Origin of the sequence: Nocardia sp. CDC153, assembly GCF_035818515.1 — a bacterium.
GTDB lineage: Bacteria > Actinomycetota > Actinomycetes > Mycobacteriales > Mycobacteriaceae > Nocardia.
In genome coordinates, this window is the sequence record NZ_JAYKYU010000005.1 from 113,508 (window position 1) to 171,178 (window position 57,671).

Genomic DNA, 57,671 nt, shown 5'->3' on the forward strand with positions numbered 1-57,671 from the left:
GCTCCGGCGTGTTCGACCGCTTCGTCTCCATGCCCATCGCCCGCTTCGCGCCGGTGGCCGGGGGACTGGTGGCCGGTGCCACCCGCTATGTGATCGCGGCGCTCATGGTGCTGCTGGTCGGCTTCGGCATGGGCTACCGGCCCGAGCACCCGTTCGGATTGATCCTGGGCGCGGCGCTGGTGGTGTTCGCCACCACCGCCATGAGCTGGCTGTTCGCCTTCATCGGCGTCACCGTGGCCAAACCCGCTGCCGTACAGGGCATGTCGATGCTGGTGCTGACCTTCGTCAGCTTCGCCTCCAATGCCCTGGTCCCGGTGGCGGCCATGCCCGCCTGGCTGCGCCACGTCTCCGACTACAACCCCGTCTCGCATCTGGTCGCGGCCGTGCGCGAGCTGGCCGAATCGGGTTCGGTCGGCTCCGACTTCGCCTGGTCGGTGGGGGCCGCGTTGGCCGTCGCGATCGTGTTCGCGCCCTTGACCGTTCGCACCCTGCGTGCCCGTTGATCTCGCTGCCCCGTGCTCATCGATCCGGAGACCGCCATGACCACCGTCCTCAACCGGCTCACCGCCGACGACGATCTGTTCCTGAAACTGCACGACCTCTACGGCACCGCCCTGGTCAACCAGCTGGCCTGGCGCTTCGACGAGCGCCTGGACCCGGTGGTGCTGAACCGTTTCCACGCCCATCTCGCACACGGCTTCCTCTCGCGCCGGGTGATGACGACCTCGGTGCCCTTCGCCCGGCCCTGGTGGGTCAACGCCACCACCGCCGAACCGCTGGCGCTCCAGGACGAGCCGGTGCCCGACACCGAGGTTCTGGATTGGTTCTTCGCGCAGAGCGCCGTGTCGTTCGATCCGGTCAGCGGCCGACTCTGGCGATTGTCGGCCGCGCCCACGACCTCCGGCGGCACCCTGCTGTCGCTGGTGACCTCGCACGTGGGCGCGGACGGCGGGGCCGTGCTGTACGCGGTGGGTGACGCGCTGGAGCGGCTCGACAAGCGTGAGACCCCCGACATCACAACGAGTTCCGGACGTCTGGTGGGCGCGCTCCCCGCGAGCGGCCTGCTCCGGTCCCACATCGCCGACGGCCTCGGCCAACTGCGGGCGGCGGCGCTGAGCCTGCGCGCCGCCTTCGCCGCCCGCAATGTCCAGGAGCCCGAACGCAGTCCCCGCCCGGCCGAGCCCCGACTGCCGCTGCCCGACCGCTACTCCGCCGCCGACCTGGTGGTGGAAGTCGATGCGGCCGAATGGAATTCCGTCGCCAAGGCCCACGACGGCACCGCCAACGGCCTCATGGTCGGTGTGGCGGTGGGCATTCTGGGCCGCAGCGGCCGCATTCTCGACGGCTCCGCGGTGCGCGTCGACATCCCGCACTCCATGCGCGGCGTGGACGACCCGCGCGGCAATGCCACGACGGGCCTGCCCATCGCGGTGCCCTACCGCAAGGGCGAACTCACCGATCTGCGCCAGGTGCGCACCGCCATCAAGCAGGCCGCCCACGCCTACGCCGACCCGGCGACCACCCCGGCCCTGCAACACCTGCAGCCGATTCAGCAGATGCTGCCCCGCTTCGTCCTCGGCTACTTCTCCCGGACCGCCAAGGCCCCGGAATGCCTGTGCACCAATCTCGGCGAGACCGGTCAGGGCGTGGCGACCATCGCCGGTGTGCGCGCCCGCTCGGTGCTCATGCGCCCGGTGGTCTGCACGGGCGACCCCGAGCTGTTCCGCCGCGTCGAGATCGGCCTGAACCTGTCCTGGTCCAGCGACGGCGACATCGTCACCCTGGCCATCACCGGTGCCGACCCGGATCGCTTTCCGACCCGGGAGGCCCTGCGCGACTACGTCACCGATGAGTTCGAGGCCTGGGGACTCCGTCCACGCTTTTGGCAATAAGTGTCTGTGCACATATTGAAAATTTGCTAGCCATAGTTGGCAGCCCATGCGTGGTGCTGGTAGATATGTGCGTGCAATCCCATTCAGGAGGACCTTGTGCGCACACTCGCAGGCGTTGTGGCCGCGCTCGCCATCATGGGCTCGACGGCGGGCGCAGCCACCGCGGAACCTACGGGTAGCACCCCGCTCGACACCGTCACCGCCTGTCCCGCGACCGCCCGTGCCGACGCCCCGGTCCTGCTCGTTCACGGCACCCATGCCGACGTGGAGCAGAGTCTCGGTCCGGTGCGTCAGGGCCTGCTCGAGGACGGTCGCTGTGTCTACGGCCTCGACTACGACTCCGACGAGTCGCTGTCGACCTCGGTCGACTACTTCGCCGCCGCGGTCGACCGGATCCTCGCGGTGAACCGGGCGAAAACCCTCGATCTGGTGGGCAAATCACAGGGGGCGCTGATCGCTCGGGCGGTCAGCCTGCGATTCGCCGATCGCGACGTGAACCCCATCCGCACCGTCGTCGCGGTGAGCGGTCCCCAGCACGGCACGAGTGTCGCGGGCCTGCGCCTGCCCGCCGGTTCGTCCCTGCCGCAGGGACTTCCGTTCCTGTCACCGGCGATGGCCGACATGCTCGCCGGCTCGCCGTATCTGACTCGACTCGACAGCGGTCCGACGGTCGCGCCCGGCGTCCGCTACGTCATGACCGCCACCGCCTACGACGAGATCGTCACGCCGTACACCACGGCGTTCATCGACGCGCCCGGTGTCACCAACCTCCTGGTGCAGGACGGCTGCCCCGAGGATCACACCGGTCACCTGGCCGGAACCACCGACCCCCGAACCGTCGACCTGGTCCTGCACGCCCTCGATCCCGCGCGGCATCCGACGGTCCGCTGCGTGGCCAACGACAACCGAAAGTAGCCACGCCGTGCGGGAATCGAATTCATCCTGGGTCGGCGCGGGCATCGGCCGCCGCGCCTTCGGGCGCGGAATCCTGGGCGGTGCCGCCCTGGCCGGGTCGGCCCGCCTCGCCTCGCCCGCGTCGGCCGCCCCGGCGGGGCGGACATATCGGCTCGCCCCCGAACAACTTTCGCGCACCGCCGATCGGGACTTCTTCGGTGTCAACGGCGCGCGCATCATCTCCGCGGAGAATGCCCGGCAATGGCACGATCCCGCGTTCCAGGACGCGCTGGCGGCCGTCGGCCCGGGCCTGATTCGCGTGCAGGGCGGCACCACCTCGCAGTGGATCGACTGGCGCACCGGACTTTTCGACGAACAGGACGGCGGCGGTTTCGCCGGCCGCAATGCGGGACGGCCGCCGATCACCCTGCCGGACTGGGCCGATATCGTCCGGCGGACCGGCGCCACACCGCTTTTCGACCTCAATGTGGTCACCTCGACGCTCGACGATCAGCTCGACATGCTGCGCGCGGCCCGGCGGCTGGGCATGCCGATCCGATATGTCGAACTGGGCAATGAGCTGTGGGTGCCGATGCGGGCGTACTCGGCCGTCTATCCCACCGGCTCCGATTACGCGCGAGCCATGAACGACTGGATATCCGCCATCCACGGTGAATTCCCTGGGGCGCGGATCGGTGTGGCGGCCGCCGACAACTCCCCGGGCATCACCGGGGCTTTCGGGGGGCAACGCTATGCCGACTGGAATCACGGCCTGTACGAGACGCTTCGCGACGCCGACGCGGTGACCTTTCATCCGTACTGGATAGTGGACCCGGTCGCGGCCGATATCGCTTCGACCGCGGTCGGTGGCACCGTGAACTGGACCCACGTCGCCGACACCATGCTGCGCGACATGCCGACCGGGCTGCAGGCGTGGTTCACCGAATACAACCAGATGGGCAAGGAGGCGACCCCGCCGCTGGACCGCCTGCCCGCGGTCCGACAGACCTGGGCCGTGGGCTTGAGCGTCGCCTCGTTCACGCTGCGCGCACTGCTCGATCCGCGCGCGGGCATGGCGGTCGTGCACTGTGCGCTCAATGGTGCGCCGAGCACGACCACCGGCGGCGGCGGGACCACGAATCAGGCTGTGCACGCACTCATCTCCGACGGCTCGGGTGGTTCCGCGCTCTTCGGCCGGACCGCGCTGAACATCGCGCTGACTCCGATCTACCACTGCCTGGACGAGGCGACGACGGTGCGCTCGCTGCGCTTGGATCCCGGCGTCGAGTCGCCCGCCGGGCTGCTGCTGCCGCCGTATATCGGTGTCGCCGACGCCTTCACCGGCGCGGAACTGTCCTCGGCCGCGGGCATCCGGGCGATTCTGATCAACACCTCGGACCGATCTCTGCGAATAACGCTGCCGCCCAGCCTCGTCGGTGCGCAGGAGGTGCGGATCCTGGCCGCCGCCCCGACCGCCGCCCCGGCGTTCGTCGCGGGCGACACCGTCTCCGAAACCGGCGCAACGGTTTCCGATGTGCTCGACCTGCCCGCCTACTCGCAGGCCCTGCTGCGTCGCCGGTGAGAAGTCAGCTCTCCGGGCGGTTCTCGAAGTCGGCGAGGGTCACCTCGAGCCAGCCGATATAGGCGGCGGTCGACGCGCGGCCTTGGTCGTGGGCCGCCCGCATCACCTGCCCGGCCCAGCCGGGGTCGATGTCGTCGATAGGTGCGAGCGCACCGGTCAGCTCATCGATTCGGGTGGGCGAGCGCACCTGCGCGCGGCGGTAGTCGAGTTCGGTGCGCAGGACCTCGACGGCGAACTCGCGGCCGAGCGCTCCGGCCAGCAGGAATCGCATCATGAAGTCGGGATCCATGGGCCGGGGCGCGGGTTCGTAGGGGGAGCGGGCCCAGTCCAGCAGGGTCCGCCGACCCTCGGCGGTGAGCCGGTAGACCTTGGCGTCCGGCTTGCCCTCGCGGGCCTCGACCTCGAATTCCACGAGTCCGCGGTCGACCAGCTTGCCCAGGGTCCGGTACACCTGCGGCAGCGTCACTCGATAGCCGACGAACCGTCCGGGACCGTCCATCCATTTGCCCAGGTCGTAGCCGGACAGCGGACGCAGGGCCAGCAGGCCGAGGATGAGGGTGTCGAGCATGCGCCCAGCCTATGTGCACGCGCAGTCACTGCGGCGACGCCGGGTGCCATGGCGGCTGATCTCTTGTTGACGACCTGCCAGTGTAGGTGTAACCATGGGATACAGTTACTTAGGTCACTCCCCGAGAGGCTCTGACAATGACGTCAGCACCCGTGAAGACCGACGCCACGGTCGAATTCGCACGGCAGTATGCCGAGAAACTCCTGCTGCTGTCGCAGGGCTCGGTCGACAAGCACTTCGATCCTTTCACCGATATCGATTGGGACAACCCGGATTTCGCGGTCACGCCGAACGACCGGCGCTGGATTCTGCCGGTCTCCGGTGACATGTTCGCCCGTCACCCCTGGTATCAGGCGCAATCGGAGGCGCGCAAGATCGCCATCGGGCTGTGGCGGCAGGCCAATATCGCCAAGGTGGGCCTGCAATTCGAGACCCTGCTCATCGGCGGCATGGTGCAGCACACCTTCAAGCTGCGCAATGGCTCGCCGGAGTTCCGGTACTGCACCCACGAGGTCATCGAGGAGTGCAACCACACCCTCATGTTCCAGGAGATGGTGAACCGCATCGGGATCGACGTGCCCGGCATGGGGCCGATCCTCAAGCAGCTCACCTACATCGTGCCGCCGCTGGCGTCGCTCTTCCCGAATCTGTTCTTCATCGCGGTGCTCTCCGGCGAGGAGCCGATCGACCACGTGCAGAAGGCGATTCTGCGGGCCGGGGAGGAGGTGCATCCGATCATGCGCGGCGTCATGGCGATTCACATCGCCGAGGAGGCGCGGCACATCTCCTTCGCCCACGAGTTCCTCGAACACCATGTGCCGCAGGCGAACCCGCTCAACAAGTTCGTCCTGTCGCTGGCCTTCCCGATCGTCATGTGGATCGGCGGGCGGGCCATCGTGATTCCGCCCCGGGCCTTCTTCAAGGAGTTCGACATCCCGCGCGAAGTTCGCAAGGACGTCTTCTTCGGTTCCCCGGAGTCCAAGGAGGCTTTCGCGGGCTTCTTCGGCGATGTCCGCGCACTCGCCAAGAAGATCGGCCTGATGAACCCCGTCTCGAGGCAGGTGTGGAAGGTCCTCGGCATCGACGGCCACACCACCCGCTACCGCTCCGAACCGGACCGTCCCGGCCAGGTCCGCGCGGCGTAGGGACCTTGGTCCTCGGTCGCGGCAGGTCAGTAGACGTAACTAGAAATAACATGTAATACTCGGTGCGCCCGGACGCCGGTGTCCGGGCGTGACCAGAAGCGAGAACAGCGATGACGCGGCATGTCGACGTACTGATCATCGGCGCGGGCCTGTCCGGTATCGGCATGGCCTGCCACCTGACCAGGGAGAAGACCGGGCGCAGCTACCTGATCCTGGAGCGCCGGACCGCCATCGGCGGCACCTGGGACCTGTTCAAATACCCCGGCATTCGCTCCGACTCGGACATGTACACCTTCGGCTACGGCTTCCGGCCCTGGCACGGCACCAAGGTGCTGGCCGACGGACCGCACATCCGCCAGTACATCGAGGACACCGCGCGCGAGTACGGCGTCACCGATCACATCCGCTTCGGCCGCAAGGTCACCAAGGCCGCCTGGTCCAGCGACGAGGGCGTCTGGAGTGTCGAGGTGCTCGACGAGCGCACCGGCAAGACGGAGACCTACACCAGCGATTTCCTCGTCGGCTGCACCGGCTACTACGACTACGACAACGGGTACCGGCCCGCATTCCCGGGCGAGGAGAACTTCCGCGGGCGGATCGTGCACCCCCAGCACTGGCCCGAGGATCTCGACTACCGCGGCAAGCGTGTGGTCGTGATCGGCAGTGGCGCAACGGCCATCACCCTGATCCCGGCCATGAGCGCCGATGCCGCGCACGTCACCATGCTGCAGCGTTCGCCCACCTATATCGCCGCGCTGCCCGCCGACGATCCGGTCGCGGTCGGCTTCAAGTTCGCGAAGGTGCCCGCGGCCATCGCCTACAAGGCGGGCCGGGCGCGCAATATCGCGCTGCAGCGCGCGAGTTACCAACTGTCCCGGACCAATCCGAAGCTCTCGGCCAAGCTCATGCTGGCCGCCGTGCGCGCGCAGGTCGGTCCGAACATCGACATGCGGCACTTCACGCCGAGCTACAACCCGTGGGATCAGCGGCTGTGCGTGGTTCCCAACGGCGATCTGTTCCGGGTGCTGCGCAAGGGTGAGGCGTCCATCGTCACCGACACCATCGAGACCTTCACCGAGAAGGGCATCCGGGTGTCCTCGGGCGCGGAGATCGAGGCCGACATCATTGTCAGCGCAACGGGTTTGAGTGTGCAGATGCTCGGCGGCGCGACCCTCGAGGTCGACGGCGAAACCCTGGCCACCCGAGACCTGGTGGCCTACAAGGGCGCACTGCTGGGCACGGTCCCGAACATGATGGTGGTCCTCGGCTACACCAACGCCTCCTGGACGCTGAAGGCCGACCTGGCCGCCGAGTACTTCTGCCGCCTGTTGAATCACATGCGCGACAACGGGTATCGCGAAGTCGTCGCGATCCCCGAGGACGCCGACAAGTCCGAGGCCTCGCTCATGGGCGGTGCGCTGACCTCCGGCTACATCCAGCGCGGCGACGGCGTCATGCCGCGCCAGGGCGCGCGCGGACCGTGGTTGGTCATCAACAACTACTTCCGCGACCGCGCCATGCTGCGCAAGGCGCCCTTGGAAGACGGCATCCTGCGGTTCCGTCGCGCCACCGACAAGGCGGCTCCGGCTCCGGCCGAGTCCCGCTCGGCCTGAACGAATTCCCCCTCGCGAAGCCGACCGTGCCCTGTGTACGGTCGGTACTTCGCGTGGAGGGGAGAAACACATGAGTTATCCGGTCGAGTCGGTCGAGCTGCGGGACCGCGGTCTGGCGGCCGTGCGGGCGGGAGATCTCGCGGACGCCGAACAGCTGCTGCGGCGGGCGTTCGACGCCGGACATGCCGGGGCCGCCAACGATCTGGCCGATCTGCTGCTGCGGCGCGGCGACCGCGACGAGGCCCTTCGGTGGTGGCGGCGCGGTGCCGAATCGGGTGATCCCGAATGCCTTTTCGAGCTCGGTTACGTCGACGAGGCCGCGGGCGATCTGGCCGCCGCCGAGCGGTGGTACCGGCGCGGTGTCGAGCTGGGCGGCACCGGATCACTGCTCAATCTGGCCAATATTCTGGAGGGCCGGGGCGAGCGGGACGAGGCCATGGAGCTCTACCGGCGGGCCTGGGCGGCCGGGCAGGACAAGGCCGCGTTCAATCTCGGGCGCATCTACGACGATGGCGGGCGCGGCGATCAGGACGCCGCCGAACTCTGGTACGCGCGGGCCGCCGAGCGCGGAAACGCCGGTGCCGCCTTCAATCTCGGCTTCGTGCGCGGCGATCGGGGCGATGTCGAGGGCATGCTGGACGCGTGGCGGCGGGCCGCCGGGTTCGGGCACCCGAAGGCGGGGCACGCGCTGGCCGATCACTACGGGCGGCGGGGCGCGCTGGCGCAGGCCCGGTACTGGTCCGAATTCGCGGACGGGCCACGGGTTTTCAGCCCCGAGTTCGAGTCCTTCGGCGGCTGGGGCGCGGCCGCCGCCATCCACCGACAGGATCTGCTCAACGACTTCCTCGGCGACGACTACGTGCACTACGACCTCGACGCGCGGACCTTCAAGGTCGGTGAGAACACCTACGGCGGAGTGACTTTCCTCGGCAGCTTCTCCAACCTGGACCAGAGCTGGCTGTGGTCCTGGGACAACTCCCATTTCGACCCCGCCGCCCCGGCACTCGCGGCGGTGGCGAAGATCCGGGAGTACGGTGCGCAGCAAGGCATCCCGGAGTTCATCTGCGGTCGGCTGGACATGTCCAATTTCCCGGATCCCAAGCAGGCAGCGACCATCATGGCCATCGCGGCCGGATCCCTGCTGGGCGGCAACGGCGTCAACTCCGTCGGCATCAACGGCGGCAAGGGCAGCACCTATGTCCACCTGGACGATCCGCGGCTCCCGGCCGACGAGTACGACCCGATCGCCGCGCCCCGGCTGCTCATGACGGCCGCCCAGGTCTTCCCCGCCGACCACGCGCTCATCGTGCGCGGACTGCTGACCCACTACGGCCCGAGCATGTTGCAGATGTCGCAGGAGGCCATCATCGGTGAGCTGCCCGCCGGGCATCGGCTGGCCGTCGAGTTCACCGAGAACGGATTGATCAAGGCGATCACCTCCGATCCGGCACGGCCGGGCCGAGATCGGGCCAGTGACTGACCGTTGGATCTTGGCGCGGGTCGGGCGCGGTCGCAGGATGGAAGGATGACCACCACGTCGCCCGCGTTCACCTCCGTCGTGCGAGCCGAGTTCGCGCCCACCACCACCTACTTGAACTCGGCCAGTTACGGGCTGCTGCCGACCTCGGTGGTGGCCGCGGTGACCGAGGCCGAACAGCAGCGCATGCGCGGGGAGTTCGACATCCCCGGGGTGGACTCGATCATCGACGAGTGCCGGGCCGCGTTCGGGCGGCTCACCGGATTCCGGGCCGAGCAGGTGGCGGCGGGCTCGCAGGTGTCGCAGCTGGTCGGGCTGGTGGCGCAGAGCCTGCGACCGGGCGCGAACGTGCTGGTGCCCGAGCACGAATTCAATTCCGTGCTCTGGCCTTTCCTGGTGCGCACCGATCTGAACGTGCGGGTGGTGCCGCTGGCGGAGCTACCCGAGGCGATTCGCCCGGGCGACGATGTGGTCGCCGCGGCCGTGGTGCAGTCCGCCGACGGCTCGGTGCTGGATGTGGCGGCGACCGTGGCCGCGGCCCGGGCGCACGGCGCGCGCGTGCTCTTCGACCTGAGCCAGGCGGCGGGCTGGCTGCCGGTGCACGACACCGGGGCCGACTGGATCGTGAGCGTCGGATACAAGTGGCTGCTCGGTCCGAAGGGCACCGCCTTCCTGGCGGGAACCCCTGCGGCACTGGACGATCTGACGCCCGTCGCGGCGGGCTGGTACGCCGGATACAACCCGTGGGAGACCTGCTACGACGGCCCGCTGCGCCTGGCGCAGGACGCGCGGCGCTTCGATGTCGGACCGGTGTGGCCCGCGTGGATCGGCCAGCGGCGCAGCCTCGAACTGCTCGAACAGGTCGGCGTCGAAACCATTCACCGCCACGATGTCGCCCTCGCCGATCGGCTGCGCAAGGGACTCGGTCTGCCCGAGGGCAATTCGGCCGTGGTGTCGCTCGAGGTGGGGGAGGCGGCCCTGGAACGGGTGCGCGCCGCGGGCATCGTGGGTGCGATGCGGGCCGGTCGGCTGCGACTGGCCTGCCACCTGTACAACACCGAGGACGATATCGACCGGGCGCTCGACGCGCTCGTCGGCTGAGACTAGATCGGCTGGAAGCCCGCGCCCACGCCCTTGGTCGCGTCGACGGCCTGGCGGACCGTGTCGAAGGCGACGGCGATGACCGGGGTGTGAATCGGATTGTTGGGGTCGGTGCAGCTGAAGCGCAGCACCCGGGTGTCGCTGATGAGCGGTGCGGAGACCATGCCGACGAGCTGGTCGCCGACGGTGACGGGAGCGCCGGAGTCGCCGTAGCTGGAACACGCCTGCTCCATGAAACCGACCGGGCTCGAGGCCCAGACGACGCCGCAGGCGTAGCCGGTGGTCCGGCCGTTCTGGCAGACAATGCTCCAGGCGGGCGGCGCGGACGCGAGCCCGGCAATGCTGCCGCCATTGACCGTGCGCAGCGGGGTGACCAGGCTCGGATCGAATTCGATGACGGCGTAATCGAGTTGGGCGTCGGACTCGCGCACCACGCCGACCACCCCGGCATCGGGGAACTGTTCCCCACGCACCGGTGTCCCGGCCTCGGCGCAGTGTCCGGCGGTGAATCCGACCAGCCGTCCCGCCGCGTCGTAGCCGATCGCGGTCAGACTGCATTTGGTGGACCGGCCCAGCACAATTCCCGAGCCGCCGCCGAGGGCGGCCTGGGTGTCGCCGGGATCGGCCTGCGCGGCCGGGACGGCGGACAAACCGCAGGCCACGACCACCGCGGCGGGTGCGATCCAGCGGTTCACCTGCATTGCCCAACCACCCATCCGATTCGACGCGTGCCACTACGACTCGTAACTACACGGTAGCCCCAAGATCAGGACAGCCAGATCGGACGCTGGGTCGCGAACGGATCGGACTGGACGTGCGGTGTCGCCGACCAGATCATGGTCTCGCGCCGGACGAGAGTGTATCGGGGCCAGGCCGGGCCCGGGTCGGTGTCGCTGACGAAGGCCACCCACGCCCGATGCACGGCATCGGCCAGCGCCTGCGGCGGATTGTCACCCGCCACCGCGGTCACGCCCTGCGCCCCCAGCGCGTCGAAGGCGAACGGGACGTCCAGGCAGTGGAACGACTGTCCTTGGAACTTGGGCGCATTCGAGGTCCAGGTGAACTCGTAGAGCCAGGTGGGCTGATCGCGCCCGGCCCGCATCTCGGCCACCCGGTAGGACGGCATGCGGATGACCGCGTCGCTCTGGGCCTGTCCCGCAAGCTGATTCGCGTTCAGGCCCGGATAGGCGGCGCGGAAGCCCGCGGTGCTGGTCGGTGCGAAACCGAGCGCGCCCAGCGCCGTCGGCAGCGTGGCATCGGTGACCTCCGGCTGCTCACCGCTCAGGGACGCGGCATTGAACTCGTGCGCGGTGAAACCGATCATGAGCGGAATATCCTGGTCCGCACCGGATTTCAGGACATCCGCGCTGGCGGCCGGAATCAGGGTGCCGTCGGCGAAGGGGGCCAGACCCAACAGGGTGGCGGGCGTGCCGTCCGCGCCGGGCGCGCGCAGCTTGTCCTCCATGTCCTGCAGCTGTACCTTGCTCAGGTTCCGCAGCGCGGCGGCGGTGGCGGGCACGCCGTTTCGCTTGGTGAACAGCTCGGACACGGCCAGTGCGGTGGCGCGATCGTTGGGCTGCTGCACCGCGCCGGACTCCGAAATGCCCGCGCGGAACAGGCCTTTCGCCGACGGCGTGTTCATCAGCGCCCACACCGCGCCGCCGCCCGCCGACTGCCCGGCGATCGTCACCTTGGCCGGGTCGCCGCCGAACGCGGAAATATTGTCGCGGACCCAGGACAGCGCCGCGATCCAGTCCAGCACGCCGCGATTGTCCGGGGCGTCGTCGAGATGCAGGAAGCCCTCGAGGCCCAGCCGGTAGCCGACCGACACCAGCACCACGCCGTCGCGATTGAAGGCCGCGCCGTCGTACCAGGGGCTGGCCGGGCTGCCCGCCACGAAGCCGCCGCCGTGAATCCACACCAGGACGGGCAGTTTCGCGGTCTGCTCCGGCTTCGGGGTGAAGACGTTCACGGTGAGGATGTCATCGCCGGGGATGGACGGTTCCGGGATCGCGGTGACCTCGGCGAGCTGTTTGATCTGCGCGGTCGGGCCGTACCTGGTGCAGTCGCGGGTCTCGACCCAGGGGATCGGTGGCTTGGGTGCGGCGAAGCGCAGCTCACCCACCGGCGGCTGCGCGAAGGGCACGCCGAGGAAGGCGACCCCGGTGGCGCGGCGCTCGCCGCGCACCGGTCCGTATGCCGTGGTGACGGTCTCCGCGCGGCTCTCGCCGGACCCGGATTTCCCGCTCGAGCACGCCGCGGTCAGGGCCAACACCCCCGCTCCCAGCAGTAGTGTCCGCCGCCCGAGCTGTTGCGCACCCATGCCACCCTCTGATCATCATTTAAGTCAATGCTTGAAATAATTACTGGACACCATAATCTCAACGCCGTGGACCCCGCACTCCCACCCACCGATTCGGCCGCCATCCGCCGCCGCAACCTCGGCCTGGTCCTGCGTCACATCGCCGACCACGGTCCCTGCGCGCGCACCGAGGTGGCCGCCGCCACCGGCCTGGCGCACGGCTCGGTGACCGCCCTGGTCGCCGATCTCACCGACCGCGGCCTGCTGCGCGAGGACGATGCCCTGCGCTCGGGCACCCGCGGCCGCCCCGGCCGACCCCTGCGCCTGGCTCCCGAGCGCGCGGTGGTCGCGGCCATACAAATCACCTCGGAGCAACTCCGGGTCGCGGTCTGCGACCTAGCGGGTGCGGTGGTCGGGCGCGAGACGGTTCCCCATGAACTCGCCCCGGGCGCGCCGGAGGACATGGCCGACCTCGTCGCCGCCGTCGTGACCCGGATCGGGGATACGGCGGCGGATGATCTCGGGCGCGGTCCGGTCCTGGCCCGCGTTGTCGTGGCGATGGCCGGTCCGGTTCGTGACGATGCGGCGCAAACCGTGGTGGTGGCACCGGATTTCGGGTGGATGCGGCCGGTTGGTCTGCGGGAGCTCATTACCGATCGGTTGCCCGATTCGGCTGTGGCCGTCGACGTGGTCAATGACGCGAATGCCGCGGCCCTGGCGGAATTCCATGCCCTGAAACGGGATTCGCGTGGTCTCGTGCTGATCGAGGCGGGTACCGGGATCGGCGGCGGTGTCGTGCTGGATGGCCGCATTCACACCGGCAGCCACGGCATCGCGGGCGAGCCGGGCCATGTGCCGGTCGCGATGGATGGTCCCGATTGCGTGTGCGGCGCGCGCGGCTGCCTGGTCTGCTACGCGGGACCCGAAGCGGTCTTCGCCACTGCTGGCCTTGCGGATCTGTTGCATGACAAGGGATTACAGGCGGCACAGGCCAGCCTGCTGACGTTGCTGGCGGCGGGTGATGCCCGTGCCACCGCGGCGATCGACACCGCCGCCCAAGCCCTGAGCGCGGCGATCCTGTCGATCACCGCCCTCCTCGATGCCGACGAAGTGGTCCTCGGCGGCCTCTTGGCCGACTGGTTTCCCTGGCTGGCCCCGGTCGTCGACGCCCGCCTCACCGGTCGTCGGGCGCTGGCCCCGGGTCTGGATCTCCGCATCACCCCGTCGGCCCTCGGCGCGGACGGCATTGTGGTCGGTGCGCTCGGCTTCGCCCGCCGCGCAATCCTTTCCGACCCGTCCGCCGTTCCGCCGTTGCCCGCCGCGACCCGGTCCTGACCGCTCAGCCCGGGGCGGTGCCCAGGACCAATCCCGACAGGATCACCGACGTCACCGCCAGCACCGAGGCCACGGCCCACCTGCTGAAATGTCGCTGGCCCGTGCGGATATTGGTGACCATGAGCGCCCGAAACTCCCCGTCGCGGTGCCGGTGTCCCTCCGCGAACGCCGGGTCGCCCGGATCCAGGTCGGTTCCGAACAGCGGCAGGAAATGCAGAATCCACTGCGCCCCAGCATCATCGGTGAGCAGCACCCGGATTCCCCGATGCATCCGGATCGGTGCGAGGAATCCGGCCGTTCGTGATACCCGGGCCATCGTGTGCACGATCAAGGCGGTGACGGCCACCCCTCCCGCCGTCACCGCCATCGCCGCCCGCGAAAGCGGCAGCATTCCCTCCCCGACCAGCGCCGCCGCCGTTCCGATAAACCAGAAGGGTTGCAGCGCGGGCATTTCCAGGGGTTTCGGCGTCGAGCTGATCGTGCCGATCAGGCTCGCCCGCCGATATCCGGAGGTCGGCAGCGGCAGTACCGCCGCCACCCGATACGGCGTCCGCCCGCACCCCCGGCACGCGCGGACGCCCGGCTCATCGGTCCAGCCGCAGCGTGGACATCGGTCGACGGCATCGGTTGTCATTGAGATCTCCTCCCAGGATCTCGAACCGTGGTTCGGCGTACCGATCCCACAGCAGCACAACAACTTCACGCGGTGTCAACCCCAGCCGCTCGGCCATGAGCCCGGCCATCTCGAGCGCTTCCTCGGCATCCGCGGGCGCGGGATCACTCAGGACTTCATCGAGCTCCATGGCGATACGGGCGAGCTCCAGCGAGAGCATCCGGTTCGGAAGCCAGGTGACCACCCAGCTGTCCATGGAAAGGGTTGTGCGAACCGCCATCTCGGGCGTCTTGTCGCTACGGATCGTCCAGGGCGTGAATTCGAGGGCCATGTGGTCGGGCACCTCCTCAAATGTGGTTGTAGCACCAACGATACTGGAGAGCATCGATGGCACATAGCCAGAAGATTTGCTCACTAAAGACACTAAGTGGCATTTGAAGCCAAGAAATAAGCGTAGAAGGTGACTTCTGTGCGGAATATCGCAGATATCAAGCGGTTTGGCGGTCGGATCACCTCGGGAAAGCCTCGAAATATCCGGCCGGTTCGCTCGCACGCTCGCCAGCTACGCCCCATTGGTCCGTTTAGCCTGCCTTGTAAAAGATTTCGCTCGGTTCTGCAAGACCTGCGATGGCGAAAATGACACACCGTGCTTACGATGGGCATCGCATGACACGTCTGAGTAAATGCAGAACATGATGGGAGACGAGCATGTCTCGCTCGGCCTCGGACGGCGAGCACATCGGCACCACCGTCAAGCGACTCCGCCGCCAACGCAATCTCACCCAGGAGGCGCTCGCCGTGCGGGTCGGGTGCTCGCGCAGCCTGATTCAACAGATCGAGAACGGTAAGCGCGTACCCCCGCGCGCCCAGCGCGAGAAGCTGAGCGCGGTATTGGGTGAGCGTCTGCCCGGCGTCGGCGACGAGACCGACGCCGAGTCGAACAACAGCGATATGCGCATCCGTTTCGACATCCTGCTGAACCAGGAGCCGACCATCGCCGCGCGGGTGCTGACGCTCGCGCAGAGCCTGGTCGCGCTCGAGGCCACGCCCGCGCAGCTCGCGCCGCTGCGGGAGATCGCCGAGCGGCAGCTGGCCCAGGCCGAAGAGGTGCTGACGCAGATCCCGTCGGGGAGTGTCGTTGTCCGGGAATGGAATACGGTCACCGACTGGCTCACGGTGCTCGACCGCGCGGAAGACAAGATCTGCGCGATCCACACCGCCGATCTGGGCGCCATCGGCGGCGACGTCGGCGCCGAGTACCACCGGGCGATCCTGGCGAAGGCGCGATCCGGTGTGTCGGTGCAACGTGTTTACGTGCTCGACGACATCGAGAACGTGGTGCCCTACGAGACCAAACTCTGGCAGCAGGTGCGCGCGAACATCGAGACCATCCTGGTGAACCGTGCCTTCGCCCCGAACGCCCAGAGCATGCTCATCGTCGACGACGGCTACGTCTTGACGGGTGACTATGATTTCCGCCGCCGCGAGCGCGACTCCAGCCGCTTCTCCTCGCTGCGGCACGACGTGCAGACCGCACACCGCAAGTTCAACCAACTCTACGACCTCAGGAGCGTCGGAATGGCCCTCGTGGTCAACGATCTCGTGAAACAGACGGGGCTGACCCGATTCGAACGCCTGGATCAGGACGATTGCCGCGACCGATTCTTCTCCGCCCTGCACGCCGCGTGGAACGACCAGGAGTTGCCCGTCGAAGGTGATCGCGGGTGAACGAGCGCACAACCGCGCTCGACCCCGTCGAGGTCGCCGATCGCTCCGACGAGCGCAAGAAGCTCGCGCGCGGCTTTCTCTCCCCCGAGAGCCTCTTTCCCGGCCGCGACGCGCGCACCTACCGCGGCATCATCGACGCCTACCACGGTGAGACGGGCCTGGCCATGGACGAGAGTGCCGCCGCGGCACTGAATTCCGCCTGGTCGGAGGTGATGTCCGGGCACACGTCGGTCATCGGCGGCGCGAACTCCGGCGACTATCGCGACGTGTCGCTCTACAACAAGCGCCAGCCGATGATCCTGCGGCAGCTCGCGGCCGAGCAGCTGTTCCAGCGCATCTCCGCACCGGTGGCCGGAATGCCCGGTCTCCGGGTGGATCCCGACGACGTCCTGGTCTGTCCGTATTCGAGCACGGTGCTGTTGGAGGAGGCCATCGCCACCATCGCCCGGCCGGGCGGGGTGCTGGTGTGTCCGGAGGGCTACTACAAGAGCGTGGCCGGGCACATCACCAAGTTCGGACTGCGGTTGGTGACCAGCCCGGTCACCGCCGACCAGGGCTTTCGGATCGATCCGGTCGCGCTGGCGCGCACCCTGGAAGAGCATGCGCGGCAGGGGAACCTGTGCGGTGTGCTGCTGACGCTGCCCGGCAACCCGGTGGTCGCGGACTACACCGTCGAAGAACTCGTCGAGATCGGGCGGGTGCTGCTCGCGGCCGATGTCCCCGTCATCTGCGATATGTCGTTCGATCTGCTGGTCGAGGGCCACACCCCGATCGCCGCCATCACCGTGCCCACCGCCGACGGTCCGGTTCGGCTCTACGATCGCGTCCTGTCGATCACCGGTAACTCCAAGGCCTACAACGCGTTCGGCCCCTGCAAGATCGGAGCCGTGTGCTGCGGCGACCGCGAGTGGCTGGACGAGATCAGGGGTCGGCTGCGGGTGTCGTTCCAGCGTGAGACAACCCACCTGGCCCGGGCCACGATCGAGCGCACCCGCGCCGAGTACCTGGCCGACAACCGGAAACTGCTGCGCGCGCAGGTGGATGCCGCGCATCGGCTGCTGGCCGACATCAACGCGCGATTCGGCCGCGAGCTGGTCCGCCCGCTGGGCAGTCGCGACGGCATGTTCGTGACGGTGGAATTCGACGAGGCCGTCATGGCGGCGGCCGGTGTGCGCTCCAGCGCGGATCTCGAGGATCTGCTGCTCATGGCCGCGGGTGTCGACTGTGTCGCCTTGGACCGCACCGGTTCCCGGCGCATGGGCGTCCGGCTCAATGTGAGCACGCCCCGCCGTGGCACCGGCGAGGTGAGTCCGGGACTGCTCGCCGAGCTCTTCGATCGGATCGAGCGGCTGCTCGAGCGGATCGATTCCGGCCTCACCTACGCCGGGGCGCTGCTGGAGCTCGGGATTCCCGCCCGCGAGAGCCGGGTGGTGACCGTGGGGGTGCTGCGTGAAACCGTCGCCGACGAACGGCGGGTCGCGGCCACGCCCGACGACGTCGCCCGTTTGGTCGGCCAGGGCCTGCAGGTCGTGGTGGAGCAGGGCGCCGGGTGGCGGGCCGATTTCACCGACGCGGCCTACGCGGCGGCGGGTGCGTCGGTCGTCGCGGGCCCGGCGGCGGTGTTCGACACCGCGGATCTGGTGATGTGGGTGAAACCGCCCGCCTACGATCTCGATTCGATGCCCATGCGGCCGGGCCAGCTGCTGCTCGGCTTCCAGGACCCGATCGCTCGTCAGGATCGGATCCGCACGCTGAGCGAGCGCGGCGTGGAGTCGGTGGCCTTCGAGCGCATACCGTCGGGCTCGCGGGCGGCGCACCCCGATCCGCTGTCGGCCATGAGTCGCATCGCCGGTGGGATCGCGTATCGCGAAGGGCGGGAACGGCTACGGGCGGCGGACCCCGCCGCCCCGGTGCGCGCCCTGGTACTCGGCTGCGGCACGGCCGGCCTGGCCGCCCTCGCGGCCGCGGCCGCGTGCGGCGACCAGCCGCCCACCGCCGTCGGCAGCCGGGTCGAGCAGAAGGACGACGCGTACGCGCGCGGCGCGACCGAATTCCTCCTCGACCCGGACCCGGCCGCGCTCGCCGAGCACATCGCGGATGTGCGGCCCAATCTGGTGATCTGCGCGGCCGGTCAGCGCGGAGCCCGGGCACCGGTGCTGTTGGATCAGCGGGGTCTGGACGCGTTGCCCCCGGGCGCGGTGGTGGTCGACCTGACGGCCAAGGCGGGCGGCAACTGCGTGCGCACCCGGGCCAACGACACGGTCACGCTGCCCGAGAACATCACGGTCACCCACCGATCCAACTTCCCGGCCAGCCATCCGCATGTCGCGAGCGTGGCCTACGGTGCCGCCGCCTGCGCCGCCATTCTGCTGTTGGCCGCCATTTCCGTCGGATGAAACTCGCTGCAGATTCGCTGAATTCGCTGGAGGTAATGGTTCGATAGCGGGATGGAGCAGCGTCGGGATCTGAGTGGCACCGTCGACGGGTTGATGCCCGAGCTGACGGGACTGCTCGAAGAGTTGGTCGCCATACCGTCCATCGCGTTTCCGGGGTATCCGAAGGAGAACGTGCAGCGGGCGCACGATCTGGTTGCGGAGGAGTTGCGGAAATCCGGGGTGGGGGAGATTCAGGTCTTGGATCTGCCCGACACCTCGCCGGTGGTGTACGGGCGGATCCCGGCTCCGGAGGGCGCGCCGACCGTGCTGTTGTACGGGCATTACGACGTGCAGCCCTCGGGGGACGAAAGTCTGTGGCACACACCGCCTTTCACGCCCACCCGGCAGGACGGGGCGATCTACGGGCGGGGAGCCGCGGACTGCAAGGCCAATGTGGTGGCGCACATCGGGGCGCTGCGGGCCTTCGGCGGGAAGCCGCCGGTGGGAATCACCGTGGTGATCGAGGGGCAGGAGGAGTACGGGTCGGTCTTCGACGACTATCCGGCCCAGCGGCCGGAGCTGTTTCAGGCCGATGCCCTGCTCATCTGCGATGCGGGCAATATTCGCGCCGGGCAGCCGACGCTGGTGACCGCCCTGCGCGGTGTCGCGGACGTGTTCGTCGAGGTGCGCACGCTGGCCGCGCCGGTGCACTCGGGGCAGTTCGGAGGTGCCGCGCCGGATGCGTTGTTGGCGTTGGTCAATGCGCTGTCCACGCTGCACGACCCCGACGGGAATGTCGCGGTGCCGGGATTGCGACGCGACAAGTGGGCGGGTGCGAACTACACCGACAAGGAATTCGCCGAGGTGACCGGGATGGCGCCGGGGATGCCGCTGCTCGGGACCGGGCCGATCGGGGAGCGGATCTGGTACGGGCCCGCCATCACCGTCATCGGATTGGACGCACCGCCCACGAAAACCGCCGCGTCCGCGGTGGTTCCGTACGCGAAGGCCTATCTGAACGTGCGCGTGCACCCGGAGCAGGATCCGGCCGAGGGGCAGCGCGCGGTGATCGAACACCTGAAGAAGGTCAAGCCGTTCGGGATCGAGCTCGAGGTGACCGGCGGGGACGTCGGGGCCGGATTCGCCGCGCGCACAAACGGTCCCGCGTATGCGGCCATGGGTGAGGCCATGAAGAAGGCGTGGGGAGTGGACGCCGTGGACTCGGCCATGGGCGGGTCGATTCCGCTCACCAACACCATGGCCGCGGCCAATCCGAACTCCGAGGTGCTCATGCTCGGCGTCGAGGACTCCAAGTGCAATATGCACGGCTTCAACGAGCGTGTGCTGGTGAGCGAACTGCGGAATGTGGCGCTCGCCGAGGCCGAGTTCTTCCAACTCTTCGCGGACAGGATGCGCAGGTGAGCGACACCGTGACGACCGAGACGGAGCCGAAACCCGCTGAGCACGAGCGGAAGTGGACGTTCCCGTCCACCTACACGATTCTGGCGGGCGTCACGCTCGTGGTCTGGCTGGCGGCCTTCGTGATTCCGCCGGGGGCCTACGACACCGACGACAAGGGTCACCCCGTCGCGGGCTCGTATCACCGGCTCACCGATGCCAAGGGCTTCACCGAACGGCTGCGGGATCTGTTCCTGGCTCCGGTCAACGGCCTCTACGGCATTCAGGACGACAAGGGTCAGGTCGCCCCCGACGCGGTCGGCTCGCTCTACGGTGCGGCCGCGGTGTTCCTGTTCGTGCTGGCGGTGGGCGCGTTCATCACCGTCGCGTTCGCCACCGGCGCACTGGATTCGGGCATCGGCCGGCTGGCGTTCAAGCTGCGCAATCGTTCGTATCTGCTGATCGTCGGCATCATGGTGGTCTTCGCCGTGGCCGGTACGGTCGAGGGGTTCGCCGAGGAGACGCTGGGCTTCTACGCCCTGTTGGTTCCCTTGACGCTGGCCCTGGGCTACGACCGCATGACCGCCGTCGGGGCGATCATCGCGGGCGCGGGCATCGGCGTGCTGTGCTCGACGGTGAACCCCTTCGCCACCGGCACCGCCTCCTCGGCGGCCGGTGTCGCGCTCGGTGACGGCATCGTGCTGCGGCTGGCCATGCTGGTGGTGTTGACCGCGGTCACCGTCGCCTACGTGGTGCACTACGCGCGGCGGGTCAAGGCCGATCCGGACAAGTCGATATCGGGTTGGCAGCCCGGGGATCGTGACGTGAAAGCCGATGAACACGAACCGGATCCGATGACCGGGCGGCAGGTGGCGGTGCTGTGGCTGGTCGGTCTCACCTTCGCCTTCATGATCTTCTCGGTGATTCCGTGGGGCACGGTCGTCAACGGGCAGGGCGCGCAGCCGTTCGGGTGGGAATTGGGTTGGAGCTTCCCGGAATTGGCGGCGCTGTTCCTGGTGGCCGCGGTGGTGGTGGGCCTGGCCGGTGGGCTGGGTGAGGGCAAGATGTCGGAGAACGTCGGCAAGGGCTTCAGCGACTTCGTCGGCGCGGGCTTCGTCATCGTGCTGGCGCGCGGCGTCACCGTCATCATGAACAACACCCAGATCACCAGCACGGTGCTGCACGCGCTGGAAGGCGTGGTGTCCGGGACGTCTTCGGCGGTCTTCGCGGTGGCGGTGTTCCTGGTGAACGTGCCGCTGGCCTTCCTCATCCCGTCCACCTCGGGGCACGCCACCCTGGCCATGCCGATCATGGCCCCGCTGGCCGACTTCGCCCATGTGCCACGGTCTTTGGTGGTGACGGGCTGGCAGTCGGCGTCCGGCTGGGCGAACCTGGTCACCCCGACCACGGCCGTCGTCACCGGTGGTATCGCGCTGGCCAAGGTGCGCTACGACCGCTACGTGAAGTTCATCGCGCCGCTCATGGGGATCCTGTTCGTGCTGATCTGCGTCTTCCTCGCCATCGCGGCCTGGATCGGCTAGGTGCCGGGGAACTGCTGTCCGGTGAACTGGGTCCAGCACCGTTGCAGGTAGTACTCCATATCGAGGGAAGGATCGATGAGCCACCGGGATTGGAGCCCGTCCGACAGCGCCATGAAGGCGGTGGCCATCACCTCGGGATCGACGTCGGCGGGCACCGCGCCGGTCTTCTGCATGCCCCGCAGCAGTTCGGTGAATCCGGCGACGCCGCGCTCGTAGTGCTCACGCATGTAATCGTGGGCGGGGTGCTGCGGGTCGGCGGCCGCGGCCTGCATATGGGTGAACAGCTCGATCAGTCCCGGCACCTGGGTGTTTCGGCGCACGACCCGGATCAGCACCTCGGGGCCGGGCTCGCCGAACTCGATCATGCTGATCTCGTCCCGCTTGCGCAGCACCGCGACGAACAGCTCCTCCTTGGACCCGAAGTAGTGCAGCAGCCCACTCTGGCTCAGCCCGACCGCCTCGGCCAACTCGGCCACCGAGGTCGCCAGAAACCCGCGCTCGGCGATCGTGTGCAGCGCGGCCTCGAGAATTCGCTCCCGCCGCTCGATGCCTTTCCCATAGGGTCCGCGTTTCGCCATCGGGCAAGTCTAAGCGGACTCTGAGAGTTTCTTGTTCGCCAAAACCGAGCACTGTACGGTTTTCACTATGGGATTCCGCCGCCGCAACCTGAGCCTGGCCGCCTCCGCGGCCCTGAGCGTGACCGCCGCCTTGACCGTGACCGCTGCCCCGGCCTTGGCTCGGCCCGAACCGCCCGCTCGGGTCGCGCCGCTGGGGGCGGACTTCCTCTGGGGTGTGGCGGCCTCGGGATTCCAGTCCGAAGGGCATGCGCCGGACAGCAATTGGTCGCGGTATGCCGCGTCCGGGAAAACCGCGGACCCGTACCGTGATTCGATCGACTTCTACGACCGGTACCGCTCGGACATCCAGCTGGCGAAGCAATTGGGTGTGAAGGTGTATCGCATCAGCGTCGAGTGGGCGCGGGTGCAGCCGCGGCCGGGCGTGTGGGATGAGGACGGACTTCGCTTCTACGACAGCGTGATCGGTGCGATCCGGGCCGCGGGCATGCGGCCGATGATCACCCTGGACCACTGGGTCTACCCGGGCTGGGAGGTCGACCGCGGCGGCTGGGGAAATCCCGGCATCGTGGCGGACTGGCTGACCAACGCCCGGGCGGTCGTCGACCGCTACGCGGACGCGGACCCGCTGTGGGTGACGTTCAACGAGCCATTGGCCTACCCGATCCTCGAAGCCACCGCCGGACGCCTGCCCGTCACCGAGATCGACGCCATGCGGGACCGAATCGCCCAGGCCCACAATGCTATCTACGACTACATCCACACCCGGCAGCCCGGTGCGATGGTCACCAGCAATGTCGCCTACATGCCCGGGTCCGAGGAGGCCGTGAACGGGCCGATGATCGACAAGATCGCCGCGAAGCTCGACTACATCGGCATCGACTACTACTACGGGCTTTCCCCCGACACCCTGGGCTCCCAGGCGGAGATCGCCCAGATGTGGAAGCGTCCGCTGCAGCCCGAGGGCATCTACTACGCGCTGAGCCACTACGCCGAGAAGTTCCCCGGCAAGCCGCTCTACATCGTCGAGAACGGCATGCCCACCGAGAACGGCCAGCCGCGCGCCGACGGCTACACCCGCGCGGACGACCTGCGCGACACCGTCTACTGGCTGCAGCGCGCCAAGGCCGACGGCATGAACGTGATCGGCTACAACTACTGGAGCCTCACCGACAATTTCGAATGGGGTTCCTACACACCGCGTTTCGGCCTCTACACGGTGGACGTCCTGACCGATCCGACCCTCACCCGCCGCCCCACCGACGCGGTGCCCGCCTACACTGCGATCACCCGCGACGGCGGTGTCCCCGCCGACTATCGACCGACTCGCGATCCACACCCCTGCTCGCTGGTCGACGCCCTCGCCAGCTGCACCGACCCGGTCGCGGTGCCGCGCTAGCCCACCGGCTACCAGTTCTTCACCGATCTGGGCTGGTGACAACCGCATTCCGCCCGCTGACCTCCGAATCGGTGTCAGCGGGCGGTTTTCGTGGATCCGTAGGGGGTGATCAGCGCAGGGCGGGGATGACCTCGCGCTCGAACAGTTCCGCGCCGGAGGTGTCGTAGGCGGTCTCGGGGAAGTAGTGGATCGAGTATCCGAGACCCAAAGCCTTGACCTCCGAGAGCCGTTCGACGATCTGCTCGGGGGTGCCGACGGCGGGGGAGTTGCGGAACAGATCCTTGACGTGTTGCGCCGCGCCCTCCGCGCCGACGAACGGCGTCAGGCGGGCCTCCAGCGCGGACAGCCGCTCCTGCACCTCGGCCTCGGTCGACCCGACGACCGTATTGAAGTTCGAGCTGCGGGTGATGGCGTCGAAATCGGTTCCCACCTCGGCACAGTGGGCGCGCAGCAGCTCCGACTTCTGGGTGAAGGTCTCCGGGTCGCCCGCGAAGTTGGTGTACTGCGCGTACTTCGCCGCGATGCGCAGCGTCACCTTCTCGCCGCCGCCCGCGATCCAGATCGGAATCCCACCCTCCTGCAAGGGAAGCGGGCGCACGATCGCGCCGTCGACCTGGTAGTGCTTGCCGTCCAGGGTGGCCTTGCCGGTGGTCCACGCCTGCTTGAAGATCTGCACGCCTTCGTCGAGACGGCCCAATCGGGTACCGGCGGACGGGAATCCGTAGCCGTAGGCGCGCCACTCGTGCTCGTACCAGCCGCCGCCGATGCCCATCTCCACGCGGCCGCCCGAGATGAGATCCACCGTGGCGGCCACCTTGGCCAGGTAGGCCGGATCGCGGTAGCTCATGGCGGTGCACATCTGGCCCAGCCGGATCCGCGAGGTGCTCGCGGCCAGCGCGGACATGAGCGACCAGGCCTCGTGGGTGGCCTCCTCGGTCGGCACCGGCACGGTGTGGAAGTGGTCGTAGACCCACAGCGATTCCCAGGCGTCGCTGGAGTCGGCGCGCCGGGCCAGGTCTCGCATCACGCCCCATTGCGCGGCGGGGTCGATCCCGACGAGATCGAGCCGCCAGCCCTGCGGGATGAAGATGCCGAAACGCACTAGAAGTCTCCTCTGTTCGAATCCGGTGTGGTCACCTCGGTCGGGCCGAGCACCTTGCGCAGTGCCGCGGCCACGGTCTCGAGTTCGGCCGGGTCCAGTCTGCCCCCGAAGCGCCGTTCTATCCCATCCAGATAGTGCGGGGCGGCCTCGCGGAAGCGCCGGCGTCCCGCATCGGTAATGCTCACGAAGGCGGATCGGCCGTCGTCGGGATTGGATTCACGCCGCACCAAACCCTGTGACTCCATCTCGGTCACCAGGCGGCTGACGCGAGTGCGGCTGAGCACCACGCGTTCCCCCAGGTCGCTCATGCGCAGCCGGTGCGGCCCATCGAGTTCCAGCAGGACGTCGTACCAGCTCAGCGGCAGCCCGGTGGTGCGGCGCAATTCGGTGTCGAGTTCGGGCACGAGTTTGGCGTGGACCTGGAGCAGTGCGGCCCAGGCGTGGACGGCCGGATGGGATCGAGGTGCGGGCACCGGCCCATCATAACCAGTTGCGTGCGCCCGCACGTAAGTAGTAGCGTGCGCACGCACACATTTTCGTGCTCGGAAAGGAAAACCCATGACCGCACTCATCACCCGCGACGAACTCGCCAAGGAGATCGAGGCCGGATCGGTGATCGTGCTCGACGCCCTTGGCGGCGAGTACTACGCCAAGGCCCACCTCCCCGGCGCGCTCGCGCTGGTCGAGGCCGACGTGGAAACCGAAGCCCCGCGCCTGCTCCCGGACCGCGACGCGGCCATCGTCACCTACTGCTCCAATGCCGCGTGCCCCAACAGCCAGAACGTGGCCACCAAGTTGGAGCGGCTGGGCTACACCAATGTCCGCAAATACCGTGACGGCATTCAGGATTGGACCGAAGCGGGTCTGCCCATCGAAAGCTGATCGCGGTAGCGAGAATTCGGCCGCCTGCCGTCGTGATCGCGACGGCAGGCGGCCGAATCGTTTGAGTCCCAGGCCTCTCGGTGGCGGCTCAGGCCGCGCGGGCGCGGCTGACGATCGCCAGGCAGGCCACACAGGCGGCGGCCAGGACACCGAACATGGCCGGGTATCCGACGCCGGTCGAATCGTGGCAGACCGCCATTACGGCCGGGACGCCGAAGCCCAGATAGCTGACCGCGTAGAAGACCGCGGTCAGGCCCGCCAGATCCGCCGGACCGGCCATGCGCTCGATTTCGAGCAGACCGGCGACGAGACCGCTGCCGAAGCCCATGCCCAGGGCGATGGCCGTCAGCACCGTCAGCCACATGGTCAGCGTCGCGGAAGCGGCCGCGGCCAACACCATTCCGGTGATGACCAGGGTCAGCGCCAGCATCGGCAGCCGCAGTGAACCGGGGCGGTCGATGCGCCGCGCCACCGACTGGATGGCGAAGCCGCAGCCCAGCGTGATGACCGTGACGAGGGCCGAGAACGCGATCGGTGCGTTGTGGACCTTGGGCATCATGAGGGTCGGCATGATGGCGTAGGCCGCGGCCGAACAGGTGAACAGCCACAGGCACACCGGCAGCGCCACGGTGCGGAAGCGGTGATGCGCGGCGGCGGGGACCTTCAGGTCGTCGCGCAGCCGACCCGGATTCCCGTGCGGTGCGGTGGTTTCCGGCGCGCGGTACAGCCAGCTCGCGGCCAGCAGGCACAGCGCGACATTGATCAGGTAGGCGAGGGTATCGGGCCACGGGGCCCACTGGGCCAGCACTCCGGCCACGCCCGCGCCGATGCCGAAGCCGCCGGTGAGGCTCATGGCCGAGCGGCGCGCGCCCGCACCGGACACGGCCGCGCCGGTGAACGGCGGCTGCGAAAGCTCCTTGAGCCAACTGCTGCCCACGGCCATGGCCAATCCCAGCGCGATGCCGCACAGCACGCGGCCGAGGGAAAGCATTGGCACGGAATCGGATCCGAAGGCCAGAAAGGCCGAACCCGCGGCCGCGACGAGCGGCGCGGGGCGCATCAAACGGCGGCGACCGTAGCGGTCGGAGAGCGGGCCGCCGATGAGCAGCGCGGGAATGATGCCGAGAACGTACTCGAACAGCAGCAGGTCGACGGTAGCGACGGATAGACCGTCGCGCTTGTACATGACCAATAGGGGAGTGAATTCGTTTCCGCCCCAGGCGATCGCGAAGATGGCCGCGGAGACGCCCAGCCAGGCCCCGGGGTGGGTGCCGAGACTTCTGGCCGGGGTGTCGACCGATGTCAGCGTCGCCATCACAGTCCTCTCAGGGTCACGCCGTGCACCTGGGTCAGATGTTCGGCGAGGGTTTCGGAGAAACCGGCGGCGTCGGCGGCTTCGATCAGGTTCGTGATTCGGGTGTGCTGGGCGATGATTCGGTCGGGATTGGTGTCGCCCCGGTGCAGCGCAACGCTGTTCATGCGCCGCTGCCGCTCGCGCAGGGAGTCGTAGAAGCCGGTGAGCAGCGGGTTGTCGGCGGCCACCACGTACTCACGGTGGAAATCGGCGTCCACGATGGCGAATTCCTCGAGATTCCCGGCGTCGGCGAGTTCGCGCTGGCGGGCCAGGGATTCGCGCAGCCGTGGGATCAGGCCCGCCCGCGCGACCCGGGTGAGCGCGTCCACGGCCCCGGTCTCCACGATGTAGCGGGCGTGGATCACATGCTCGGCCTCGTGCGAGGGCACCGGCACCACCAGCGCGCCGCGCTTGGGGTACAGCCGCATCCAGCCCTCGGTCTCCAGTCGCAGGAACGCCTCGCGCACCGGCGTGCGGGAGGTGCCGAGCTCACCGGCCATTTCGTTCTCGCTGACCAGCTCCCCGCCCGGCAGACTGCCGCTGAGGATGCGTTCCTTGATCTCGCGATAGGCGCGCTCGGCGGCCGAATACGTCTTGGACACGACTTGCATACTAGTTTGATCGCGGGCCGAGTTGCCCGGATGTGTCCGGGTTCACGATCTTGATGAGGGAGTTGCGCCACAACCCTCTCACCAACCATGATTCTCTTGTTGGCAGCACGTCAGTAGTGCTCTCTGGACGAGGAGGTCCGCATGGCGAACGACGCCCCGCCGCTGAACGAGGTCGTGAACGGAGGATTGGAATTCACGATTCCGGTCGCGCACAAGATGGGTGTGCGGGCCGAGGAGGTGCGTCCGGGCTTCGCGGCCACCAGCGTGCCGATCGAGGGCAATGGCAATCACTTCGGCGTCATGTACGCCGGTGTGCTGTTCACCGTCGCCGAGGTGCTCGGCGGCGCGCTCGCGATTTCCAGCTTCGATATGAGCAAGTACTTCCCGCTGGTGAAGGACCTGCACATCTACTTCCGCAAGCCCGCCGCCACCGACGTGCGCGCCGAGACCTCGCTGTCCGCGGCGGAGATCGCGCGCATCGCCGAGGAGGCGGAGGCCAAGGGCAAGGCGGATTACACCTTGAAGGCCGTCGTCACCGATGCCAACGGTGTGGTGGTCGCCGAGACCGAGGGGCTCTACCAGCTGCGCACGCACGGCAAGTAGGTCTACGAAATGTCCGAGCCCCCGGCGCATTCGCCGGGGGCTCGGACATTGTCGTCGGGGTTCGAACCCCGCGGCCGATCAGGCGACGATGATCCAACCCTCGCAACCGGTTCCGGCGCTGCCCGGCCACTCCGAGCCCGACACCTTGAACGGGATGGCACCCGGCATCGGGGTGCCGAGGTCGATCTTGGTGGTCTGCGCGGCATAGGTGTCCGGCAGTGGGGTGCGCGCGCCGTTCATATCGATCTTGGCGTCGTCGGTGAAATTGTTGGAGGTGGTGATCTCCAGGGTGGTGGGCGTGAACGAGTGGGCCATGAGCGTGGTCTGGCCGCACCGGCCCTTGGAGTAGTCCAGCGTGATCCGCTGCGGTGCCGCGTCGGCGCTGGCCGGTGCGGCCAGGGCGCCGGTCACGGCACACGCGAGGGCGGCCAGGGTCATGCGGCGGAGGTACACGGTCTTCACGAACAAACCCCTTTCCTGTGGTCACGGCTGTAGACGACCCCCCGATCGCGCAACGATCATGCCGTGCGCGCGGGCCCGGCACAGCGCAGACGCGCGGAAGAATCGGCACGGATTGCGTGAGAGTCCGGGTTCACGGCCGGACCGGTCGACTTAGTATCGAATCCCTACGCGAAACTCTGCTGGCCCCAGGAGGCTCGGGTGATCGTGCGCAATCCGGAGTGGGTGGGTCGAGGGGCCGGAGCGGTTTTCGTGCTCGCCCTGCTGGTTTCGCTGTTCCTGGTGGGCGGTCCGGTGCGCGCCGGGGTGACGGCCCCGGACGTGGTCACCGTCGACAGCGGCGGACTGCACGGCGTGGTCGCCCAGAACTACCGGCTGTTCAACGGAATCCCCTATGCCGCACCGCCGGTCGGTGCCCTGCGTTGGCGGCCACCCGCCCCCGTCGCGCCCTGGCCCGGGATCCGGGAGGCCCGCGACGCGGGCTCGAACTGCCCGCAGGACACCGGCCTCGGCGGCCTGCGCTCCACCAACGAGGACTGCCTCTACCTCAATGTCTGGACCCCGCGCACCCTGCCCGCCGACGGCCGCGCCCTCCCGGTCATGGTGTGGATCCACGGCGGCAGCCTCCAGATCGGCTCCGGAAGCATGTACGGCGCAGCGCCTTTGGTCTCCCAGTCCGACGGCGACGCCATCGTCGTCACCATCAACTACCGCCTCGGCGCGTTGGGCTTCCTGGCCGCCTCGGCCCTGGACGACGGCACGGGTGCCGGCGACTACGGCCTGATGGATCAACAGGCCGCCCTGCGCTGGGTCCAGCGCAATATCGCGGCCTTCGGCGGCGACCCGAACCGCGTCACGGTGGATGGTGAATCAGCGGGCGGCATTTCGATCTGCGCGCACATGGCCGCGCCCGGCTCGACCGGACTTTTCCAGGCGGCGATCCTGCAGAGCGGCCCGTGCACGAGCCAGTCACTCGTGGACGCCGAGGCCGAGGGTGATGCCTGGGCCGCCGAAGTCGGTTGCGCCGGACCCGATTCGGCCGCGTGCCTGCGTGGCCTCCCACCCAACGTCCTGATCGACCACGCACCCGCCACCGCGAACGTGGTGTACGGCAACAATTTCCTCCCCGAGGACCCGATAGCAAAACTGAAATCTGGCCGCATGACCCACATCCCAACCTTCATCGGCTCCAACCACGACGAAATGGCCCTCTGGGTCTGGATGAAATACGGCAACCCCCTAGGCCCCCGCCTATCCGCCGCCGACTACCCCACCGTCCTGGCCACCCAACTGAACCTCGACCAATCCCAGACGGCCCGAATCACCCAGGAATACCCCCTCTCCGACTACCCCCAACCCGCGGTGGCCCTGTCTCGCTCCTGGACCGACAAGGTCGTCTGCAACCTGATCGACCAGGTAGCCGACTTCAGCCGCCAAAACCCCACCTACGCCTACCAATTCGACGATCCCGCCCCCGTCTCCCCGCCCACCACCTTCCCGATGGGTGCCTACCACGCCGCCGAACTCCCGTCCCTGTTCGACCTGGCCCAATTCGGCTGGCTCCTCCACGGCGTCATGACCCCCGACCAACAACGCCTCCAATCCGAAATGCTCCACTACTGGTCCCGCTTCATCACCACCAACACCCCGGATCCCGCAGCCCTACAACCCATCCCGCTGTACTCCCCAACCAACCCCACCTACCTGTCCTTCCGCCCCACCGGAAGCCAATTGGCCGACAACTTCACCACAGACCACCGCTGCGCCTTTTGGTCGACGCTCTCGCGCTAGGTCTTGTGCTTCACCAAGTCAATCCACGCAGGTTTGCCAGTGGCGGGCGGTTTCGCGGAGGTGGGTGCGGATGCGGTCGACGTGAGGGCGGGGTGGGCCACCTACTCGGCGGGCCAGGAAGATGGTGTTGATGGGGGCGTCGGCGGGGGTGTGCAGGGGTTCGATTGCGCCCGAGGACAATTCGCGGGTGCACAGGTAGCTGGGGAGGACCGAGATGCCCGCGCCGGCGACGACCGCGGCGAGGACGGCGCGTAGGTCGGGGATGACCAGGGCGGGTTCGGCCTCCAGGCGGGTGTCGAAGACGTGCCGCCAGTAGCGGCGGACGATGGGGAGGTCGGGGGCGTAGGCGACCAGCGGGGTGGCGGTGAAGTCGTTGGCGCGCAGGCGGTTCGGGTCGGCGCGGGCGGCCATGTCGGGCGCGCCGACCAGGATGAACTCCTCGTCGGCCAGGGCGTCGGCGAGGACGGTGCGGCCGCGGGGGCGGACCGTGGACAGGGCCAGGTCGAGTTTGCCGACCCGGAGGTCGGCGAGGAGGTCATCGGCCAGGCCGGTGGTCACCGTGAGCCGGATACCGTCGGCGATCAGCGGCGCGAGGGCCGGAAGGACCAGCGTCGCCAGGAGTTCGGTGGGGCCGCCGAGGAGCACGGGTGGTTCCACGACGGGCGGGCTGTCGAGGGTGCCGTTGCCGGTGACCGATTCGAGGGCGTCCAGGGGTGCGGCGACCCGGGCGGCGAGGTCGTGGGCGGCGGCGGTAGGGGCGACGCCGCGCGGGAGTCGCTCGAACAGGGGTCGGCCCAGGTGGCGTTCGAGGGCTTGGAGCTGGGTGGTCACGGTCGGTTGCGAGAGTCCGACCTGACCGGCCGCCGCGGTGATCGAACCGGCTCGGTACACGGCCAAGAACGTCCGCAGCTGCGCCAGGTCCATCGAACCATCGGCCTGCCTATGTCGCACCGAACCAGTCTATTGACCCTGCAATGCGTACTCAATTTATTGAGTATCGATCCTCTGGACGCGCGCCAGATGATCGCGCTACCGTACGGAGCGGATATGCAATGAGTTGACTATGAGAATCGAGGCATCATGCACCCGTTCCGCAAGGCCGTGGAGGCTCGCGACGAAGCCGCCATCGAGGCTCTGTTGGCCGACAATGTGGTGTTCACCAGCCCGGTCGCCTTCAAGCCCTACCCGGGCAAGGCCATCACCGCCGCCATCCTGCGCGGTGTCATGCGGGTGTACGAGGACTTCCACTACCTCAAGGAGATCGGCGCGGACGATGCCGTCGACCATGCGCTGGTCTTCGAGACGACCGTCAATGGCAAGCGCATCACCGGCTGCGATTTCATCCACCTCGACGCCGACGGCAAGATCGACGAATTCACCGTCATGGTCCGCCCGCTCTCGGGCGCGCAGGCGCTGGCCGAGGCGATGGCCGCGCAGTTCGACCGGATCCAGGCCGAGGCCGTGGCGCAAATCGAACGGCAGGCGGCGGGCTCGTGAATTGACGCGGCGGGCTCATGAATTGACGCAGCCCGGCACGAACCCGCGCCGATTTCCTGGGATGATCCACCAAAGTCACCCGAAAGGCCGATCCGCCATGACCGATGGCAGCTTCACCCGCTATGTCGCCGTGGGCGACTCGCAGACCGAGGGCGTCGGCGACGGCGACGACCTGACCGGCCTGCGGGGATGGGCGGACCGGCTGGCCGAGCGACTCGCCGTCACCAATCCCGAACTGCGCTACGCCAATCTGGCGGTGCGCGGCAAGCTGGCCCACCAGATCCGCGCCGACCAACTCGAGGTGGGGCTGGCGCTGCGGCCGGATCTGGTCACCGTGCTGGCGGGCATGAACGATCTGCTGCGGCCGAATTTCGATCCGGACGAGATCGCCGGACACGTCGAGGCCATGTTCGCGGCCTTCGCCCGCACCGGCGCGGTCGTCGCGACGCTCACCTTTCCCGATATCGCGCAGAACATTCGATTGGTGCGGCCCATTCGCGGCCGGATCGCGATCCTCAATGACCGCCTGCGCGCGGCGGCCCGCCGCCACGGCGTGATCGTGGCCGAAACCGGCCATTACGCCGTGGCCGCCGACCCGCGCCTGTGGAGTTCGGATCGCCTGCACGCCAGCCCGCTCGGCCATCAGCGCATCGCCGACGCCATGGCCCACGCGCTGCGCCTGCCCGGCGCGGACGACGCGTGGACCCGTCCGATCGTGCCCGCCCTGCCCGAGTACGGCGTGTTCCGCACGATGGCGGCCGAATTGCAGTGGGCGGCCGTGGCCTTGGGGCCGTGGGTGCTGCGCCGCCTGCGCGGCCTGTCCAGCGGCGACAATCGCTCCGCGAAACGGCCCGAGCCGCTGCCGGTTCGAATCGCGGAAGCACAGCGGTTCGGCTACTGAATCGGTTCCGCTGCCGGACAATCGACCCTGAGCCAGTGGGGGGCGAGAAGGGTCGGTGCGGATCATGTTCATCGGCGAGAACGCGTTGGCGGCGATCGGCAATACTCCGCTGGTGCGCCTGAACCGGGTGGTGCCACCGGGTTGCGCGGAGATCCTGGTGAAGGTGGAGGGCCAGAATCCGACCGGCAGCATGAAGGATCGCATGGCACAGGCCGTGATCGGCGTGGCCGAACGCGACGGGCGGCTGAAACCCGGTGGCACGGTGGTCGAATACACCGGTGGCAGTACGGGTGCCGCGCTGGCGCTGGTGTGCGCCGCGAAGGGGTATCGGCTGCGGATTGTCAGTTCGGCGGCGTTCAGCGCCGAAAAGCTCACGCAGATGGCCGCATACGGCGCGGAGCTCACCCTGGTCCCGAGCCCGGACGGGATGTTCACCGAGCGTCTGTTCACGGCCATGGTCGAGACCGCCGAGCGGCTGAGCCGGGAGCCGGACACCTTCTGGCCGGATCAGCTGCGCAATACCGACAGCATTACCGGCTATCACGCCCTGGGACAGGAGATCTGGGCGCAGACCGAGGGTCGGCTGGACGCGTTCGTGCAGTCGGTCGGCACGGCGGCCTCGCTGCGGGGCGCGGCCTCCCTGCTGCGCTATCACAAGCAGCGGCGACTGCACGTGGTCGCGGTCGAGCCCGCCGAATCGGCCGTGCTCTCGGGTGGCGCGCCCGGTGCGCATCGCATCGAGGGCATCGGGATCGGCTACCTACCGCCGCTGTGGGATCCGAGCCTGGTCGACGAGACGGTCGCCGTCTCCACCGCGGATGCCGAGCAGATGGCGCGCCGCCTGGCCCGGGAGGGGCTGTGCGCGGGCACCTCCTCCGGCGCGAATGTGTTGGCGGCCATTCGGGTCGGGCTGCGGCTGGGCGCGCGGGCGCGGGTGGTCACCGTGCTGGTGGATTCGGGCTTGAAGTACCTGAGCACCCCCGTGTATCGCCGTGAACCTCAGACGTTGACGCCGTAATCCCTTGCGATACCGGCCAATCCGGACGCGTACCCCTGCCCGATGGCGCGGAACTTCCACTCGTTCCCATGCCGGTACAGCTCGCCGAACACCATGGCGGTCTCGGTCGAGGCGTCCTCGGTGAGATCGAAGCGGGTCAGCTCGGTGCCGGTGGCGGCGTCGACCACCCGGATATAGGCATTGCGCACCTGCCCGAAGGCCTGCCGCCGCGTCTCGGCCTCGTAGATCGAGACGGGGAAGAAGATATTGGTGATGGTCGGCGGCATGGCCGCCAGATCCACATTGATCACCTCGTCGTCGCCCTCACCCTCGCCGGTGAGATTGTCACCGGTGTGCTCGATGGTGCCCTCGGGCGAGCGCAGGTTGTTGTAGAAGACGAAATGCTTGTCGGAGACGACGCGCCGATTGGGGCCGCAGGCCATGGCACTGGCGTCCAGATCGAAATCGGCTCCGGTGGTGCTGCGCACGTCCCAGCCCAGGGCGACGGCCACCTTCGTCAAATTCGGCGCTTGCTTGGACAGTGAGACATTGCCGCCCTTGGCCAAACTGACACTCATCGAATTGCCTTTCCTCTGCGATCGATGCATCCATGCCCAATCGTCCTCGCGACGCGGCGCGGCGGCCACCGCGTCGGCGGCGAGTTGATCGGCCAGGACGGTGATTCGCCGCTGCAGGGCGAGCAGCTCGATCAGATCGCGGTTGATCGATGGATCTGAGGGGTCGACGGCGGCGCGCACCGCCTCGGCATGCGCGTCGAAGACCGCCGCCCGCAGCCGGGCGGCCAAGGCGGGGCCATCCGCGGCGGGCTGCACGCGTCCCAGGCCTGACCGCGGCTCCCCCTTACCGAGCGTCACATCTCGAATGTACCTGTACCGCAGGTTATCCGAGCGATCTCAGGAACTCCGCCAGATAACGCCCGCTGTAGTCGCTCAGTCCGTTGTTCTGGACCGCGGCCGCGCCGATGGTGTCGATGTGGTTGTAGCCCGGAAGGGTCTGCACGGTCGCGGTTTGCGGGACCGGGAACAGCAGGCCGGGGCCGAACTGGACGACGCTGTCACCGGCCCACAGGACCAGGTTCGGCTTGGTGCGTTCCATGCCGTGGTAGCGCAGGTTGCCCATGTCGCCGGTGCGGGCGCCGCCGTAGCCCGCGGCGATATCGAGCACGACGCGCAGGGGGAAGTAGGTCTCCCAGTAGGCGTAGGGGCCGCCGGCGCCCAGTTGCCGTGCGACGTCACGGATATCGGCCACCTCGTGTCCGGGGGCGGTGTAGGGCACGCCTTGGACGTTGTCGTAGTTCCGCCAGGTGTAGAGCACCGACCGGTCGGATGGTGCAAAACGTTGCTGCGGGCCGGCCGTGAGTCGCAGGTAGTTGCCGAGCAGTGGAATCTGAGTCGCGTCGCCGGGATTCGGGAAACTTTTGGGCTGCACCGGCCCACCGTCGAGCACGCCCATGCCCTGCTGGAGAAGTTCGAAGTTGCAGGAGTTGTTGTCCAAGAGCTCGCCCAGGAGGGCGGTATTGGTGAAGCGGTAATCGCGCAGGGTCCCGGTGCCGTCCGCGCCATTGGTGGCGAAGTCGGCCCAGGTCGGGGCGAACAGGAAGTTCAGCGTCGAATCGATCTCGAAGTCGTGCGGAAGATGCGCCAGCAGTTGGCTTTCCCCGTCGGGATCCAGATACGCGGCGAGTCCGGCCAGACGGTAGATCAGGAAGGCCTTGGTGCCGATGACCGGTGTCGACCCGAGAATGCGCGGCAGTAGGCCGATGTTCTGGGTCGCCTTCAGGACGTCGTTGACCGGGGAGATGAGGGCATTGGTGAGGTCGTGCAGGAAGGGTGTGTTCTGAATCGCGACCGGGTCCGAGGAGACCATGGAGTCCTGCGCCACGAACGCGGCACACTGGCTGTAGCCAGCGGCGTCCGGGTCGCCGTTACCGAAATCCCAATCCGCGAAGAAACCGGTTACGAGACCGCCCATGGAGATGCCGGTGCACACGTACTTGCGTTGCCGCACAAGCTGATCCGGGATTTCGTGGAGCATTATCTCGTATTGATCGCGCAGCACTCGTTCGAGACCCATGGAATCGAGGAGCGGCAGGTCCTGAGAGTTCCTGAAGCCCGGGAAAACTCGGCCGTCGATCGGCCTACCGTTGAAGTAGTAGTCGACCGCGTCGAGGTAGTTGCCGGTCTTCAGCGCGTAGTCGAATCCGGTGGTCTCGTCCAGGCAGCTGCTGCGGCGCGCCATGGCCCAGAACTCCACCTTGCGCCCCAGCTGAGCGGCGGAGCGGACCGTGTTCGCGGCGACGCTGTCGGAATTCATTGCGCCGCCGTTGAATCCCTGCTGTTGTACGACCACCGAGTCGGCGTCGGCGGAATCGGTCGGGCCGTCGGCGGCGCGATAGCGGAGGAACCCGGCGCGGTCGCACTCGGGTGGATGCGCGGGGGCATTCGGTGGCAGCGGGAGCAGGAAGCTGACCTGCGAGACGATGACGCCATCGCGATTGTCCAGCACTTGCTCTTGCCGATCGGTGGCGGCGCTGACCGGCGCGACCGCGTGTGCGTGCGGAGTCATCGGCGACATCAGGGCACCAACGGTTCCCGCCGCCACGGCCAGCGTCCCCCAGCCCACTGAGATTCTCACAAACAGCATCGTCACCAGGAGGATGCCTCGACGTCATTGGGCAGTTCGAAAGCAAACGTTGCTTGAGGCTGTGAGGTCTTCCGAATTCGGCTGAAGATGGCTCGGTTTGAGTCGCTTTGGGCTAGGTTGCGGTGGCTCTCGGGGCGGCGGGGATATTGCTATTGAGAATGGTCGGTATTGTTGAATTTTCTTTAGTCACAATAGAATTCACATGTACTGTTTCGAATTGCGTTGCTAGAATAGGAGTTATGAAATGTGGGGAGTTGGTTCACGCTGATGCGCTCGCGGCGACTGCCGCGTTGCGTGAGGCTGCCGATGACCTCATTTACCAGTCGTTGATGCCGTGTACCGATGACGAGGTCGTGTCCACGATGCGGGAGGTCGAGGAGGCGCGGCGGCAGTTGGAGGCGGTGGCCCGGAAGTTGGCTGCCGAGGCCGAGATTCGGTCGTTGCCGCAGAAGGCTGGGGTGGGCAAGTTGTCGCGGTTTCTGGCCGAGACCCTGCATTTGGGGCGTGGGGAAGCGCTCGCGCGGGCGAACGCGGTGCAGGTGCTGGCCGCGAAGACTGACCCGAGTGGTGGGGAGCGGCCCGCGCAGTTGGCGTGGACGGCCTCGGCGCAGGAGTGCGGGTTCATCTCCGACGCGCACGTGCGCGCGATCGTGAAGATCATGGGTCGCATCCCCGGGAGCGTGAACGCCGACGACCGCGCCATCGCCGAAAGCCAGCTGGTGCACTTGGCCGTGCAGACCGGCCCCGACGCGCTCCCGAAGGCGGGCGAACACCTGTTGGCCTACCTCGACCCGGATGGCAAGCGCAGCAGCGACGAGGACCGCGCGCGGATGCGTGGGGTCAGCCTCGGCGCGCAGCGTGCCGATGGGATGCGTCCGATCTCCGGGCTGATCACCCCCGCGCTGAGCGCGGTGCTCGACCCCTACCTGGCCAAGGCCGCGCGCCCGGGCATGTGCAACCCCGACGACCCGCAGAGCCCGTGGGTCGCCGACGAGCAGCTCAACCCGGAAGACGTGGAGGCTGCCGCGCAACGCGATCGCCGTTCGACCGCGCAGCGCACCCACGACGCGTTGTTGGCGCTGCTGCGTCCGGATCTGGGTCCGGCTCAGTTCGGTCACCACCGGGGGCTGCCGGTGTCGACGATCTTCACCATGACCGTCGCCGAGCTCGAGGCCGCTGCTGGGGTCACCACCACCGCCTCCGGTGGCACCATCTCCATCCCCGAGGCGTTGCGGCTGGCCGAGCAGGCCATCCCCTTCCTGGCCCTCTTCGACCACTCCGGTCGCCCCCTGCATTTGGGGCGCGCCAAGAAGAACCGCCTCGCCTCACCCGATCAGCGGATGGCGTTGATCGCGGCCGAGAAGGGCTGCAGCCGACCCGGATGCACGGCCCCGGCCACCATGGCTGCGGTCCATCATGTGACCGAATGGTCCAAGGGCGGGGCCACCGACATCGAAAACCTCACCCTGGCTTGCGATTCCTGCCACGCCCTGGTCCACGACGGGCCCGGTGGCTGGAAGACCGTGGTCTTGGGCCCGGAGTCGGATACCCCGGGGCGGATCGGGTGGATCGCACCACCACACATCGACCCCACCGGTACACCTCGGGTGAATGAAATCCACCATGCTCCTGAGCAGTTGGTGCGTGCGTTGGCGCGCACCCGCGAAGAACGCTTGCGTCAAATTCAACAGTGTTAACGCCGAGGCAGGGTGGGGCCTCTCGGGTTGCTTGCTGCCCGGCTGCCTATGCGCGGCTGGCGTGCGCAAAACAACGAGGAAGCGTGGTCACCTCGCCTGCCCTACCGCACTGGGGCTGACGCCGAGTCGGGAGCCGCCACCTCACCTCCCAGCCCACGGACTGCACGCATCACCTCTCGAGACAACCCAACAAACACAGACCCGAATCGTTCGACAGCTGCACGGCTTCAAGCTCTTTGACAATTCCACAGAAACGATGAACGGCCGCACGGTGAGCGGGCTGGAACGTAAGTGAGGTGCCCGTAGGTGAGGCGGCTGGAAGCTGCGGGTCTTTCCCGGTGTGGGCTGGTAGGTGAGAGGGCCTCGCAAGCTCGGCCACCCTCTCTCCCTCCTCCAGGCATCTTTTATCTTTTCTCTCTTTAATCTTTTCCTCTTTGGTCGACTACAAGTTTTTCGTTAGTCCGCGCCTCCATAGTCCGGCAATGACCACATCCAGCCCCGTCCGCCTCACTGCCATCCTGCTCCTGGCCGCGACCGTGATTCTGGGAACCGGAACGGCCTGCTCCACCCCGACACGATCAACCCCCACGACCGCCACGACGACCCCCGCGTCCACCATCAAGTGGACCGCCGAATCACTGACCACCGCCTTCGCCGCGATCAATCAGAAGCTCGGCCCCAACCCCGAATGGACCCGGCTGGACATCGCGAACGACGGCACCAGCATGAGTATCGAAGCCGTCGATCCAACCAACCGCGACTCGATCATCAAGTACCACTACACCCAAGCCACCGCCCAGGCAGAACTCGAGCAAACCGTCCCCAACCCCGCCGAATTGCGGGAACAGCGCGGGGTCGGAACCTTCACCAGCAGCGAGATATCCCTCGACACACTGCTGACAATCGAACCTAAGGCCTTGCGTGACACCGCCGTACGAGACGGCCACGTCTGGGACTACGTCATCGGAAGACGCACCAACCCTCCGGCTTTCCTCATCGAGGTGACGGTGTATGGCTCCGACCCGGTCCATGACGAGAAACTCGCGGACTACGACATGACCGGCAAGCTGATCTCCGTCTCATGACCGCTGTCGTCTTCGAGGCGAGGTTGCGTGAGGTCCGGGTCGAACAGTGGGGTGGGCCGACTCCGTGTGCGGAATGGACTGTGCGGCAGCTGGTCAATCACGTGACTCGGGGAAATCTCAATTACAAGGCGCTGGTGCAGGGTGGGACTGCGGCGGAATTCATTCGTCTGCGGGATGCGGACGCGCTGGGGGTGGAGCCGCGCCGCAGCGGCCGACACCTCCGGTTCCGCTGTAGCCCCACAAGATCGCCTGCTCCGGCTCATGGGTAGGAGGCCGGAGGAAGAACCGTTCTAGGGCGGGGTGGTGGGAGTTGGTGGCTAGCATCGGGGTATGGGGCTTTCGTATGTGGTTACCGGGGGTGGGCGGGGGATTGGGCGGGCCATTGTGGAGCGGATGGTGGGGCGGGGGCATGCGGTTGTGGTGGTGGAGAGGGACGTTGGGGGATTGGGGTGGGGGTTGAACGGGGTGAGGTTTGTGGCGGGGGATGCAGGGGTGGAGGAGGTTGCCGAGGAGGCGGCGGATTGTGCGCAGCGGCTGGGGGATTTGAGTGGGTGGGTGAACAATGCGGCGGTCTTTCGGGATGCTTCGCTCGATCGGAGTGGGGCTGGTGAGGTGCTGGATCTGATCGATGCGAATCTGCGTCCTGTGCTCGTCGGCAGTGGGGCGGCGGTGCGGCGGTTTCTGGCGGCGGGGAGCGGGGGGTCGATTGTGAATATCAGTTCGCATCAGGCGGTTCGGGCGGTGCCGGGGGCGCTGCCCTACAGCACGGCCAAGGCGGCCATCGAGGGGCTGACGCGGGCCTTGGCGGTGGAGTATGGGCCGCGGGGGATTCGGGTCAATGCCGTTGCGCCGGGGTCGGTGGCGACCGAGCGTTATGTCGAGTATTTGGGGTCGTTGGATCCGGCGGAGGCGGCGGCGGTCGAGGAGCAGATGGCGGTGCTGCATCCGATGGGGCGGGTCGCGACGGGCGATGAGGTTGCCGCCGCGGTCGAGTTCCTGTTGTCCGGGGATGCCGGATTCGTCAATGGCGCAACGGTTCCCGTGGACGGTGGGCGGTCGGTGTTGGCGTTGGATCCGGAGGCGCGCTGAGTCGGGCGGTCATTGTCGGGTGGATTCCGCGCCGACCATCAAGGGGCCGCCCTTGGCGTCGGTGCCGACCATGGTCGAGATCTGGTGATCGGCCGAGACGGCGATCGTCCAGAAGCGCAGGGTCACAGCGGAATCGCCCTGGGTGCAGGTTTGGGCCGGTGGGTCGATTTTGGCGGTGTCGCCGCGGGCGACCAGGGTCCAGGTGCAGCCGTCGTCGGTGCGGGCGAGGAGGCGGTTGCCGTAATTCCTTGTGATGGTGGTGGTTCCCTGCTGCGGGGCGTTGGCGACCCAGTGGCCTTCGAAGGCCTTCGCGGCGTCCGGATCGTCCTCGTGGACCCGGGTGCGCGCGCCGTGCTGCAGGGTGAAGGTGTAGTCGGCGTCCTGGTGATGGCTCAGCGCGGTGATGGATTCGGTCTCCTTCTCGCCGCTCACCCGTACCGTCCAGGCGGTGGTGGTGTAGGTGTAGCCGAAGGTGGGGTTGTGGCAGGTCTGGTTGGCCGGGTCGAGGGTCAGGCCGTCGGAGGTGGCCTTGAATTCCCAGGTGCAGCCCACATCGGTGCGACCGGTCACCCGGCCGGGCGCGGCCGAGGTGAAGACGATGTCGCCGATCTGCGGGCTGTCCGGGCTGCCCGGCACATTCTCGGTGGCGTAGTTGAGCATGCTTGAGTGATCGGGGAAGTCGTAGTTCCAGCGGCCGAGGTAGGCGGCGGTCGAGTCCGGGCCCGCGGCAGCGGGTGCGGCGGCCAGGGCGACCGTGGCGGTGAGGATTACGAGGGTGGGCAGCAATGATCGCGACATGGCTCGCACGGTCCTTTGATTAAGTATCCTGAATATACGGAAGCCTAGAACACTAGGAAACCTAGTAATAAGGATGGCGAGAGGTTCTCGAGATGTCAACGCGCAAGGTGGATTTGATCAATAGCGCGCTGGCCGGGCTCGGCAGCACGGCCGAGCGGAGCATGCGCATGAACCAGCGGGCCGCCGCACGGCTGGGGATCAACGCCAGCGATATGCAGGTGCTGCAGCTGTTGCAGGCGGGACCGCGCACCTCGGCGGAACTGGCGAAGCTCACCGGGCTCACCACCGCCTCCATGACCGGGCTCATCGACCGGCTAGAGAAGGCCGATTTCGTGCGCCGGGTGCGCGACGACTCGGACCGGCGGAAAGTGTTGGTCCACTTGAACGATGACCGAGCCCGTGCCGATATCGCGCCGCTCTACGGCGCGCTGCTCGGTACCTGGCGTCGGGCGCTGTCCGGCTACTCGATCGAGGAGCTCGGCCTCATCGTGGATTTCCTGACCCGCGTGGAGCAGGGTTTCGACGCGGAGCTCGGTACGCGGGAATGAACGAGCGGCCCGATCCCTGGGGACCGGGCCGCGGTGGTCGGCGCCTACTTTCCGATGACGCCGTACTGGGTGAGCAGCTCGCCGATCTCGTTGTTGCCGAGCCGTTTCGCGAGCCCGCGCCACAGCAGTTCCGGCCCCGGCAGGTCGATGGGGTCGCCGTCGCGCAGGCGGGTCATGGCGGTCAGCAGGGTGCGCACGTCGTAGGTGGAGTTGAAGACCTCGGGTACGCCGCGTTCGATGTCGAGCAGCTGGTAGGCGGCTTCCATGCCGGTGCGGACCGAGTATTCGGTGGTGAAGATGCAGTCGCGGCTGGTCTCGGCGAACTGGCCGATGAAGGCGAAGTTGACCGCGCCCTCGGGCACCACCTGCGGGCGGTCACCGGCCTTGCGGGGCATGAAGAAGGCGGTGACGTAGGGCATCATGACCGGCACGCACTTGGCGGCATTGGCGGCCAGCTCCGGGATGTCGGATTCGGGAACGCCGAGGTGGTACAGCCACTCCTGGGTGATCTCCTCGCCCGTGCACTCCTGCATGGTCTTCTTCACGTAGTCGCCGGGCTTGTCGACGAACAGGGAGTAGACCCAGACCACGATCTGGTCCTTCGGCTGCTGCTTGAAGTGCGGCTGGCGGTTGACCGTCCAGCTCATGAGCCAGGACGAGTCCTTGACGGTGACGATGCCGCCGGTGACGACCTTGCCGCTGAAGGGATCTCGCTTGCAGATCTTCTGAATGTATTCCGGAATACGCTGATCCAGCGTGGTGACGGTGGCCGACTCCCACTTGGTCTCGGGAATGTGGCTGCCGAACACGTCCGGATTGCCGAATGCCTTGTCCTTGGCGGCGATTCGACGCCATAGGTCCCACGCGGGTGCCGGGCCCTCGTCGAGCTTGGCCGGGGTGTGGTGATCGCCCTCGTCGGAGTTCTCGGTGAGCGAGCCGATGGTCATGAGGACCAGGTCGTTCGGTCCCAGCTCGACGCCGCCCTCGACGCCCTCGGAGATCCAGTGAATCCTGGTGGCCTGCTTGCGATTCGCGGTGATTTCGAAGTCGACGTCGGTGACCGTGGTGTCGAACTTGAAGGTCACGCCCTGGTCCAGCAGCCAACGGTACAGCGGCAGCACCAGCGACTCGTACTGGTTGTACTTGGTGAACTTCAGCGCCGAGAAGTCCGGTAGGCCGCCGATGTGGTGGATGAAGCGGTGTAGGTACAGCTTCATCTCCAGCGCCGAATGCCAGTCCTCGAAGGCGAACATGGTGCGCCAGTACATCCAGAAGTTGCTCTCGAAGAAGTCCTTCGAGAACACCTCGTTGATGCGCTTGCCCTCCATTTCCTCGCGAGTGGCCAGAAAGATCTTGGTGATATCTTTCTGCGCCTTGTCGTTCAGCGTGAAGAGGTCCTTGGTCTGGGCGCTCTGACCGCGTTTGACGGTGGCGCGCTCCAGCGAGAAGTTCGGGTCGTCCTTGTTGAGCCAGTAGAACTCGTCGAGCACGCTGCCCTCGACCTCGATCGACGGGATCGACCGGAACAGGTCCCACAGGCATTCGAAGTGGTTCTCCATCTCGCGCCCGCCGCGAATGACGAAGCCCTTCTCGGGTTCCTTGATGCCGTCCAGCGCACCGCCGGGGAGTTTCAGCTCCTCCAGGATGGTGATCTTGTCACCCGGCATCTGACCGTCGCGGATCAGGAAGGCCGCACCGGAGAGCGAGGCGAGACCGGCCCCGACGAACCACGCCGTCTTGCCGTCCACCCCCGCGGGCTTGCGTGGCCGGGCGAACGCTTCGTAATTTCCACTGCTGTAGTACATGAGATCTCCTGTCCTACTGGTACTTGTAGAAGCCTTCGCCGGTGGCGATGCCGAGTTTGCCCTTGTCGATGTAGTTGTCCTTGAGCCACTTGGCGATTCGCTGCGAGGTCTCATCGCCGTTGACCATGATGTTGTAGGGCGTGGTGAGCCCGATGATGTCGAGAATCCGGAACGGTCCGGCCGGTGCGCCGGTGCCGATGGTCCAGGTCTTGTCCACGTCCTCCGGGCTCGCGTACCCGCCCTCGGCCAGGTTCATGGCCGCGTCCAGCAGCGGCACCAGCAGCGAGTTGAGGACGTAACCGGCCTTCTCCTTGTGCAATTCGATCGGCACCATGCCGATGGCCGAGGCGAAGTCCACCACCGCCTGATACACGGCCGGATCGGTGTCCGTGGTGCCCATGATCTCGGCGGTATTGAAGTGCCACACCTGATTCGCGAAGTGCAGCGCCAGGAATCGGTCCGGGCGACCGGTGAAATCCTTCATGGCACTGGGCAACAGGGTGGAGGAGTTGCTGGCGAAGATGGTGCGCTCGGGCGCGAGCTTGCCCAGCTTCTCGTAGGTCTCCTGCTTGATGGAAAGCACCTCCGGCACCGCCTCGATCACCAGGTCCGCGTCCCGAACCGCCTGCGCCAGATCGGAAGTCAGCGCGATGCCCGCCGCGGTGGTCTCGGCCTTGCCGTCCGCGCCGCCCGGCACCTGCTCGCGGTAGACGGCGGCCAGCTTGTCGAAGCGGCCGCGCGCGGCGGTGAGCGCGTCGTCGGAGATGTCGTAGGCGGTGACGTCGAATCCGCGGAACGCGGTCTGGAATGCGATCTGGGAACCGAGCACGCCGGTTCCGAGCACGGTGACCTTGCGGATGTCGATGGTCATGGTCATTGCCTCCCTAGGGGTTGAGGTATCCAGCGATGATCTGGGCGATCTGCGCGCGCAGGTCGGCCAGGGCGTCGTGTCCGGGATGAGCCCCGGTGGACGGCTGCACCAAGGCCAGGTGCAGGACCGCGAAAATGCTGCGCCCGGCCAGGCGGGCGCGCTCGGCCAGGCGCTCCGAATCGATGCCACCGTCGCGCGCGTCGGCGACGAGCCGTTCGGCGATCATCGATTCCAGTCGCGCCACCAGTGCGAGCCCTTCGGAGCGGTACGTGTCGGCGGGCGAGCCGAACAGCAGCTCCCGTTGATAGACGATGGTGTTCTCGGGCCGTCGCTCGGCCGCCCGCAGCAGCGGATGGACCATCTCGAAAACGGCCTCGACGGTGTCGGTCCGAGTTCGGGCCGCGGCCGCGCCATCCGCCAGCGCGGTGCGCAGCTCCTCGTTGTAGACCATGAGCAGCAGTTCGCCTTTGGTGGCGGCGTAGCGGAACAGCGTCCCCGCGGCGATTTCCGCGCGATCGGAGATCTGCTGCGTTGTGGTGCCCTCGAAACCGTGTTCGGCAAACATTGCGGCGGCAGCCTGGAAGATACGCGACCGTTTGTCGCTCGTCTTCTGTTCTCTGCGGCTGACGTGCACAGACTTGGCCTTGACGGCCATGTCTACACCTCCAACCCTGCATCGGAAATGAGTGGACTCAAAAATGAGCGTACTCACGGTTACCAAATGCGCAAGGTCATCATGTCATCGCCCGGGAGTACGTTGGTCACATGGCCACGCATCTCACTCACTGGGGCGTCTTCGAGGCGAGCAGCGACGGCGATCGGTTGACCGCCGTGCGCCCCTGGCGCGAAGACCCGGAACCCACCCCGCTGATCGAGAATGTCGCTTCGGCGCAACATCATCCGGCCCGCATCGACCAGCCGTATGTGCGAAAGGGCTGGCTGGAGAACGGCCCCGGGCCCGCCGAGCGCGGTGCGGACGAGTTCGTGCCGGTGTCGTGGGAGCGGGCGCTGGATCTGCTGGCCGGTGAATTGTCCAGGGTGTACCGGGAATTCGGGGCCTCGTCGGTGTACGGCGGCTCCTACGGCTGGGCCAGCGCGGGGCGATTTCATCACGCGCAGAGTCAAGTTCACCGCTTCTTGAACACCTTGGGCGGCTACGTCGCGCATCGCAACAGCTACAGCCTGGGCGCCTCGACGGTGCTGCTGCCGCACATTCTCGCCGATATGGGCACCATCATGGCGCGGGCCACCACCAAGTCGGTACTGGCCCGGGAGTCCAAGCTGGTGGTCGCGTTCGGCGGGCTGTCGCCGAAGAATTCGGCGGTGTCGCCGGGCGGGGTGTCCCGGCACAATGGCCGCGGGTGGATCGAGACGGCGCGACAGAACGGGTGCCGGTTCGTCACCATCAGCCCACTGCGAGACGACATTCCGGCCGGGGCGCAGGCCGAGTGGATCGCGCCGCGGCCGGGCAGCGATGCCGCGTTGATGTTGGCCTTGGCGCAGGTGCTGGATGCCGAGGGCTTGGCGGATCACGCCTTCCTGGACAAATACACCGTTGGATACGAACGTTTCGCGAATTACCTGCGCGGCGGCGAGGACGGCATTGTCAAGGACCCGGAATGGGCGCAGGCGATCACCGGCATTGCGGCGGAACGGATTCGGTCGCTGGCCCGGGAGATGGCGGGCACCCGCACCCTCATCTCGGTCAGCTGGTCGTTGCAGCGGGCCCAGTACGGTGAGCAGCCCCTGTGGCTCGGCGTGGTGCTCGCGGCCATGCTCGGTCAGATCGGGCTGCCCGGTGGAGGATTCGGGCACGGATACGGATCGGCCGCGAATGTCGGTCTGGCCGTGCGGGTTACGTCACCGCCCAAACTGCCGCAGGGTCGCAATGGGGTCGACGACTTCATTCCGGTCGCGCGCATCGCGGACATGCTGCTCGAGCCCGGTGCGCCCTATGAATACAACGGCGAGCATCGCACGTATCCGCATATCCGCCTGGTGTATTGGGCGGGCGGCAATCCGTTCCACCACCACCAGAACCTGGCCCGGCTGCGCACCGCCTTCGGCCGTCCGGACACCGTGGTGGTGCACGATCCGTTCTGGTCGGCCACGGCCCGGCACGCCGATATCGTGTTGCCCTCGACCATGACCATCGAACGCGACGACTACGGTTCCGGCGAGGGCGACCGGTTCTTCTTCCCGATGCCCGCCCTGACCGCACCGCACGCCCAGGCCCGCGACGACTACTGGATGTTCTCCGAACTGGCCGAAAGACTGGGCGTCGGTAAGGAATTCACCGAGGGCCGCACCGCCGGAGAGTGGCTGCGCCACCTCTACGACGAATGGCGCGACCGGCTGGGCGAGCGCGGCTACGACCTGCCCGACTACGACGCGTTCTGGGCCGGGGAGCCCATGAACCTGCCGCTCGAGGCGGAAGAGCACGTCGCGTTCGCGGACTTCCGCGCCGACCCGGCGGCCCACCCGCTGGGCACCCCGAGCGGGCGGATCGAGATCTTCTCCGAGACCATCGCGGGCTTCGGCTACGACGATTGCCCCGGACACCCGGTCTGGCTGGAACCAGAGGAATGGCTGGGCGGTCCGACGGCCGCACGCTTCCCGATCCAGCTGGTGGCCAACCAGCCCCGAACCAAGCTGCACAGCCAGCTGGATATCGGCTCGCACAGCCAGTCCACCAAAATCCAAGGCCGCGAACCGGTCCGCCTCCACCCCGAGGACGCCGCCGCCCGCGGCCTGAGCACCGGGGACATCGTCCGCCTCTTCAACGACCGCGGCAGCTGCCTCGCGGGCCTGGAGATCAGCGACTCGGTCCGCCAGGGCGTGGCCCAACTCTCCACCGGTGCCTGGTACGACCCCAACCCGGCCGACCCGAGCTTCTGCCACCACGGCAACCCGAACGCCGTCACCAAGGACCGCGGCACCTCCCGCCTCAGCCAGGGCTGCACCGGCCAACTCTGCCTGGTCGAAATCGAGCGGTACACAGGGGATCTCCCACCCCTGACGGTCACCGGCCCACCCCGAATCGCTCAGTCCTGAGCCGAACGCCTCCACCCGGCTCGACGGTGCGAGCTTCGTCAGTGCCGCTTGCCGCGGTGGGCGGTGAGGGCGTCGATGACGGTGCGGGCCGCATTGGAAGGGGTGCGGTCGGAGGCGTGGCCGACGCACAGTTTCCAGGGCAAAGGGTGGGGCGTCAGGTTGGAGTGGGGGAGGTCTGGGAAGAGGCGGGCGACGGATAGAGGGATGAGGGCTACGCCGAAGTTCTTGGCTGCCAGCTCTACCGCGAAGGCCTGGTCGGCGACCTCGATGACCGGATCACGGTCGGGGAAGAGGTCGTCGGCAATGGAACGGATGCCCCAACCGGGCGGGTAGTCGATGAAGCGGACGCCCGCGAGGTCGGCAGCACGGAAGGGGCGTCCGGCCAGCGGGTGATCCGGCGCGGTGCACAGCACGAGTGATTCCTCGGCGATGAGATGGGTTGTGATGCCGGGGAATTGGTCGGTTCTGCCCGCGAGCAGGGCCAGCTCGAGCGAATTGTCGCGCAGGCCCGCCAGATTGCCCGCCATGCCGGAGATGCTCTGGCGCATTCGCAGGGTCACGCCCGGAAAGCGCTGGTGCAGATCGGCGATGATGCCCGCGAGGTCGAAATTGTGGACGTTCATGAGATTGCCCACGACCACCTCGCCGCGGATCTCCCCGCGCGCGGCGTCGATGGCATCGACGATGTCGCGGCGGGCCCGCAACAGGGCGCGGGCGGGCACGACCATGGCCCGCCCGGCCTCGGTGAGTTCGAGGGTGCGGGGTGTGCGGTCGAAAAGACGCACGCCGACCTCGTGTTCGAGCTTCGCCACGCTGGTGGAGACGGCCGACTGCACCAGGTTCAGCTCGCGGGCCGCGGCGGTGAACGAGCCCTGCTCGCAGCAGGCGAGGAAACATTCGATCTGCCGCATCTCCATGGCTGGAAGCCTACCCAGTGCCATCTATTCTGTAGATGGCGCTATCGAAAAGCATCGCTTTTCTAGATCTCTCGCCGGGCAGATCATCGAGTGGTGACACTTTCGACGACCGACCGCTCGCAGTCCACGACAGCACGCTCGGAGCATTCGACCTCGGCGGAGTTCGCGCTCGGCCGCACCACCGTTCTCGTCTTCGCCGTGACCGCGGGTTCCTCGGCGGCCGGAAACTACTATCTGCAACCCCTGCTCCACGAGGTCGCGGGGGACCTGCGCATCTCGACGGCCACCGCCGCGCTGCTGGTGAGCGCCGCGCAGATCGGCTATCTGAGCGGCCTGGCCTTCCTGGTGCCGCTGGGTGATTTCCTGCGCCGCCATCGCATGGTCCCGGCCCTGCTGGTGGCTTCGGTTGTGGCCCTGGTGGTTTCGGCGTTCGCACCGAACTTTCCGGTGCTGTTCGCGGGTGTCATCGCCACCGGCGTGACGGCCTCGGCGGCGCAGGTCGTGGTGCCGTGGGCCTCGGCGCTGGCGCACCCGGAGCGCCGCGGGCAGGTGGTCGGCACCGTCATGAGCGGGCTGCTGCTGGGAATCCTGTTGTCCCGCGTGCTCGCCGGTGCGGTCGCCCAGCTGGGTGGCTGGCGGTCGGTGCTGCTGGTGGCGGCGGGTCTGCAGGTGGTGATGGCGATCAGCGTGTATCTGCTCGCTCCCGCCACGCCGCGTGCCGCGTCGGGGGAGAGCTACCGGCAGGTGCTGACCTCGATCCTGACCCTGATCCGCAGGCATTCGGTGCTGCGCCAGCGCATGGCGCTGGGCTTCCTGGTCATGGCCAGCTTCTCGCTGGTCTGGACCGCCATCGCCTTCCTGCTGGCGGGCGCGCACGGAAGTTCCTACCACTATTCGGAATTCGCCATCGGCCTGTTCGGGCTGGCCGGTGTGCTCGGCGCGCTGGGCGCACCCGTGGTGGGCCGGATGGCCGACCGGGGGCACCTGCGCCGGGTCACCACCCTGACCTGGCTCGTGCTGCTGGCCAGTTGGGCGCTGGTGGCGTGGGGCGGCCACAATGTGGTGGCGCTGATCGCCGCGCTGCTGGTCTTCGACTTCGGTATCCAGGGCTCGCATCTGAGCAATCAGAGCGCCATCTACGCCCTGGACCCGGCCGCGCGCAGCCGCCTGACCACCGCCTACATGGTCACGTATTTCCTCGGCGGCGTGGCCGGTTCGGTGACCGCGGGGGTGGCGTATCAAACGGGCGGCTGGACCCTGGTCTGCGGAATCGGTGTCGCCGCGGCGCTGTTGGGCCTGCTGCTGTGGGCGGTGTTCGCGTTGCGTCGAAAGTAATTCGCCCGCTCTATTCCGCGGCGATGAAGAAGCGCTCGCCGCATAGCATCCGATACCGCCGGGGACCAAATGGCTCCGGCGGTATTTATGTCTATTGAATTCCCTTTTATTCGGGACGCGCGAAGCCCGCTGCCGCGCAGCCGAATCGAAGCTGTCTCAGCCAATCGTGCTGGGCCACAACGGTTGTCGAGTGCGACACCATAGGCGATGCGAGGTCGCAAATCAATGGCTTGCCGAATGCAATATTCCACAAGACTGGACGGGCGTCCTTGTGTACTGTCAAGTAATCTACTGGCCGGTAGTGGATCCGGGTAAGGTCCGCCACCGGTGCGAAAGACGGTCCGGCCGTAGGGCGGACAGGGCAGGGTAAGGGACGGGCGTGGATCAACCGGCCTCGATGGTCGTTTGCCGTGTGATACGGCGTGATATCGGTGAGATACCGGTAATGAAGGTTGTTGCGCGCGAAGCGGAGCGGGGCGCCGCGCCATAGCCCACTCGCGGGGTCTATTCCCGCATATCACTTCTCGGGGGGATTCGAGTTTACCGAGGAGACTCTTTGTCTGACATTGCCATTGTCGGTATTGGCTGCCGCTATGCGGGTGGGATCGATTCACCGGAATCCTTCTGGGACTTCGTCGCCGACAAGCGCGACGGTGTCGTGGACATCCCGGCCGAACGATGGGACTACCGGCGTTACTACGACCCCGACAAGCGGACCCCGGGCCGCATGTACACCAAGCGCGCGGCCTTCCTGACCGGCGACCCTTGGGAATTCGACCCCGACTTCTTCGGTATCTCGCCCCGTGAGGCGACCTCCATGGACCCGCAGCAGCGGGTCGTGCTCGAGGTGGCCTGGGAGGCCCTCGACGACGCCGGTGTGGCGGGCCGGGTCGCGGGCGCGCGGATCGGTGTGTTCGTCGGCGCGTTCACCCTGGACCAGCTGGCCGTCTCGGTGTCGGGCGACGCCCTGCCGCACGTGGACATGCACACCGCCGTCGGCGCGTCCTACACCATGCTGTCGAATCGAATCGCCTACGTGCTCAACCTGATCGGGCCCGCGATCACCGTCGACACCGCGTGCTCGTCCTCGCTGGTCGCCCTGCATCTGGCCTGCCAGGCGATCGAGAACGGCGACTGCGAGGTCGCCATGGCGGGCGGCGTCACCATGCTGCTGCAGCCGGAACCGTTCGTCTCCATGTGCAAGGGCGGCTTCCTGGCCGCCGACGGCCGCAGCAAGCCGTTCGACGTCTCGGCCGACGGCTACGGCCGCGGCGAGGGCGCGGGCATGGTGGTGCTGAAGAAGCTGGCCGACGCCGAACGCGACGGCGACCGGGTCTACGCCGTGATCAAGGCGACCGGGTCGAACCAGGACGGGCGCACCACCGCGATCACCGTGCCCAATGCCGATATGCAGGAGGAATTGGCCAAGGCGGTGACCCGCCGGGCGGGCATCGAGCCGCACGAGGTCACCTACGTCGAGGCGCACGGCACCGGCACCCCGGTCGGTGATCCCCTGGAGTTGCGGGCGATCGGCCGGGCCTACGGCGCGGTCCCGGGCCGGACCTCCCCGGTCGGCGTCGGCTCGGTCAAGGCGCAGCTCGGACACACCGAGGCGGCGTCCGGCATCGCGAGCGTCATCAAATCCGCGCTCGCCATCTCGCATCGGACCATCGCCCCGCAGGGCTGGCTGGAGACGCCCAATCCCGATATCCCGTTCGACGAGCTCGGCATCAAGCTGCAGCTGGACCTGCAGCCCGTCGGCCCCGAGGTCGAACGAATGACGGTGGCGGTCAACGGATTCGGCTACGGCGGCACCAACGCGCACGCGATCCTGCAGGAGTACACGGCCCCCGATGTCGAGCACGAGCCGAAGCACTTCGGCGTGCTGCCGATCTCGGCGCGCTCCGAGCCGGCCACCCGCGACCTGGCCCGGCGCTTCGCCGAGTTGATCGCCGACGGGGCCGATCCGGGCCATCTGGCCGAGGCAGCGTGGACGCGCCGCGCGCATCACCCGATCCGTACCGCGGTGACCTTCGGTGACGACACCGAATTGGTCAGTGCCCTGGTGGAATTCGCGACCGGGTCCGGGCGTGGGGCGACCAAGGTGGTCGGCGGCAAGGTCGCCGAGCCGGTCTTCGTGTTCACCGGAATGGGCCCGCAGTGGTGGGCCATGGGGCGCGAATTGCTCCAGACCGCAGGCACTTTCGCCGACGAGGCGGCCCGCGTCGACGCGGTGTTCCGGGAGATCTCCGGCTGGTCCATCGTTGAGGAGCTGCTGCGGCCCGAGGAGCAGTCGCGCGTCACCGATACCGCCGTCGCGCAGCCCGCCAACTTCCTGGTGCAGGTCGCCCTGTTCGCTCTGCTCCGCGAGCTGGGCGTGCGGCCCGCCGCCGTGGTCGGCCACAGCGTGGGCGAGGTGTCCGCGGCCTACGTCACCGGAATGCTCTCCCTGCGTGACGCATTGCTGGTGAGCTACCACCGGGCGCGCCTGCAGGCCACCACCGCCGGTTCCGGCGGCATGCTCGCGGTCGGACTGTCCGAGACGGCCGCCCGGGAGCTGATCGAGGGCGACGACAGCATCGATGTCGCCGCGATCAACAGCCCCACCGCGGTGACGCTGGCCGGTGCCGAGGAGCGACTCGACCGGATCGCCGAAAGCCTCACCGAGCAAGGCGTTTTCGCCAAGCGACTACGCGTCGAGGTGCCCTACCACAGCTATCTGATGGACCCGATTCTCGACGAATTGCGGACGGTGCTCGCCGATCTCGTCGTGTCGAAGCCGAACATTCCGCTGTATTCGACGGTCACCGGCGCACCGGTCACCGTCGCGGACTGGGACGCCGAATACTGGTGCGCGAACGTCCGCAGGCCGGTCCGCTTCGCCGACGCCATCACCGGGCTGGTCGGGGCGGGCAGCCGGGTGTTCCTCGAGGTCGGCCCGCATCCCGTGCTGGGCGCGAACATTCGCGAGATCCTGCTGGGCGCGGGCGAGACCGGCACCACCGTCGCCACGCTCAACCGCAAGCAGGCCGACGCGGACAGCGTGCGGCAGACCATCGCCGGGCTCTACACCGCGGGCGTGCTGGACATCGACGCCCTGTTCGCCGGGACCCCGGTCACCCCGCACATCGGCCTGCCGCGCTACCCGTGGCAGCGCACCCACCTGCGCAATGAGATTCGTGAGTTCCAGCAGCGCCGCCAGGGCACCCCGGGTGCCTACCCCATGCTCGGGGATCCGGATCTGGACAACCCCTCGACGGTCTGGACGAAGCAGCTGAGCGTCGCCGCGCTGCCGTGGCTGGACGATCACGTGGTCGGTGGCGCTCGAATCCTGCCCGGCGCAGCGTATTTGGATGCCGCGCTGAGCGCGGTGGCCCTGCGCACGGATTCCACCCGCGCGGCCGTGGAGGATGTGGACTTCGTCGCGCCGCTGGTCATCGACGAGGGCGAGGCCCCGATCGTCGAACTGCGCGTGGAGGAGTCCACCGACCGGTTCACCATTCGGTCGCGGGGCGCGGCGGGCACGGTCTGGACCGTGCACGCCACCGGCCGCTTGATCACCGGCGTGTTCGAGCCGACGAAGGTCGAGGTGCCCGATATCGAGGAGATGCTCGAGGTCGACCCGGCCGAGTTCTACACCGGCCTGGCGGCCCGGGGCCTGCAGTACGGGCCCGCGTTCCGACGCGCGACCTCGGTGCGGGTCTCCGGCACCACGGTCGTGTCGACCCTGGACGGCGGAATCGCCCGCGACACCGGCCATTTCGCGCACCCCTGCGTCGTGGACGCCGCGCTGCAGAGTATTGCCGCGCTGCTGGCGGGCACCGGTAGCTCGGGCGACGGCGCCATGGTGCCGGTCGGTGTCGCCGGGGTGCGGGCGTTCGCGGCCGTGCCCGAGAAGGTGACGGTGGTGGCGCGCCTCGAGACCTCCGATGCCGCGGCGCCCACCGCCGATATCGACCTGCTCGATGCCGAGCACAATGTCGTGCTGCGGATCGTCGGCATGCGTTTCGGCTCGATCGCACCCGGACTCGGTGCGCTGCAACGCATGTCGGACTTCTTCTACGAAGACCGCTGGGAGCTGCGGGATCCGGTCGACGTCGCGGAACTGCCCGCCGCCGAAACCGCGTTCACGCTGGTGGTCGAGCTCGGGTCCGAGGCCGGGGAGCGCGCCGCGCAAGTGGCCCGCACCGCCGCCCGCGCGGAGGTGCTCGCGGTCGGCGACCCGGCGCGCACCGACCTGGAAGAACTACTGCGCGAACGGCTTTGGGCCGCCGCCCGGCTGGACGGCATCGAGCGTCTGCATGTGGTCTTCGTGGCCGGTTCGGAGTTCTCCGACCTGGACAATCTGTGGACGCTACGCAGGCTGGCGGTCGCCGCGGAGGAGTTCCTGAACGCGTGGCTGGACGAGCGCGGCGCGGAGACCCCGATGACCGGCGACGGGTCGATCCACGTCACCCTGCTCACCGAACAGGCCTTCGCGCATCCCGACGGCGATGCCGCGCCCAACCCGAGCCATGCCGCGCTGGCGGGTGCGCGCCGGGTGCTGCTCAATGAGCAGCTGCGGCTGCGTTGGCGGCTCGTCGATGTCGAATCCGAGGTCACCGACGCCGATCTCGCGGCCGAGCTGGCCATTCCGGGCGCGTTCACCTACGACAATTCCGACGAGGTGTTCCTGCGCAATGGCCTGCGCTGGGTGACCGTGGTCGAGTCCTCGCTGCCCGGCCGGATCGAGGCGCTGGACCAGGCGACCCCGCTGACCGATCCGGAGGCGAACTTCGCCCTGGAGGTTCCCAAGTCGCGGGTGCTGTCCCGGCTCGGCTGGCGTCGCTGCGATCGCCGCGCCCCGGAGGCCGGCGAGGTCGAGGTGCGGATGCGGGCCATCGGCCTCAACTACAAGGACCCGCTCAAGGTGCTCGGCGTGCTCGGCGAACGCGACCTGGCCGGAACGTTCTTCGACACGGTGCCGGGTATGGAGGGCATGGGCACGGTCGTCCGGGTCGGCGCGGGTGTCACCGATATCGCCGTCGGCGACCCGGTGCTGCTGGTGTCGAAGGGCCTGATGAGCCGCTTCCACACCACCTCCCGCGATCTGCTGTTCCCGGTCGCCGCCGACACCGAGCCCGGCCACTGCAGCAGCAATACCGCCTTCTCCACCTCCGAGCACTCGCTGCTGGAGCTGGCCCGGCTGGAGCCGGGCGAGACCGTGCTGGTGCACGGCGCGGCGGGCGGTGTCGGCGCGGCCGCGGTGCAGATCGCGAAGCGCCACGGCGCCATGGTGATCGGCACCGCCAGCACCGACGAGCGGCGCGCGTACGTGCTCGCCCAGGGCGCGGATCACGTGCTCGACTCGCGGTCGCTGAACTTCGCCGACGACGTGCTCGCCCTCACCGACGGACGCGGCGCGGACGTGGTGATCAGCACCGCACCCGGCGAGATCCTGCGGCACAACTTCAAGGCCGTGGCCGAATTCGGGCGCATCGTGGAGATCGGCAAGGCCGACATCTACACCGGCGGCATGCTCGACATGCGGCACTTCGACAAGAACGTCTCCTACCACTCCTTCGATCTGGACCGGATGCTGGCCAAGCGGCGCAAGGAGACCGTGGAGCTGGGACAGCGGGTCAATGCCAAGCTGGACGCGGGCACCTACCGGCGACTGCCCTACGAGCTGTACGAAACCAATGACGTGGCACGGGCATTCGAGGACGTCGCCCGCTCGAGCCAGCTCGGCCGCATCGTGTTGAGCCTGGAAAGCGAAGCGCCGCTGGTGCGTCCGCGGATTCCGGAGGTCACCGTCGACCCCGCGGCGCGGTACCTGATCACCGGTGGCTTCGGCGGCTTCGGCCTGGCCATCGGCCGCTGGCTGGTCGGCAAGGGTGCGACGCATCTGACCCTGCTGGGCCGCGGCGGCGCTCGCACCGAATCGGCCCGGCGACAGTTGGCGGCCTGGGCGGAGATGGGCGTCGAGGTCGTCACCGAACGGGTCGATGTCACCGACGCGGCCGCGATGGCCGAGGTCGTCGGTCGCGCGCACAGCCCGGAGCACCCCTTGAAGGGCGTGTTCCACACCGCGGGCATCGTGGACGACAAGCGGATTGCCGTGATGGACCGCGACAGCCTGGCCTCGGTGTACGGCCCGAAGATCGACGGCGTGCGCGCGCTGGTGCACGGAATCGACAGCGCCGGAGCCGAACTCGACATGTTCGTGCTGTTCTCCTCGGGCAGCGCGATCTTCGGCGGCATCGGCCAGTACTCCTACACCGCGGCGAACATCGCCCTGAACGCCGAGGCCGACCGGATCGTCCGCGGCGGCGGGAACGCGCTGTCCGTCGGCTGGGGCCACATGTCCGGCGGCGGCATGGCCGAGGCCGACGAGAACCTGGCGCACTACCTGATCGCCACCGGGTTCGACACCGTCGACATGGACGAGGGCACCGAATTCCTGGAGGCCGCACTGACACTCGGCCTGCACCACCACGCCGCGATCATCCCCATCGACTGGGGCAAGGTGGTCGCCGGTGGCCCGCATTTCGCGCGGACCGGCCGGATGATGGAGCAGGTCGCTGCCTCGGCCGAGGACGATTCGGCCGCCTCGCAGCTGGTTTCGGCGCTGCGCGAGCTCGACGAGGGCAAGCGCAGGGACGTGGTCGCGCACATGCTCGCCGAGCAGATGGCGGTGGTGATGGGTGTCGCCGCGGATTCGATCGATCTGACCGTGCCGGTGCCGGAGCTCGGCCTCGACTCGCTGATGGCGGTCGAGTTCAGCGCCTTGGTGACCCGAGCACTCGGGGTGGATCTGACGGCGCTGAAACTGGGGCGCACGTTCACCCTCGAACAGGCGGGCGCGCAGGTGGCCGAGTACTTCGTCGCGGGCACCTCCGCGGCCGGAGCCCAGCAGGCCGGGGTGATCGCATGAGCGAGTCGGCGCGGGATCTGGCCCGGAAACTGTTGGCGGGCACCGCGGCAACGCCGTCGGGTGCGAGTACGGCGCAGCGCGCCGCCGCCCCGGTGGCCCCCGCATCGGTGGCCCCCACATCGGCCCCCAAGGTGCGACGCGGCCCCGGTCGTCAGTTCGCCGACCACCCGGAAGTGGCCGCCGCCGTGCGGAAGTGGGCGGCCATCGACGCCATTACCGAGCAGTCCGGCATGGCCAACCCGCTGTTCCTGCCGCGGAAAAGCCCCAACGACACGGTGATCCGCGCGGCGGACAGCGAGCTGGTGAACTTCAGCGCCTACAACTACCTGGGGCTGGCCAACCATCCCCGGGTGGTCGAGGGCGCCAAGCGCGGACTCGACCAGTACGGCGCCTCGGCCGCGGCCAGTCGCATTGTGGCGGGGGAGATTCCGCTCTACGGCGAGCTGGAGCGGCGGCTGGCCGACATCTACCAGGTCGGCGACGCGATGGTGACCACGAGCGGCTACCTGACCAATGCGGGCGTCATCGGATTCCTGCTGGGCGAGCGCGACGTGGCGATCTGCGACGCGCTCATCCACGGCAGCGTCGTCTCCGGAACCCAGTGGGCCGGATGCCGCCGAATCAACTTCCGGCACAACGATCCCGAGTCACTGCGCTCGGTGCTGCGCATGTCGCGCTCCGGCTTCGACCGGGCGCTGGTGGTGATCGAGGGCCACTACAGCATGGACGGCACGGTGGGCCGCGTCGACGAATTGGCCGCCATCGCACGGGAATACGACTGCGCGGTCATGGTCGACGAGGCGCATTCGTTCGGTGTGTTCGGCGCGCACGGCTTCGGCATGCGCGAGCATCTAAGCATGGCGGGCTCGGATGTCGACATCTGGATGGGCACGCTGTCGAAGGCGCTGGGCAGCTGCGGCGGTTTCATCGCGGCCGACGCGGACCTCATCCGGGCGATGAAGGCGAGCGCCCCGGGGGTCGCAATGCTCACCGGCGGCCCCGCGCCGTCGACGATTTCGGCCGCGCTGGCCGGGCTCGAGGTGCTCGTCGACGAACCCGAGCGGGTCGCCCGGCTGTGGGACAACACCAGGCTGTTCAACACGGCGTTGCGGGAGCGCGGCATCGATCTCGGCGTCTCCGAGGGCACCCCGATCTGC

48 protein-coding genes (2 of these 48 cut by a window edge) are annotated in these 57,671 nt (G+C 67.9%); 29 read left to right on the forward strand and 19 right to left on the reverse strand.

Features of this window, described 5'->3' with window-relative positions:
• From VMT65_RS27360 to VMT65_RS27375, 4 genes are all read left to right on the forward strand, one after another.
• Positions 1-503 carry the 3' portion of an ABC transporter permease gene (locus VMT65_RS27360; protein ID WP_326311307.1) on the forward strand. 325 nt of this gene lie to the left of the window's left edge, so only the last 503 of its 828 coding nucleotides appear in the window; the start codon falls outside the window, past its left edge; its stop codon occupies positions 501-503.
• A 36-nt stretch (positions 504-539) separates the two neighbouring features.
• Positions 540-1,892: a hypothetical protein gene (locus tag VMT65_RS27365; RefSeq protein ID WP_326311308.1), complete on the forward strand. Its 1,353-nt coding sequence runs from the start codon at positions 540-542 to the stop codon at positions 1,890-1,892.
• A gap of 96 nt (positions 1,893-1,988) precedes the next feature.
• Entirely contained in the window at positions 1,989-2,807 is an 819-nt protein-coding gene (locus VMT65_RS27370; RefSeq protein WP_326311310.1) for an esterase/lipase family protein, read from the forward strand.
• Between the two features lie 7 nt (positions 2,808-2,814).
• Entirely contained in the window at positions 2,815-4,368 is a 1,554-nt protein-coding gene (locus VMT65_RS27375; protein WP_326311312.1) for a hypothetical protein, read from the forward strand.
• Between the two features lie 4 nt (positions 4,369-4,372).
• On the opposite strand, the gene VMT65_RS27380 is transcribed toward VMT65_RS27375, so the two are convergent.
• Positions 4,373-4,936 (reverse strand): PadR family transcriptional regulator, encoded by a 564-nt coding sequence (locus tag VMT65_RS27380; RefSeq protein ID WP_326311313.1) that lies wholly within the window; start codon positions 4,934-4,936, stop codon positions 4,373-4,375.
• Positions 4,937-5,073: 137 nt separating this feature from the next.
• Here VMT65_RS27380 and VMT65_RS27385 point away from each other — a divergent pair, with 137 nt between their 5' ends.
• From VMT65_RS27385 to VMT65_RS27400, 4 genes are all read left to right on the forward strand, one after another.
• Entirely contained in the window at positions 5,074-6,081 is a 1,008-nt protein-coding gene (locus VMT65_RS27385) for an AurF N-oxygenase family protein (protein WP_326311314.1), read from the forward strand.
• 110 nt (positions 6,082-6,191) lie between these two features.
• The gene (locus VMT65_RS27390) at positions 6,192-7,694 is read left to right on the forward strand and encodes a flavin-containing monooxygenase (protein WP_326311315.1); all 1,503 of its coding nucleotides are present in this window, start codon (positions 6,192-6,194) and stop codon (positions 7,692-7,694) included.
• Positions 7,695-7,764: 70 nt separating this feature from the next.
• Positions 7,765-9,174 carry a tetratricopeptide repeat protein gene (locus tag VMT65_RS27395; protein WP_326311316.1) on the forward strand — a complete coding sequence of 470 codons (1,410 nt, stop codon included), beginning with the start codon at positions 7,765-7,767 and terminating at the stop codon, positions 9,172-9,174.
• 45 nt (positions 9,175-9,219) lie between these two features.
• Complete coding sequence (locus VMT65_RS27400) at positions 9,220-10,272, forward strand: aminotransferase class V-fold PLP-dependent enzyme (RefSeq protein ID WP_326311317.1); 1,053 nt, start codon at positions 9,220-9,222, stop codon at positions 10,270-10,272.
• Positions 10,273-10,274: 2 nt separating this feature from the next.
• Here the strand turns inward: VMT65_RS27400 and VMT65_RS27405 are convergent, their stop codons facing one another.
• Both VMT65_RS27405 and VMT65_RS27410 read right to left on the reverse strand, forming a co-directional pair.
• Positions 10,275-10,973: a hypothetical protein gene (locus VMT65_RS27405; RefSeq protein ID WP_326311318.1), complete on the reverse strand. Its 699-nt coding sequence runs from the start codon at positions 10,971-10,973 to the stop codon at positions 10,275-10,277.
• A gap of 65 nt (positions 10,974-11,038) precedes the next feature.
• The gene (locus tag VMT65_RS27410) at positions 11,039-12,595 is read right to left on the reverse strand and encodes a carboxylesterase/lipase family protein (protein WP_326311319.1); all 1,557 of its coding nucleotides are present in this window, start codon (positions 12,593-12,595) and stop codon (positions 11,039-11,041) included.
• A 66-nt stretch (positions 12,596-12,661) separates the two neighbouring features.
• Between VMT65_RS27410 and VMT65_RS27415 the strand changes: the two genes are divergently transcribed.
• On the forward strand, positions 12,662-13,909 hold the full coding sequence (locus VMT65_RS27415; protein WP_326311321.1) for an ROK family transcriptional regulator: 1,248 nt from the start codon (positions 12,662-12,664) through the stop codon (positions 13,907-13,909).
• Positions 13,910-13,913: 4 nt separating this feature from the next.
• Here VMT65_RS27415 and VMT65_RS27420 read toward each other — a convergent pair whose 3' ends face one another.
• The gene (locus VMT65_RS27420; protein WP_326311323.1) at positions 13,914-14,543 is read right to left on the reverse strand and encodes a hypothetical protein; all 630 of its coding nucleotides are present in this window, start codon (positions 14,541-14,543) and stop codon (positions 13,914-13,916) included.
• Positions 14,494-14,853: a hypothetical protein gene (locus VMT65_RS27425; protein WP_326311324.1), complete on the reverse strand. Its 360-nt coding sequence runs from the start codon at positions 14,851-14,853 to the stop codon at positions 14,494-14,496. Before VMT65_RS27425 ends, VMT65_RS27420 begins: the two co-directional genes overlap by 50 nt.
• Before the next feature lie 377 nt (positions 14,854-15,230).
• Between VMT65_RS27425 and VMT65_RS27430 the strand changes: the two genes are divergently transcribed.
• Genes VMT65_RS27430 through VMT65_RS27445 form a run of 4 tightly spaced genes read left to right on the forward strand, consistent with a single transcriptional unit; the run spans position 15,231 to position 21,564 of the window.
• Positions 15,231-16,250, forward strand: a complete 1,020-nt coding sequence (locus tag VMT65_RS27430) for a helix-turn-helix domain-containing protein (protein ID WP_326311325.1) — start codon at positions 15,231-15,233, stop codon at positions 16,248-16,250.
• On the forward strand, positions 16,247-18,646 hold the full coding sequence (locus tag VMT65_RS27435; protein ID WP_326311326.1) for an aminotransferase class I/II-fold pyridoxal phosphate-dependent enzyme: 2,400 nt from the start codon (positions 16,247-16,249) through the stop codon (positions 18,644-18,646). The genes VMT65_RS27430 and VMT65_RS27435 overlap by 4 nt, the downstream gene beginning before the upstream one ends.
• A gap of 51 nt (positions 18,647-18,697) precedes the next feature.
• Entirely contained in the window at positions 18,698-20,047 is a 1,350-nt protein-coding gene (locus tag VMT65_RS27440; protein WP_326311327.1) for a M20/M25/M40 family metallo-hydrolase, read from the forward strand.
• On the forward strand, positions 20,044-21,564 hold the full coding sequence (locus tag VMT65_RS27445) for a YfcC family protein (RefSeq protein WP_326311328.1): 1,521 nt from the start codon (positions 20,044-20,046) through the stop codon (positions 21,562-21,564). Before VMT65_RS27440 ends, VMT65_RS27445 begins: the two co-directional genes overlap by 4 nt.
• Here the strand turns inward: VMT65_RS27445 and VMT65_RS27450 are convergent.
• A complete protein-coding gene (locus tag VMT65_RS27450) occupies positions 21,561-22,142 on the reverse strand; it encodes a TetR/AcrR family transcriptional regulator (RefSeq protein ID WP_326311329.1) in 582 nt (193 codons plus the stop codon). The genes VMT65_RS27445 and VMT65_RS27450 overlap by 4 nt on opposite strands.
• A 67-nt stretch (positions 22,143-22,209) precedes the next feature.
• Here VMT65_RS27450 and VMT65_RS27455 point away from each other — a divergent pair, with 67 nt between their 5' ends.
• Positions 22,210-23,538 carry a glycoside hydrolase family 1 protein gene (locus VMT65_RS27455; RefSeq protein ID WP_326311330.1) on the forward strand — a complete coding sequence of 443 codons (1,329 nt, stop codon included), beginning with the start codon at positions 22,210-22,212 and terminating at the stop codon, positions 23,536-23,538.
• Positions 23,539-23,647: 109 nt separating this feature from the next.
• Here the strand turns inward: VMT65_RS27455 and VMT65_RS27460 are convergent, their stop codons facing one another.
• Positions 23,648-24,640: an LLM class F420-dependent oxidoreductase gene (locus VMT65_RS27460; protein WP_326311331.1), complete on the reverse strand. Its 993-nt coding sequence runs from the start codon at positions 24,638-24,640 to the stop codon at positions 23,648-23,650.
• Positions 24,640-25,113, reverse strand: a complete 474-nt coding sequence (locus VMT65_RS27465; RefSeq protein WP_326311332.1) for a MarR family winged helix-turn-helix transcriptional regulator — start codon at positions 25,111-25,113, stop codon at positions 24,640-24,642. The genes VMT65_RS27460 and VMT65_RS27465 overlap by 1 nt, the downstream gene beginning before the upstream one ends.
• A gap of 85 nt (positions 25,114-25,198) precedes the next feature.
• Here VMT65_RS27465 and VMT65_RS27470 point away from each other — a divergent pair, with 85 nt between their 5' ends.
• Positions 25,199-25,522, forward strand: coding sequence for a rhodanese-like domain-containing protein (locus VMT65_RS27470; RefSeq protein ID WP_326311333.1), 324 nt, complete (start codon positions 25,199-25,201; stop codon positions 25,520-25,522).
• An 88-nt stretch (positions 25,523-25,610) separates the two neighbouring features.
• Here the strand turns inward: VMT65_RS27470 and VMT65_RS27475 are convergent, their stop codons facing one another.
• Entirely contained in the window at positions 25,611-26,837 is a 1,227-nt protein-coding gene (locus tag VMT65_RS27475; RefSeq protein WP_326311334.1) for an MFS transporter, read from the reverse strand.
• The gene (locus VMT65_RS27480; protein WP_326311335.1) at positions 26,837-27,487 is read right to left on the reverse strand and encodes a GntR family transcriptional regulator; all 651 of its coding nucleotides are present in this window, start codon (positions 27,485-27,487) and stop codon (positions 26,837-26,839) included. The genes VMT65_RS27475 and VMT65_RS27480 overlap by 1 nt, the downstream gene beginning before the upstream one ends.
• Positions 27,488-27,628: 141 nt before the next feature.
• On the opposite strand from VMT65_RS27480, the gene VMT65_RS27485 reads away from it, so the two are divergent.
• Positions 27,629-28,090, forward strand: a complete 462-nt coding sequence (locus VMT65_RS27485) for a PaaI family thioesterase (protein ID WP_326311337.1) — start codon at positions 27,629-27,631, stop codon at positions 28,088-28,090.
• 78 nt (positions 28,091-28,168) lie between these two features.
• Here VMT65_RS27485 and VMT65_RS27490 read toward each other — a convergent pair whose 3' ends face one another.
• A complete protein-coding gene (locus tag VMT65_RS27490) occupies positions 28,169-28,552 on the reverse strand; it encodes a hypothetical protein (RefSeq protein WP_326311338.1) in 384 nt (127 codons plus the stop codon).
• A 198-nt stretch (positions 28,553-28,750) separates the two neighbouring features.
• Between VMT65_RS27490 and VMT65_RS27495 the strand changes: the two genes are divergently transcribed.
• Positions 28,751-30,340: a carboxylesterase/lipase family protein gene (locus tag VMT65_RS27495; RefSeq protein ID WP_326311339.1), complete on the forward strand. Its 1,590-nt coding sequence runs from the start codon at positions 28,751-28,753 to the stop codon at positions 30,338-30,340.
• A gap of 18 nt (positions 30,341-30,358) precedes the next feature.
• On the opposite strand, the gene VMT65_RS27500 is transcribed toward VMT65_RS27495, so the two are convergent.
• Positions 30,359-31,291 (reverse strand): LysR family transcriptional regulator, encoded by a 933-nt coding sequence (locus VMT65_RS27500; protein ID WP_326311340.1) that lies wholly within the window; start codon positions 31,289-31,291, stop codon positions 30,359-30,361.
• 129 nt (positions 31,292-31,420) lie between these two features.
• Here VMT65_RS27500 and VMT65_RS27505 point away from each other — a divergent pair, with 129 nt between their 5' ends.
• The 3 genes from VMT65_RS27505 (at position 31,421) to VMT65_RS27515 (ending at position 33,756) form a co-directional block, all read left to right on the forward strand.
• Positions 31,421-31,837: a nuclear transport factor 2 family protein gene (locus VMT65_RS27505; RefSeq protein WP_326311341.1), complete on the forward strand. Its 417-nt coding sequence runs from the start codon at positions 31,421-31,423 to the stop codon at positions 31,835-31,837.
• 97 nt (positions 31,838-31,934) lie between these two features.
• Positions 31,935-32,738 (forward strand): SGNH/GDSL hydrolase family protein, encoded by an 804-nt coding sequence (locus tag VMT65_RS27510; RefSeq protein ID WP_326311342.1) that lies wholly within the window; start codon positions 31,935-31,937, stop codon positions 32,736-32,738.
• A gap of 64 nt (positions 32,739-32,802) precedes the next feature.
• Positions 32,803-33,756 carry a PLP-dependent cysteine synthase family protein gene (locus VMT65_RS27515; RefSeq protein WP_326311898.1) on the forward strand — a complete coding sequence of 318 codons (954 nt, stop codon included), beginning with the start codon at positions 32,803-32,805 and terminating at the stop codon, positions 33,754-33,756.
• Here VMT65_RS27515 and VMT65_RS27520 read toward each other — a convergent pair.
• Together VMT65_RS27520 and VMT65_RS27525 are read right to left on the reverse strand one after the other, a co-directional pair.
• A complete protein-coding gene (locus VMT65_RS27520) occupies positions 33,738-34,313 on the reverse strand; it encodes a TerD family protein (RefSeq protein WP_326311899.1) in 576 nt (191 codons plus the stop codon). The genes VMT65_RS27515 and VMT65_RS27520 overlap by 19 nt on opposite strands.
• Before the next feature lie 322 nt (positions 34,314-34,635).
• Complete coding sequence (locus VMT65_RS27525) at positions 34,636-36,390, reverse strand: hypothetical protein (RefSeq protein ID WP_326311343.1); 1,755 nt, start codon at positions 36,388-36,390, stop codon at positions 34,636-34,638.
• A gap of 338 nt (positions 36,391-36,728) precedes the next feature.
• Here VMT65_RS27525 and VMT65_RS27530 point away from each other — a divergent pair, with 338 nt between their 5' ends.
• The 4 genes from VMT65_RS27530 to VMT65_RS27540 all read left to right on the forward strand — a co-directional run bounded on the left by VMT65_RS27530 (position 36,729) and on the right by VMT65_RS27540 (position 40,270).
• Complete coding sequence (locus VMT65_RS27530; RefSeq protein ID WP_326311344.1) at positions 36,729-38,096, forward strand: HNH endonuclease signature motif containing protein; 1,368 nt, start codon at positions 36,729-36,731, stop codon at positions 38,094-38,096.
• Positions 38,097-38,578: 482 nt separating this feature from the next.
• The gene (locus VMT65_RS27535; RefSeq protein ID WP_326311345.1) at positions 38,579-39,181 is read left to right on the forward strand and encodes a hypothetical protein; all 603 of its coding nucleotides are present in this window, start codon (positions 38,579-38,581) and stop codon (positions 39,179-39,181) included.
• Entirely contained in the window at positions 39,178-39,450 is a 273-nt protein-coding gene (locus tag VMT65_RS38470; RefSeq protein ID WP_442790315.1) for a maleylpyruvate isomerase N-terminal domain-containing protein, read from the forward strand. The genes VMT65_RS27535 and VMT65_RS38470 overlap by 4 nt, the downstream gene beginning before the upstream one ends.
• A gap of 61 nt (positions 39,451-39,511) precedes the next feature.
• The gene (locus tag VMT65_RS27540; RefSeq protein ID WP_326311346.1) at positions 39,512-40,270 is read left to right on the forward strand and encodes an SDR family NAD(P)-dependent oxidoreductase; all 759 of its coding nucleotides are present in this window, start codon (positions 39,512-39,514) and stop codon (positions 40,268-40,270) included.
• Between the two features lie 9 nt (positions 40,271-40,279).
• Here the strand turns inward: VMT65_RS27540 and VMT65_RS27545 are convergent, their stop codons facing one another.
• Positions 40,280-41,068 (reverse strand): hypothetical protein, encoded by a 789-nt coding sequence (locus tag VMT65_RS27545; RefSeq protein WP_326311347.1) that lies wholly within the window; start codon positions 41,066-41,068, stop codon positions 40,280-40,282.
• A 92-nt stretch (positions 41,069-41,160) separates the two neighbouring features.
• Here VMT65_RS27545 and VMT65_RS27550 point away from each other — a divergent pair, with 92 nt between their 5' ends.
• Positions 41,161-41,616 carry a MarR family winged helix-turn-helix transcriptional regulator gene (locus VMT65_RS27550; protein ID WP_326311349.1) on the forward strand — a complete coding sequence of 152 codons (456 nt, stop codon included), beginning with the start codon at positions 41,161-41,163 and terminating at the stop codon, positions 41,614-41,616.
• A 44-nt stretch (positions 41,617-41,660) separates the two neighbouring features.
• On the opposite strand, the gene VMT65_RS27555 is transcribed toward VMT65_RS27550, so the two are convergent.
• Genes VMT65_RS27555 through VMT65_RS27565 form a run of 3 tightly spaced genes read right to left on the reverse strand, consistent with a single transcriptional unit; the run spans position 41,661 to position 44,947 of the window.
• Positions 41,661-43,421 (reverse strand): oleate hydratase, encoded by a 1,761-nt coding sequence (locus tag VMT65_RS27555; RefSeq protein WP_326311350.1) that lies wholly within the window; start codon positions 43,419-43,421, stop codon positions 41,661-41,663.
• A gap of 13 nt (positions 43,422-43,434) precedes the next feature.
• Complete coding sequence (locus VMT65_RS27560; RefSeq protein ID WP_326311351.1) at positions 43,435-44,292, reverse strand: 3-hydroxyacyl-CoA dehydrogenase; 858 nt, start codon at positions 44,290-44,292, stop codon at positions 43,435-43,437.
• A 13-nt stretch (positions 44,293-44,305) separates the two neighbouring features.
• Positions 44,306-44,947: a TetR/AcrR family transcriptional regulator gene (locus VMT65_RS27565; RefSeq protein WP_326311352.1), complete on the reverse strand. Its 642-nt coding sequence runs from the start codon at positions 44,945-44,947 to the stop codon at positions 44,306-44,308.
• A 110-nt stretch (positions 44,948-45,057) separates the two neighbouring features.
• On the opposite strand from VMT65_RS27565, the gene VMT65_RS27570 reads away from it, so the two are divergent.
• Positions 45,058-47,346: a molybdopterin-dependent oxidoreductase gene (locus VMT65_RS27570; protein WP_326311353.1), complete on the forward strand. Its 2,289-nt coding sequence runs from the start codon at positions 45,058-45,060 to the stop codon at positions 47,344-47,346.
• 38 nt (positions 47,347-47,384) lie between these two features.
• Here VMT65_RS27570 and VMT65_RS27575 read toward each other — a convergent pair whose 3' ends face one another.
• Positions 47,385-48,263, reverse strand: coding sequence for a LysR family transcriptional regulator (locus VMT65_RS27575; protein ID WP_326311354.1), 879 nt, complete (start codon positions 48,261-48,263; stop codon positions 47,385-47,387).
• A 93-nt stretch (positions 48,264-48,356) separates the two neighbouring features.
• On the opposite strand from VMT65_RS27575, the gene VMT65_RS27580 reads away from it, so the two are divergent.
• The 3 genes from VMT65_RS27580 to VMT65_RS27590 form a co-directional block, all read left to right on the forward strand.
• Positions 48,357-49,598, forward strand: a complete 1,242-nt coding sequence (locus VMT65_RS27580) for an MFS transporter (RefSeq protein WP_326311355.1) — start codon at positions 48,357-48,359, stop codon at positions 49,596-49,598.
• A gap of 556 nt (positions 49,599-50,154) precedes the next feature.
• Entirely contained in the window at positions 50,155-56,514 is a 6,360-nt protein-coding gene (locus VMT65_RS27585; RefSeq protein ID WP_326311357.1) for a type I polyketide synthase, read from the forward strand.
• Positions 56,511-57,671: the 5' portion of an aminotransferase class I/II-fold pyridoxal phosphate-dependent enzyme gene (locus tag VMT65_RS27590; RefSeq protein ID WP_326311358.1), read on the forward strand. Its footprint extends 231 nt past the window's final position; 1,161 of the gene's 1,392 nt are visible here — the first part of the coding sequence; the start codon lies at positions 56,511-56,513; the stop codon falls past the right edge of the window. The genes VMT65_RS27585 and VMT65_RS27590 overlap by 4 nt, the downstream gene beginning before the upstream one ends.

Bases quoted from the DNA above. Each gene is read 5' to 3' on its own strand.
- VMT65_RS27485 (WP_326311337.1), top strand. From the start codon at position 27,629: ATGGCGAACGACGCCCCGCCGCTGAACGAGGTCGTGAACGGAGGATTG.
- VMT65_RS27400 (WP_326311317.1), top strand. From the start codon at position 9,220: ATGACCACCACGTCGCCCGCGTTCACCTCCGTCGTGCGAGCCGAGTTC.
- VMT65_RS27410 (WP_326311319.1), bottom strand. From the start codon at position 12,595: ATGGGTGCGCAACAGCTCGGGCGGCGGACACTACTGCTGGGAGCGGGG.
- VMT65_RS27560 (WP_326311351.1), bottom strand. From the start codon at position 44,292: ATGACCATCGACATCCGCAAGGTCACCGTGCTCGGAACCGGCGTGCTC.
- VMT65_RS27455 (WP_326311330.1), top strand. From the start codon at position 22,210: ATGGGATTCCGCCGCCGCAACCTGAGCCTGGCCGCCTCCGCGGCCCTG.
- VMT65_RS27575 (WP_326311354.1), bottom strand. From the start codon at position 48,263: ATGGAGATGCGGCAGATCGAATGTTTCCTCGCCTGCTGCGAGCAGGGC.
- VMT65_RS27570 (WP_326311353.1), top strand. From the start codon at position 45,058: ATGGCCACGCATCTCACTCACTGGGGCGTCTTCGAGGCGAGCAGCGAC.
- VMT65_RS27540 (WP_326311346.1), top strand. From the start codon at position 39,512: ATGGGGCTTTCGTATGTGGTTACCGGGGGTGGGCGGGGGATTGGGCGG.
- VMT65_RS27475 (WP_326311334.1), bottom strand. From the start codon at position 26,837: ATGGCGACGCTGACATCGGTCGACACCCCGGCCAGAAGTCTCGGCACC.
- VMT65_RS27535 (WP_326311345.1), top strand. From the start codon at position 38,579: ATGACCACATCCAGCCCCGTCCGCCTCACTGCCATCCTGCTCCTGGCC.
- VMT65_RS27565 (WP_326311352.1), bottom strand. From the start codon at position 44,947: ATGGCCGTCAAGGCCAAGTCTGTGCACGTCAGCCGCAGAGAACAGAAG.
- VMT65_RS38470 (WP_442790315.1), top strand. From the start codon at position 39,178: ATGACCGCTGTCGTCTTCGAGGCGAGGTTGCGTGAGGTCCGGGTCGAA.
- VMT65_RS27550 (WP_326311349.1), top strand. From the start codon at position 41,161: ATGTCAACGCGCAAGGTGGATTTGATCAATAGCGCGCTGGCCGGGCTC.
- VMT65_RS27395 (WP_326311316.1), top strand. From the start codon at position 7,765: ATGAGTTATCCGGTCGAGTCGGTCGAGCTGCGGGACCGCGGTCTGGCG.
- VMT65_RS27440 (WP_326311327.1), top strand. From the start codon at position 18,698: ATGGAGCAGCGTCGGGATCTGAGTGGCACCGTCGACGGGTTGATGCCC.
- VMT65_RS27390 (WP_326311315.1), top strand. From the start codon at position 6,192: ATGACGCGGCATGTCGACGTACTGATCATCGGCGCGGGCCTGTCCGGT.
- VMT65_RS27430 (WP_326311325.1), top strand. From the start codon at position 15,231: ATGTCTCGCTCGGCCTCGGACGGCGAGCACATCGGCACCACCGTCAAG.
- VMT65_RS27530 (WP_326311344.1), top strand. From the start codon at position 36,729: ATGCCGTGTACCGATGACGAGGTCGTGTCCACGATGCGGGAGGTCGAG.
- VMT65_RS27470 (WP_326311333.1), top strand. From the start codon at position 25,199: ATGACCGCACTCATCACCCGCGACGAACTCGCCAAGGAGATCGAGGCC.
- VMT65_RS27555 (WP_326311350.1), bottom strand. From the start codon at position 43,421: ATGTACTACAGCAGTGGAAATTACGAAGCGTTCGCCCGGCCACGCAAG.
- VMT65_RS27520 (WP_326311899.1), bottom strand. From the start codon at position 34,313: ATGAGTGTCAGTTTGGCCAAGGGCGGCAATGTCTCACTGTCCAAGCAA.
- VMT65_RS27515 (WP_326311898.1), top strand. From the start codon at position 32,803: ATGTTCATCGGCGAGAACGCGTTGGCGGCGATCGGCAATACTCCGCTG.
- VMT65_RS27380 (WP_326311313.1), bottom strand. From the start codon at position 4,936: ATGCTCGACACCCTCATCCTCGGCCTGCTGGCCCTGCGTCCGCTGTCC.
- VMT65_RS27405 (WP_326311318.1), bottom strand. From the start codon at position 10,973: ATGCAGGTGAACCGCTGGATCGCACCCGCCGCGGTGGTCGTGGCCTGC.
- VMT65_RS27420 (WP_326311323.1), bottom strand. From the start codon at position 14,543: ATGACAACCGATGCCGTCGACCGATGTCCACGCTGCGGCTGGACCGAT.
- VMT65_RS27505 (WP_326311341.1), top strand. From the start codon at position 31,421: ATGCACCCGTTCCGCAAGGCCGTGGAGGCTCGCGACGAAGCCGCCATC.
- VMT65_RS27365 (WP_326311308.1), top strand. From the start codon at position 540: ATGACCACCGTCCTCAACCGGCTCACCGCCGACGACGATCTGTTCCTG.
- VMT65_RS27545 (WP_326311347.1), bottom strand. From the start codon at position 41,068: ATGTCGCGATCATTGCTGCCCACCCTCGTAATCCTCACCGCCACGGTC.
- VMT65_RS27450 (WP_326311329.1), bottom strand. From the start codon at position 22,142: ATGGCGAAACGCGGACCCTATGGGAAAGGCATCGAGCGGCGGGAGCGA.
- VMT65_RS27480 (WP_326311335.1), bottom strand. From the start codon at position 27,487: ATGCAAGTCGTGTCCAAGACGTATTCGGCCGCCGAGCGCGCCTATCGC.
- VMT65_RS27425 (WP_326311324.1), bottom strand. From the start codon at position 14,853: ATGGCCCTCGAATTCACGCCCTGGACGATCCGTAGCGACAAGACGCCC.
- VMT65_RS27385 (WP_326311314.1), top strand. From the start codon at position 5,074: ATGACGTCAGCACCCGTGAAGACCGACGCCACGGTCGAATTCGCACGG.
- VMT65_RS27510 (WP_326311342.1), top strand. From the start codon at position 31,935: ATGACCGATGGCAGCTTCACCCGCTATGTCGCCGTGGGCGACTCGCAG.